The organism is Rhodococcus sp. 11-3 (assembly GCF_023704055.1).
Taxonomy (GTDB): domain Bacteria; phylum Actinomycetota; class Actinomycetes; order Mycobacteriales; family Mycobacteriaceae; genus Rhodococcus; species Rhodococcus aetherivorans.
Window position 1 is genome coordinate 2,435,121 of the sequence record NZ_CP080406.1, and the last position, 56,919, is coordinate 2,492,039.

47 protein-coding genes and 3 tRNA genes (2 of these 50 running past the window's edge) are annotated in these 56,919 nt (G+C 70.9%); 26 read left to right on the forward strand and 24 right to left on the reverse strand.

Going from position 1 to position 56,919, the window contains the following annotated elements:
- Positions 1-250 carry the 5' portion of an HNH endonuclease gene (locus tag KZJ41_RS11690; RefSeq protein WP_080688517.1) on the reverse strand. It extends 233 nt beyond the left edge of the window, so 250 of the gene's 483 nt are visible here — the first part of the coding sequence; it begins with the start codon at positions 248-250; the stop codon falls past the left edge of the window.
- Positions 251-656: 406 nt separating this feature from the next.
- On the opposite strand from KZJ41_RS11690, the gene KZJ41_RS11695 reads away from it, so the two are divergent.
- On the forward strand, positions 657-9,911 hold the full coding sequence (locus KZJ41_RS11695) for a type I polyketide synthase (protein WP_006937558.1): 9,255 nt from the start codon (positions 657-659) through the stop codon (positions 9,909-9,911).
- Between the two features lie 40 nt (positions 9,912-9,951).
- On the forward strand, positions 9,952-10,353 hold the full coding sequence (locus KZJ41_RS11700; RefSeq protein WP_006937559.1) for a holo-ACP synthase: 402 nt from the start codon (positions 9,952-9,954) through the stop codon (positions 10,351-10,353).
- A 22-nt stretch (positions 10,354-10,375) separates the two neighbouring features.
- Here KZJ41_RS11700 and KZJ41_RS11705 read toward each other — a convergent pair whose 3' ends face one another.
- Both KZJ41_RS11705 and KZJ41_RS11710 read right to left on the reverse strand, forming a co-directional pair.
- Complete coding sequence (locus KZJ41_RS11705) at positions 10,376-11,149, reverse strand: TetR/AcrR family transcriptional regulator (RefSeq protein ID WP_373566480.1); 774 nt, start codon at positions 11,147-11,149, stop codon at positions 10,376-10,378.
- A 135-nt stretch (positions 11,150-11,284) separates the two neighbouring features.
- On the reverse strand, positions 11,285-12,160 hold the full coding sequence (locus KZJ41_RS11710) for a cyclopropane mycolic acid synthase family methyltransferase (protein WP_006937561.1): 876 nt from the start codon (positions 12,158-12,160) through the stop codon (positions 11,285-11,287).
- A gap of 184 nt (positions 12,161-12,344) precedes the next feature.
- Here KZJ41_RS11710 and KZJ41_RS11715 point away from each other — a divergent pair, with 184 nt between their 5' ends.
- Complete coding sequence (locus tag KZJ41_RS11715) at positions 12,345-13,679, forward strand: dipeptidase (RefSeq protein ID WP_065923495.1); 1,335 nt, start codon at positions 12,345-12,347, stop codon at positions 13,677-13,679.
- Between the two features lie 8 nt (positions 13,680-13,687).
- Here the strand turns inward: KZJ41_RS11715 and bcp are convergent, their stop codons facing one another.
- Positions 13,688-14,164: a thioredoxin-dependent thiol peroxidase gene (bcp, locus tag KZJ41_RS11720; protein WP_006937563.1), complete on the reverse strand. Its 477-nt coding sequence runs from the start codon at positions 14,162-14,164 to the stop codon at positions 13,688-13,690.
- A 74-nt stretch (positions 14,165-14,238) separates the two neighbouring features.
- Between bcp and KZJ41_RS11725 the strand changes: the two genes are divergently transcribed.
- The 3 genes from KZJ41_RS11725 (at position 14,239) to KZJ41_RS11735 (ending at position 16,166) form a co-directional block, all read left to right on the forward strand.
- Complete coding sequence (locus KZJ41_RS11725; RefSeq protein ID WP_006937565.1) at positions 14,239-14,460, forward strand: DUF3618 domain-containing protein; 222 nt, start codon at positions 14,239-14,241, stop codon at positions 14,458-14,460.
- Positions 14,461-14,635: 175 nt separating this feature from the next.
- Positions 14,636-15,403 (forward strand): L,D-transpeptidase family protein, encoded by a 768-nt coding sequence (locus KZJ41_RS11730; RefSeq protein ID WP_006937568.1) that lies wholly within the window; start codon positions 14,636-14,638, stop codon positions 15,401-15,403.
- Between the two features lie 28 nt (positions 15,404-15,431).
- The gene (locus KZJ41_RS11735; RefSeq protein ID WP_231771710.1) at positions 15,432-16,166 is read left to right on the forward strand and encodes a dienelactone hydrolase family protein; all 735 of its coding nucleotides are present in this window, start codon (positions 15,432-15,434) and stop codon (positions 16,164-16,166) included.
- On the opposite strand, the gene KZJ41_RS11740 is transcribed toward KZJ41_RS11735, so the two are convergent.
- A complete protein-coding gene (locus tag KZJ41_RS11740) occupies positions 16,159-16,995 on the reverse strand; it encodes a mycofactocin-coupled SDR family oxidoreductase (RefSeq protein WP_006937571.1) in 837 nt (278 codons plus the stop codon). The two genes, KZJ41_RS11735 and KZJ41_RS11740, sit on opposite strands and share 8 nt — an antisense overlap.
- A 249-nt stretch (positions 16,996-17,244) precedes the next feature.
- Here KZJ41_RS11740 and KZJ41_RS11745 point away from each other — a divergent pair, with 249 nt between their 5' ends.
- From KZJ41_RS11745 to KZJ41_RS11755, 3 genes are read left to right on the forward strand one after another with little or no spacing between them, the layout of a single operon-like run.
- Positions 17,245-17,901, forward strand: a complete 657-nt coding sequence (locus tag KZJ41_RS11745) for a TetR/AcrR family transcriptional regulator (RefSeq protein ID WP_072634991.1) — start codon at positions 17,245-17,247, stop codon at positions 17,899-17,901.
- Between the two features lie 6 nt (positions 17,902-17,907).
- Entirely contained in the window at positions 17,908-18,615 is a 708-nt protein-coding gene (locus tag KZJ41_RS11750) for a hemerythrin domain-containing protein (protein WP_029543001.1), read from the forward strand.
- Entirely contained in the window at positions 18,615-19,184 is a 570-nt protein-coding gene (locus KZJ41_RS11755) for an SRPBCC family protein (RefSeq protein WP_065922691.1), read from the forward strand. Before KZJ41_RS11750 ends, KZJ41_RS11755 begins: the two co-directional genes overlap by 1 nt.
- A gap of 126 nt (positions 19,185-19,310) precedes the next feature.
- Here the strand turns inward: KZJ41_RS11755 and KZJ41_RS11760 are convergent.
- Positions 19,311-19,383: transfer RNA gene (locus KZJ41_RS11760), tRNA-Lys, on the reverse strand.
- A gap of 350 nt (positions 19,384-19,733) precedes the next feature.
- Between KZJ41_RS11760 and KZJ41_RS11765 the strand changes: the two genes are divergently transcribed.
- Together KZJ41_RS11765 and KZJ41_RS11770 are read left to right on the forward strand one after the other, a co-directional pair.
- Positions 19,734-20,876 (forward strand): Ig-like domain-containing protein, encoded by a 1,143-nt coding sequence (locus KZJ41_RS11765; protein WP_251550800.1) that lies wholly within the window; start codon positions 19,734-19,736, stop codon positions 20,874-20,876.
- A 270-nt stretch (positions 20,877-21,146) separates the two neighbouring features.
- The gene (locus tag KZJ41_RS11770) at positions 21,147-22,607 is read left to right on the forward strand and encodes a selenium-binding protein SBP56-related protein (RefSeq protein WP_065922690.1); all 1,461 of its coding nucleotides are present in this window, start codon (positions 21,147-21,149) and stop codon (positions 22,605-22,607) included.
- A 147-nt stretch (positions 22,608-22,754) separates the two neighbouring features.
- Here the strand turns inward: KZJ41_RS11770 and KZJ41_RS11775 are convergent.
- Positions 22,755-22,832, reverse strand: a tRNA-His gene (locus tag KZJ41_RS11775).
- A gap of 83 nt (positions 22,833-22,915) precedes the next feature.
- A complete protein-coding gene (orn, locus tag KZJ41_RS11780; protein WP_029543010.1) occupies positions 22,916-23,515 on the reverse strand; it encodes an oligoribonuclease in 600 nt (199 codons plus the stop codon).
- An 83-nt stretch (positions 23,516-23,598) separates the two neighbouring features.
- On the opposite strand from orn, the gene KZJ41_RS11785 reads away from it, so the two are divergent.
- Positions 23,599-25,347, forward strand: coding sequence for a helicase HerA-like domain-containing protein (locus tag KZJ41_RS11785; protein WP_231771707.1), 1,749 nt, complete (start codon positions 23,599-23,601; stop codon positions 25,345-25,347).
- A gap of 6 nt (positions 25,348-25,353) precedes the next feature.
- Here the strand turns inward: KZJ41_RS11785 and cmrA are convergent, their stop codons facing one another.
- From cmrA to KZJ41_RS11810, 3 genes are read right to left on the reverse strand one after another with little or no spacing between them, the layout of a single operon-like run.
- Positions 25,354-26,157, reverse strand: coding sequence for a mycolate reductase (gene cmrA, locus KZJ41_RS11790; protein WP_043798995.1), 804 nt, complete (start codon positions 26,155-26,157; stop codon positions 25,354-25,356).
- A 26-nt stretch (positions 26,158-26,183) separates the two neighbouring features.
- The gene (locus KZJ41_RS28505; protein ID WP_306430613.1) at positions 26,184-28,211 is read right to left on the reverse strand and encodes an NADPH-dependent 2,4-dienoyl-CoA reductase; all 2,028 of its coding nucleotides are present in this window, start codon (positions 28,209-28,211) and stop codon (positions 26,184-26,186) included.
- Positions 28,208-28,753 carry a PadR family transcriptional regulator gene (locus KZJ41_RS11810; RefSeq protein ID WP_050035029.1) on the reverse strand — a complete coding sequence of 182 codons (546 nt, stop codon included), beginning with the start codon at positions 28,751-28,753 and terminating at the stop codon, positions 28,208-28,210. The genes KZJ41_RS28505 and KZJ41_RS11810 overlap by 4 nt, the downstream gene beginning before the upstream one ends.
- Positions 28,754-28,918: 165 nt before the next feature.
- Here KZJ41_RS11810 and KZJ41_RS11815 point away from each other — a divergent pair, with 165 nt between their 5' ends.
- Positions 28,919-30,250: an MFS transporter gene (locus tag KZJ41_RS11815; protein ID WP_065922687.1), complete on the forward strand. Its 1,332-nt coding sequence runs from the start codon at positions 28,919-28,921 to the stop codon at positions 30,248-30,250.
- On the opposite strand, the gene KZJ41_RS11820 is transcribed toward KZJ41_RS11815, so the two are convergent.
- Positions 30,235-31,056, reverse strand: a complete 822-nt coding sequence (locus tag KZJ41_RS11820; RefSeq protein WP_006939009.1) for an acyl-CoA thioesterase II — start codon at positions 31,054-31,056, stop codon at positions 30,235-30,237. The two genes, KZJ41_RS11815 and KZJ41_RS11820, sit on opposite strands and share 16 nt — an antisense overlap.
- Before the next feature lie 95 nt (positions 31,057-31,151).
- Here KZJ41_RS11820 and KZJ41_RS11825 point away from each other — a divergent pair, with 95 nt between their 5' ends.
- Complete coding sequence (locus tag KZJ41_RS11825) at positions 31,152-31,751, forward strand: TetR/AcrR family transcriptional regulator (RefSeq protein WP_006939010.1); 600 nt, start codon at positions 31,152-31,154, stop codon at positions 31,749-31,751.
- On the opposite strand, the gene KZJ41_RS11830 is transcribed toward KZJ41_RS11825, so the two are convergent.
- Genes KZJ41_RS11830 through KZJ41_RS11840 form a run of 3 tightly spaced genes read right to left on the reverse strand, consistent with a single transcriptional unit; the run spans position 31,735 to position 34,248 of the window.
- Positions 31,735-32,679 carry an SGNH/GDSL hydrolase family protein gene (locus KZJ41_RS11830; RefSeq protein WP_044476092.1) on the reverse strand — a complete coding sequence of 315 codons (945 nt, stop codon included), beginning with the start codon at positions 32,677-32,679 and terminating at the stop codon, positions 31,735-31,737. The genes KZJ41_RS11825 and KZJ41_RS11830 overlap by 17 nt on opposite strands.
- Before the next feature lie 4 nt (positions 32,680-32,683).
- On the reverse strand, positions 32,684-33,523 hold the full coding sequence (locus KZJ41_RS11835; protein WP_006939012.1) for an alpha/beta fold hydrolase: 840 nt from the start codon (positions 33,521-33,523) through the stop codon (positions 32,684-32,686).
- A 23-nt stretch (positions 33,524-33,546) separates the two neighbouring features.
- A complete protein-coding gene (locus KZJ41_RS11840) occupies positions 33,547-34,248 on the reverse strand; it encodes a TetR family transcriptional regulator (protein ID WP_029543027.1) in 702 nt (233 codons plus the stop codon).
- Between the two features lie 95 nt (positions 34,249-34,343).
- Between KZJ41_RS11840 and KZJ41_RS11845 the strand changes: the two genes are divergently transcribed.
- Genes KZJ41_RS11845 through KZJ41_RS11855 form a run of 3 tightly spaced genes read left to right on the forward strand, consistent with a single transcriptional unit; the run spans position 34,344 to position 36,929 of the window.
- A complete protein-coding gene (locus tag KZJ41_RS11845) occupies positions 34,344-35,456 on the forward strand; it encodes a ferredoxin reductase (RefSeq protein WP_029543029.1) in 1,113 nt (370 codons plus the stop codon).
- 26 nt (positions 35,457-35,482) lie between these two features.
- Positions 35,483-36,688, forward strand: a complete 1,206-nt coding sequence (locus KZJ41_RS11850; RefSeq protein WP_044476094.1) for an acyl-CoA desaturase — start codon at positions 35,483-35,485, stop codon at positions 36,686-36,688.
- 13 nt (positions 36,689-36,701) lie between these two features.
- Entirely contained in the window at positions 36,702-36,929 is a 228-nt protein-coding gene (locus KZJ41_RS11855) for a hypothetical protein (RefSeq protein ID WP_006939021.1), read from the forward strand.
- Between the two features lie 130 nt (positions 36,930-37,059).
- Here KZJ41_RS11855 and gdhA read toward each other — a convergent pair whose 3' ends face one another.
- Both gdhA and KZJ41_RS11865 read right to left on the reverse strand, forming a co-directional pair.
- A complete protein-coding gene (gdhA, locus tag KZJ41_RS11860) occupies positions 37,060-38,403 on the reverse strand; it encodes an NADP-specific glutamate dehydrogenase (protein ID WP_006946647.1) in 1,344 nt (447 codons plus the stop codon).
- Between the two features lie 138 nt (positions 38,404-38,541).
- On the reverse strand, positions 38,542-39,225 hold the full coding sequence (locus KZJ41_RS11865; protein ID WP_006946645.1) for a GntR family transcriptional regulator: 684 nt from the start codon (positions 39,223-39,225) through the stop codon (positions 38,542-38,544).
- Positions 39,226-39,378: 153 nt separating this feature from the next.
- Here KZJ41_RS11865 and KZJ41_RS11870 point away from each other — a divergent pair, with 153 nt between their 5' ends.
- From KZJ41_RS11870 to KZJ41_RS11880, 3 genes are all read left to right on the forward strand, one after another.
- Positions 39,379-41,037: an L-lactate permease gene (locus KZJ41_RS11870; RefSeq protein WP_006946643.1), complete on the forward strand. Its 1,659-nt coding sequence runs from the start codon at positions 39,379-39,381 to the stop codon at positions 41,035-41,037.
- Positions 41,034-42,425 (forward strand): FAD-binding oxidoreductase, encoded by a 1,392-nt coding sequence (locus tag KZJ41_RS11875; RefSeq protein ID WP_102799992.1) that lies wholly within the window; start codon positions 41,034-41,036, stop codon positions 42,423-42,425. The genes KZJ41_RS11870 and KZJ41_RS11875 overlap by 4 nt, the downstream gene beginning before the upstream one ends.
- A gap of 120 nt (positions 42,426-42,545) precedes the next feature.
- A complete protein-coding gene (locus KZJ41_RS11880; RefSeq protein ID WP_006946637.1) occupies positions 42,546-44,888 on the forward strand; it encodes a heavy metal translocating P-type ATPase in 2,343 nt (780 codons plus the stop codon).
- A gap of 73 nt (positions 44,889-44,961) precedes the next feature.
- Here the strand turns inward: KZJ41_RS11880 and KZJ41_RS11885 are convergent, their stop codons facing one another.
- From KZJ41_RS11885 to KZJ41_RS11905, 5 genes are all read right to left on the reverse strand, one after another.
- The gene (locus tag KZJ41_RS11885) at positions 44,962-45,546 is read right to left on the reverse strand and encodes a hypothetical protein (protein WP_251550802.1); all 585 of its coding nucleotides are present in this window, start codon (positions 45,544-45,546) and stop codon (positions 44,962-44,964) included.
- Positions 45,533-46,051, reverse strand: coding sequence for a hypothetical protein (locus KZJ41_RS11890; protein ID WP_006946633.1), 519 nt, complete (start codon positions 46,049-46,051; stop codon positions 45,533-45,535). The genes KZJ41_RS11885 and KZJ41_RS11890 overlap by 14 nt, the downstream gene beginning before the upstream one ends.
- A 166-nt stretch (positions 46,052-46,217) precedes the next feature.
- A complete protein-coding gene (gene otsB, locus KZJ41_RS11895) occupies positions 46,218-49,469 on the reverse strand; it encodes a trehalose-phosphatase (RefSeq protein WP_006946631.1) in 3,252 nt (1,083 codons plus the stop codon).
- Between the two features lie 121 nt (positions 49,470-49,590).
- Positions 49,591-49,872, reverse strand: coding sequence for a hypothetical protein (locus KZJ41_RS11900; RefSeq protein ID WP_006946629.1), 282 nt, complete (start codon positions 49,870-49,872; stop codon positions 49,591-49,593).
- A 141-nt stretch (positions 49,873-50,013) separates the two neighbouring features.
- Complete coding sequence (locus tag KZJ41_RS11905; protein WP_006946627.1) at positions 50,014-50,181, reverse strand: hypothetical protein; 168 nt, start codon at positions 50,179-50,181, stop codon at positions 50,014-50,016.
- Positions 50,182-50,281: 100 nt separating this feature from the next.
- Here KZJ41_RS11905 and KZJ41_RS11910 point away from each other — a divergent pair, with 100 nt between their 5' ends.
- On the forward strand, positions 50,282-50,812 hold the full coding sequence (locus tag KZJ41_RS11910; RefSeq protein WP_044476531.1) for an NUDIX domain-containing protein: 531 nt from the start codon (positions 50,282-50,284) through the stop codon (positions 50,810-50,812).
- The gene (locus KZJ41_RS11915) at positions 50,809-51,678 is read left to right on the forward strand and encodes an SDR family NAD(P)-dependent oxidoreductase (protein ID WP_006946625.1); all 870 of its coding nucleotides are present in this window, start codon (positions 50,809-50,811) and stop codon (positions 51,676-51,678) included. Before KZJ41_RS11910 ends, KZJ41_RS11915 begins: the two co-directional genes overlap by 4 nt.
- 83 nt (positions 51,679-51,761) lie before the next feature.
- On the opposite strand, the gene KZJ41_RS11920 is transcribed toward KZJ41_RS11915, so the two are convergent.
- Positions 51,762-51,838: transfer RNA gene (locus KZJ41_RS11920), tRNA-Arg, on the reverse strand.
- A 35-nt stretch (positions 51,839-51,873) separates the two neighbouring features.
- Positions 51,874-52,596, reverse strand: a complete 723-nt coding sequence (locus KZJ41_RS11925; protein WP_185712687.1) for a dienelactone hydrolase family protein — start codon at positions 52,594-52,596, stop codon at positions 51,874-51,876.
- Positions 52,597-52,716: 120 nt separating this feature from the next.
- Between KZJ41_RS11925 and KZJ41_RS11930 the strand changes: the two genes are divergently transcribed.
- The 4 genes in view from KZJ41_RS11930 to KZJ41_RS11945 are tightly spaced (at most 28 nt apart) and all read left to right on the forward strand, a layout consistent with a single transcriptional unit that may run on beyond the window.
- Positions 52,717-53,598: a xanthine dehydrogenase family protein subunit M gene (locus KZJ41_RS11930; RefSeq protein WP_006946623.1), complete on the forward strand. Its 882-nt coding sequence runs from the start codon at positions 52,717-52,719 to the stop codon at positions 53,596-53,598.
- Positions 53,599-53,602: 4 nt separating this feature from the next.
- Positions 53,603-54,082 (forward strand): (2Fe-2S)-binding protein, encoded by a 480-nt coding sequence (locus KZJ41_RS11935; protein WP_006946620.1) that lies wholly within the window; start codon positions 53,603-53,605, stop codon positions 54,080-54,082.
- Positions 54,079-56,475, forward strand: a complete 2,397-nt coding sequence (locus tag KZJ41_RS11940; RefSeq protein WP_043798973.1) for an aerobic carbon-monoxide dehydrogenase large subunit — start codon at positions 54,079-54,081, stop codon at positions 56,473-56,475. The genes KZJ41_RS11935 and KZJ41_RS11940 overlap by 4 nt, the downstream gene beginning before the upstream one ends.
- A 28-nt stretch (positions 56,476-56,503) precedes the next feature.
- Positions 56,504-56,919 carry the 5' end (the start) of an XdhC family protein gene (locus tag KZJ41_RS11945; RefSeq protein ID WP_006946618.1) on the forward strand. Its footprint extends 472 nt past the window's final position, so only the first 416 of its 888 coding nucleotides appear in the window; its start codon is at positions 56,504-56,506; its stop codon lies beyond the right edge, outside the window.

Sequence of the window (56,919 nt, forward strand, 5' to 3'; positions counted from 1 at the left end):
GAGCGCCGGTCGGTTTGCAGACAAGCACCTCCCTCCATGCGAGACGGTTCAGGGCATGACTGCCCTTGGTGTGCGCCGATCCGGTGAAGTGCGACGTGTCGATGCCCAGCCGTTTGATCCGGCGACTGAGGTGATGGTGCGAACCCCCGCTCGGCACCAGGCCCAAGTAGCGCATGACCCCCGCAACGCTCGTCGAGTTTCGGACCGCATCCTCGAGGACTTCCCGTGTGTACTTCGTCGACCGTCCCATCATCCCCCCTGTATCGAATGTATGTTCGATGCGCGGGACTGTATCGGACGCCGCCGACAAATTGCCGAAAGTGCCCTCATGCACGCGTTTCGCGGTCAGTCAAGATGGTAACGATTGTGTAACGATAAACCTGAGGGATTCCTCAGGTTGATGGACGTCCATGTAGCCGCGCAGCCTGCGCGGACTCTCCCTACCAACCGGTTGCTTCTCCGACCTGCTGTGAGTGATCTCACGTGCCCCTTCGGGGGAGGTAACCCGCGCGGAACAAAACATGAGGAACCCCTCATGATTTTGTGTCACTCTTGGGTAGCCCGAACGAGCAGATCAGAGCCCATCAGAACGCCAACGGCGGCGCGGGCGGCCACGAGACCACGCCCTTGCGGTGTTCAGGAGAGGAACTACACGCGTGACGATCGACGAGACCACACCAGCCGACAACGGACGGAACTCGAAGGCATCACGACGCGCCAGTGACCGGGGCAACGCCCCCGCTTCCCGTAAGGGCGCGCTGGTCGACAAGCTCCTCGCCGGGGAGCCCTACGCACTCGCCTTCGGTGGCCAGGGCGCTCCCTGGCTCAGCTCCCTCGAAGAACTCAGCCGCGACAACGGGCTCGAGCCGGTCCTGACCGAACTGGTCAACGAGGCCACCGCGCTGCTCGCGCCCGTCGCACACGACCTCGTCGTCGTGCGCCCGAGCGGCTTCGACCCCATCGCCTGGATGCTCGAGCAGGAGGTCGCCGACGAGGACGAGACGCCCGTCTCCGGCCCCTCCGAGTCCACGCTGACTTCCGCCGCGGTCTCGCTGCCCGGCGTGTTCCTGACCCAGGTGGCCGCGCTGCGCGCGCTGGCGAACCAGGGCCTCGACGTGACCGCCCAGGCCCCGGCCGCCGTGATCGGCCACTCGCAGGGCGTGCTGGCCGTCGCGGCCACCGAGGCCGCCGGCGCCAAGGACGGGCAGATCCTCGCGATCGCCCAGCTCATCGGTGCCGCCGCCACCCTCGTCGGCCGTCGCCGCGGCATCATCGCCGGCGCCGAGCGCTTCCCGATGCTCGCCGTCGCGAACGTCGACCCCGAGCGCCTGCGCGCCGTCGTCGCCGAGGTCTTCGCCGACCAGGACCCGCAGCGCTCCGCGGTCGTCGCCATCCGCAACGCCCGCCGCCGCGTCGTGCTGTCCGGCCCGCCTGCCGCCCTGGCTCGCGTGCAGCAGCGCTGCGAGGAGATCTCCGCCGCGGAGACCCGCGAGCGTGAGGCGAAGAAGCGCGGCGGTGCCGTGTTCGCCCCGACCTTCGAGCCGGTCTCCGCCGAGATCGGCTTCCACCACCCCGCTCTCGCCGACGCGGTCGAGCAGGTCGCCGACTGGGCCGCCCGCTGCGGCCTGGACGCGGACCTCGCCCGCTCGCTGGCGCAGGAAGTGCTCGTCGACCCGGTCGACTGGGTCGCCCTCGTCGACGACGCCGTCGCGGCCGGCGCCTCGTGGATCCTGGACATGGGTCCCGGTGAGCTGCTGACCCGTATGACCAGCTCGGGCCTGCGTGGCCAGGGTGTGGGCATCATCGCGGCCGCCACCCGCGGCGGTCAGCGCAACCTGCTGACCCCGGGCGCGGAGCCCGAGGTGCCGCAGCCGTGGTCCGCGTTCGCGCCGAAGCCGGTCACCCTGCCCGACGGCCGCCAGGGCGTCGAGACGGCGTTCACGCGCCTGACCGGCCGCTCCCCGATCCTGCTGGCCGGCATGACGCCGACCACCGTCGATCCGAAGATCGTCGCCGCGGCAGCCAACGCCGGCCACTGGGCCGAGCTCGCCGGCGGCGGCCAGGTCACCGAGCAGATCTTCGCCGACCACGTCGAGGAACTGAAGGGGCTGCTCGAGCCGGGCCGCGCCGTGCAGTTCAACTCGATGTTCCTCGACCCGTACCTGTGGAAGCTGCACGTGGGTGGCAAGCGGCTGGTGCCGCGGGCCCGCGCCGCGGGCGCGCCGTTCGACGGCGTGGTCGTCACCGCCGGCATCCCCGAGCTCGAGGAAGCCGTCTCGATCATCGAGGAGCTGACCGAGGCCGGCATCAGCTACGTCGCCTTCAAGCCGGGCACCGTGGCGCAGATCCGCTCGGTGATCCGCATCGCGAACGAGGTGCCGAACTACCCGGTCATCGTCCACATCGAGGGCGGCCGCGCCGGTGGCCACCACTCGTGGGAGGACCTCGACGATCTGCTGCTCGCCACCTACGCCGAGCTGCGCACCCGCTCCAACCTGGTGCTGTGCGTCGGTGGTGGCATCGGCACCCCCGAGCGGGCCGCCGACTACCTGACCGGCCGCTGGTCCACCGCCCACGGCTTCCCGGCGATGCCGCTCGACGGCATCCTCGTCGGCACCGCGGCGATGGCGACGCTCGAGGCGACCACGTCGCCCGAGGTCAAGCGGATGCTCGTCGAGACCCCCGGCACCCCCGACTGGGTCGGCGCCGGCACCGCCTCCGGCGGCATGGCCTCCGGCCGTAGCCAGCTGGGCGCGGACATCCACGAGATCGACAACGCCGCGTCCCGCACGGGCCGCCTGCTCGACGAGGTCGCGGGCGACGCCGAGGCCGTGGCCGCGCGCCGCGACGAGATCATCGCCGCGCTCGACGTCACCGCGAAGCCGTACTTCGGCGATGTCGCCGAGATGACCTACGGGCAGTGGCTCGCCCGCTACCTGGAGCTGGCCGTCGGCTCGCAGGAGGTGGCCGACGCGGCCGAGAACCCGTGGATCGACGTCACCTGGCGTGAGCGCTTCCACGAGATGCTGCAGCGCGCCGAGTCCCGCCTGCACCCGGCCGACCGTGGCCCGATCCCGACGCTGTTCGCCGACGACGCGGCCCTCGACCGGCCGTACGCGGCGCTGGCCGCGCTGACCGAGCAGTTCCCGGACGCCGACTCGGTGGTCCTGCACCCGGCCGACGTTCCGTTCTTCGTCTCGCTGTGCCGCACCCCGGGCAAGCCGGTGAACTTCGTCCCGGTCGTCGACCAGGACGTGCGTCGCTGGTGGCGGTCCGACTCCCTGTGGCAGGCCCACGATCCGCGCTACAGCGCCGATCAGGTCTGCATCATCCCGGGCACCGTCGCCGTCGCGGGCATCACCCGCGCCGACGAGCCCGTCGGTGAGCTGCTCGACCGCTTCGAGAAGGCCGCGGTCGACGAGCTGATCGCGGCCGGCGTCGAGCCGGTGCAGATCGCGGCCCGCCGCCACCAGGACCTCGCGGCCGGCCTGCTCGACGCCGTGCTGTCGGCTCCGGACGTCAACTGGGCCGGCCGGCAGACCGTCAACCCGGTGCACCGCCTCGGTGACCTGGACGAGTGGTCCGTCGAGTCCGACACCGCCGCCGTGCACGGCGCGACGGGCGCCACGCTGAGCGTTCTCGACGCCGAGCACGTGGGCCTGACGGTGCCGCTCGCCGGCGACAAGACCGTCGAGATCCGCCTCACGGTGCCCGCCACCGTGCACACCGGTGGCGCCCCGGTCGTCACCGCGGACGACGCGTCGGCGTCGATGTCGGCGCTGCTCGGTGTCGCCGCGGGGCAGGAGCTGCCCGCGGTGAAGAAGGGCGCGGCCCGCATCACCCTCGGCTGGCTGCCGGAGAAGATCGCCGACCACGCCGGTGTCACCGGTTCGGGACTGCCGCTGAACCTGACCCCGAGCGGCCACGGTGTGCCCGACGTCCTGGTCGGCGCGTGCTGGCCGGCGGTGTTCGCCGCGCTCGGCGCCGCGCAGACCGACGACAGCCTGTCGGTGATCGAGGGCATGCTCGACCTGGTCCATCTCGACCACGCCGTCGACGTGAAGGACGGTCTGCCGACCGATCCGTCGATCCTGGGCGTCAAGGCCGAGGCACGGGACGTGGCCGACACCGACCTCGGCCGGGTCGTCGAGGTGCACGTCGAGATCACCGCCGACAACGGCAACGGCTCGGGTGACACCACGGTCGCCACCCTGATCGAGCGGTTCGCGATCCGTGGCCGCACCGGCAAGGCCGAGCTGGCCGATCCGGTCCGTGCCGGCGGTGCCGTGAGCGAGGACGCGGTGGAGACCCCGCGTCGCCGCCGCCGCGACGCCGTGATCGTCGCCCCGATCGACATGAGCGCCTTCGCGCGGGTGTCGGGCGACCACAACCCGATCCACACCTCGGACAACGCCGCCCTCCTGGCCGGCCTGGGCACCCCGATCGTGCACGGCATGTGGCTGTCCGCCGCCGCCCAGCAGGTCGTCACCGCCCTCGAGGCCGACGCCAAGCTGCCGGCCCGCCGCCTGACGGCGTGGACCGCCCGGTTCCTCGGCATGGTGCGGCCGGGTGCGCAGATCGACGTGCGCGTCGACCGCATCGCGACCGACCGTGGCGCCGAGATCGTCGAGGTGAGCTGCCGCGTGGACGGGGACCTGGTGATGGTCGCCACCGGCCGCACCGCCGCCCCGCGCACGGTGTACGCGTTCCCCGGCCAGGGCATCCAGCGGCCCGGCATGGGCCTGGACGCCCGCGCCCGCTCGAAGGCCGCCCGGGAGATCTGGGATCGCGCCGACAAGCACACCCGCAAGGCCCTGGGCTTCTCCATCCTTGCCGTGGTGCGCGACAACCCGACCGTGCTCAAGGCCCGCGGCGTCACCCACAAGCACCCGGACGGCGTGCTGCACCTGACCCAGTTCACGCAGGTCGCGATGGCGACCCTGGGTGTCGCCCAGATCGCGGAACTGCGTGAGGCCGGCGCCTTCGTCGAGGGTGCGCTCCTGGCCGGCCACTCGGTGGGCGAGTACAACGCGCTCGCCGCGGTCGCCGGGGTGCTGCCGCTCGAGGCGGTGCTCGAGGTGGTCTTCAGCCGCGGGTCGGCGATGCACGCCCTCGTGCCGCGCGACGAGCAGGGCCGTTCGAACTACCGCATGGCCGCGATCCGGCCGTCGCAGTTCGGTGTCGCCGACGCCGATCTCGAGGCGTTCGTCGCCGGGGTCGCCGAGGAGACCGGGGAGTTCCTGCAGATCGTCAACCTGAACCTGCGCGGCTCGCAGTACGCGATTGCCGGTACGGTCGCCGGTCTCGAGGCCCTCGAGTCCGTGATCGAGCGCAAGGTCGCCGAGTTCGGGGGCAAGCGTGCGTTCATCCTGGTCCCGGGCATCGACGTGCCGTTCCACTCGACCGTCCTGCGCGGCGGCGTGGACGACTTCCGGGAGCGCCTGCTGAACCTGCTGCCCGAGCAGATCGATCCCGACATCCTCATCGGCCGCTACATCCCGAACCTGGTGCCCAAGCCGTTCAACCTGGGCCGGGAGTTCGTCCAGGAGATCGCGGACCTGGTGCCGTCGGAGCCGCTGGCTGAGGTCCTCGCGGACTTCGACACCTGGGCGGCTGACCCCTCGAAGCTGTGCCGCGTGGTGCTCGCCGAGCTCCTCGCCTGGCAGTTCGCGTCCCCGGTCCGCTGGATCGAGACGCAGGATCTGCTGTTCGCCGACGAGGCCGACGGTGGCCTGGGTGTCGAGCGGTTCGTCGAGGTCGGCCTCGGCGCCGCCCCGACGGTGGCGAACCTGGCGTCGCAGACGCTGAAGCTGCCGGGCCGCTTCGGGCAGCCGGTCGAGGTGCTCAACATCGAGCGCGAGGCCTCGATCGTGTACTCCACGGACGTCGATCCGGCGCCGGTGGAGGACGACGAGCCGGCCTCGGCCGACGCTTCCGCTGCCGCTCCGGCCGCGGCCGCCGCTCCGGCCGCCGCGCCCGCAGCTCCGGCGGGTGGTCCGCGTCCGGACGACATCGCGTTCAAGGCCGCCGACGCCACGAAGGTGCTCATCGCCCTGTGGACGAAGCTGCGCCCGGATCAGATCGGTCCCGCCGACACGATCGAGGCGCTGTGCGACGGCGTGTCCTCGCGGCGCAACCAGCTGCTCGTCGACCTCGGCTCGGAGCTGTCGCTCGGTGCCATCGACGGTGCGGCCGACGCCGACATGGGCGCGCTCGCCGGCACGGTCGATCGCCTGGCCCGCACCTACCGGCCCTTCGGTCCGGTGCTGTCGGACTCGATCAACGACCACCTGCGCAAGGTGTTCGGCCCGTCGGGCAAGCGTCCCGCCTACGTCGCCGACCGGGTCACCAAGGTGTGGGGTCTCGGCGAGGGCTGGGCGTCGCACGTGACCGCGGAGGTCGCGCTGGGCAGCCGGGACGGTTCGTCCGTCCGCGGCGGTGCGCTCGGCGGCCTTTCCGACGGCGCGCTGTCCGACGGTGCCGCCGTCGACAAGCTGATCGACGCGGCCGTGCAGTCGGTCGCCGGCCGCCGCGGTGTCGCGGTGTCGATGCCGTCCGCCGGTGGCGGTGGCGGTGCCACCGTCGACGCTGCCGCGCTCGGCGAGTTCGCCGAGGGCATCACCGGCTCGAACGGTGTGCTCGCCAAGACCGCCCGCCTGATCCTGTCCGAGCTGGGCCTGGCCGACGCGGCCTCGGACCTCGCGGACAAGGCGGACACCGAGCTGGTCGACCTGGTCTCGGCGGAGCTCGGCTCCGACTGGCCGCGGCTGGTCGCACCGGCGTTCGACGCCCGCAAGGCCGTGCTGATCGACGACCGGTGGGCGACGGCCCGCGAGGACCTGGCTCGCATCTGGCTCGGTGCCGAGATCGGCGCGGAGCGGTTTGCCGGTGCGGGTGCCACGGTCGCCGCGCACGCCGCGTTCTGGGCGGGCAAGGCCACCGAGGCCGGCCGCACGGAGCTCGCGCAGGTCTTCGACGCCGTCGCGACGGCCGCCCGGCAGACCGGCGACGCCGAGTACGCGGGCGAGGTCGCCGTGGTCACCGGCGCCAGCAAGGGCGGGATCGCGGCCGCGGTCGCGGCGAAGCTGCTCGCCGGCGGCGCCACGGTCGTGGTCACCACGTCGAGCCTGAACGACAGCCGCCTCGGCTTCTACAAGGAGCTGTATGCGCGCAACGCACGCTCCGGTGCGGCGCTGTGGGTGGTCCCGGCCAACATGGCGTCCTACGCCGACGTCGACGCCCTGGTGACGTGGCTCGGCACCGAAACCGTGGAGACCGCGGGCGGCGCCAAGAAGCTGATCAAGGAGGCCCTGACCCCGACGCTGCTGTTCCCGTTCGCCGCGCCGCGCGTGTCCGGGTCGATGGCCGACGCCGGTGCCCGCGCCGAGATGGAGATGCGGGTCCTGCTGTGGTCGGTGGAGCGCCTGATCGCGGGCCTGGCCGACATCGGCTCCGACCGTGACGTGGACACCCACCTGCACGTCGTGCTGCCGGGTTCGCCGAACCGCGGCAAGTTCGGTGGCGACGGCGCCTACGGCGAGGCGAAGGCCGCGCTCGACGCGATCGTCAACCGCTGGCACGCCGAGCGCATCTGGGCCGAGCGGGTCACCCTCGCCCACGCCCTCATCGGGTGGGTGCGCGGCACCGGCCTGATGGGCGGCAACGATCCGCTGGTGGAGGCCGCCGAGGCCGCCGGTGTGCGGACCTGGTCGACCGACGAGATGGCCGTCGAGCTGCTGAAGCTCGTCACCGCCGGCTCCAAGGAGGCCGCCGCGGTCGAGCCGCTGGTGGCGGACCTGACCGGGGGTCTGTCGGAGGCCGACATCGACCTGCCGGCCCTGGCCAAGCAGGCGCAGGAGGAGGCCGAGGCCGCGAAGGACGCCGCGGCGGAGCCCGAGCACGCGACGATCGCGGCGCTGCCCGCACCGCCGCGCCTGGACGCGACGCTGCCGGCACCGGAGTGGAACACGCTCGACGTCGACCCCGCCGATCTGGTGGTCATCGTCGGCGCCGGCGAGCTCGGCCCCTACGGGTCGGCCCGTACCCGCTTCGAGATGGAGGTCGACGAGGAGCTGTCGGCCGCCGGTGTGCTCGAGCTGGCGTGGGCCACCGGCCTGGTGGCGTGGGAGAACGATCCCAAGCCGGGCTGGTACGACGCGGAGACCGGCGAGCTGGTGCCCGAGGCGGAGATCGCCGACCGGTACCACGACGCGGTGGTCGAGCGCTGCGGCATCCGCCGCTACGCCGACGACGGCGCGATGGTCGACAACGCGGCGCCGCTGCTGACCTCGGTGTTCCTGGACAAGGACCTGTCGTTCGTGGTGGGTTCCGAGGCCGAGGCCCGCGCGTTCGTCGACGCCGACCCGGAGAACACCGTCGCGCACTCGGTTCCGGACAGCGGTGACTGGACCGTCACCCGCAAGGCCGGCACCGAGATCCGGGTGCCCCGCAAGATGAACCTGACCCGCACGGTCGGCGGCCAGATCCCGACCGGGTTCGACGTCACCAAGTGGGGCATCCCCGCCGACATGGCCGAGTCCGTGGACCGGGTGGGCCTGTGGAACATCGTGACCACGGTCGACGCGTTCCTCTCCAGCGGTTTCACCCCGTCGGAGCTGATGCGCTGGGTGCACCCCTCGTACGTGGCGAACACCCAGGGCACCGGCATGGGCGGCATGACCTCGATGCGGTCGCTGTACATCGACACGCTGCTCGGCGAGTCCCGCGCGAACGACATCCTGCAGGAGGCCCTGCCGAACGTCATCGCCGCGCACGTGGTGCAGTCGTACGTCGGTGGCTACGGCGCGATGGTGCATCCGGTGGCGGCGTGCGCGACGGCCGCGGTGTCGGTCGAGGAGGGCGTCGACAAGATCAAGCTGGGCAAGGCGCAGCTGGTCGTCGCCGGCGGTTTCGACGACCTCGGCATCGAGGGCATCGTCGGGTTCGGTGACATGTCGGCCACCGCGAAGTCGGACGACATGACAGCCAAGGGCATCAGCGATCGCCGGTTCTCCCGGGCCAACGATCGCCGGCGCGGCGGTTTCGTCGAGTCCGCCGGTGGCGGCACGGTCCTGCTCGCCCGCGGCGACCTGGCGCTGGAGATGGGCCTGCCCGTCCTCGGTGTGGTCGCGTGGGCAGGGTCCTTCGCCGACGGCGTGCACACCTCGATCCCGGCTCCGGGCATCGGTGCCCTCGGCGCCGGTCGCGGCGGGCTCGAGTCGGGCCTGGCGCGGGAGCTGCGCAAGCTCGGCGTCACCGCCGACGACATCGCGGTGATCTCCAAGCACGACACCTCCACGGCGGCCAACGACCCGAACGAGGCGGAGCTGCACGAGCGTCTGGCCGGGTCGCTGGGCCGCAGCGAGGGCGCGCCGATGTTCGTGGTGTCGCAGAAGTCGCTGACCGGTCACGCCAAGGGCGGCGCGGCGGCGTTCCAGCTGATCGGCCTGTGCCAGGTCCTCAGCCAGGGCGTCGTCCCGCCGAACCGCAGCCTGGACTGCGTCGACGACAAGATGGCCGAGTTCGAGCACCTGGTGTGGCCGCGCACCCCGCTGCGCTTCGGCGAGCGGTACGCGCTCAAGGCCGGTCTGCTGACCAGCCTCGGGTTCGGTCACGTGTCGGGGCTGATCGCGGTGGTCCACCCGCAGGCGTTCGTCGAGGCGATCCCGGCGGAGCGCCGGGAGGCCTACGTGGAGCAGGCTCAGGCCCGCGCCGTCGCCGGTAAGCGCCGCCTCGCGGAGGCGATGACCGGGGGTGCGGCCCTGTACCAGCGGCCCGCCGACCGTCGCTTCGGCGGGGACTCGGTGCCGGCCAAGGCGGCACGCCAGCTCGAGGCCGACGTGCTGCTCTCGCCGGAGGCACGACTGGGTGACGGCGACGTGTACCGTTCGGGTCTGCCCGGCTGCAAGTAGCCGCCGGCCGCACGGTCACAGAGAGCGGGTCACGGGACGGATGGGAGTTGCGGGGATCGGGTTCGACCTGGTCACGGTGTCGGAGTTCGAGGAACAGCTGGGCCGGGCAGGCACGGCGATGCTCTCGAACTTCACCCCGGGCGAGCGTCGCGACGCGAACACCCGCAGCTCCCGTCCGGGCCGGCACTTCGCCGCCCGGTGGGCGGCGAAGGAGGCGCTGATCAAGGCGTGGTCGGCGTCGCTGTTCGGCAGCCCACCGGTGCTGCCGGAGACCGTGCACCGGCAGATCGAGGTGGTCTCCGACGCGTGGGGCCGACCCGGGATCCGGCTGCACGGCGACGTCGCCGAGCACCTGACCGGGGTGCGGATCCACGTCTCGCTCACCCACGACGGAGACATGGCCGGCGCGTTCGTCGTGCTCGAGGACGACCCGCAGGCGTAGGAGTCTGCGGGAGAATTCCGCGTCAGGCGGGGGAGGCGTGCGTCTCCTCCGCCTGACGCGTTTCCACCTGGCCGTCGTCCTCCGGGACCGGCCGCTCGGTCTCCTCCGCCCGGGCGGCGGCCTCACGGCGCCTGCGCCGCTTGGCGCTGGTGCGTGACTCCTTCTCCGCCACCATCAGATACGCACCCATCAGCCGCTTGAGCTCGACGACCGCGTCGGCGTGGCTCTGGTCGTCCTGCACGGAGAAGTTCAGCATCGAGTAGACGACGTGCACGAGCACCTCGGCCATCAGCGTGCGACGCTCGCGCGGGGTGTCGGGCATGAGCGGAGCCAGCATCCGCGCGATCTGCTCGGCGAACTCCTTCTCGTGGATCGCGCCGGTCGCCCGGGTCGACGGGGTGGACTGCATCGCGAGCCACACCTCCCGCCGCGAGGGGTCCGACATCCACAGCCCGGCGAGATGGTCGACGAAGGCGTTGAGGAACCGCAGCCAGTCCACGGAGGGGATGACGCCGTCGAACTTGGCGAGCTCGTCCTGCACACCCACCAGGTCCTGCCGGTTCAGTTCACACACGATGACGTACTTGTTGGCGAAGAACTGGTAGAGGGTTCCGATGGGGACATCGGCACGGGCAGCCACCTCTTCGCAGGTGAACGACTCGAAGCCGACCTCGGTGAGCAGTTCGCGGGACGCGGCGAGCAGCGCGTCGAACTTGCGCCGGCTGCGCTCCTGCGTCGGGCGACGGCGCGGCACGAGTTCCTGGGGCGCCGCCTGGACCTCCAGCGCCGGATCGATACGGCGTGGGGTGCGGCCGCGCTTCGTTGCAGACTCCACGCGCCCAGGCTAACCGGAGGTTGTCCGAATTCCGAACTTTTAGCTGTGAGGGCGAGTCTCAGCTAACACCGCCGGTGGCGCCGCGGTCGCCGGCGCTCACTTGACGAGTGTGAACTGCATGACGTCGATGTGGCCCGTGCGGAAGTGTTCGGCGGAACCGTTCAGGTACTTCATGAAGCGCTCGTACATCTCCTCCGACGACAGGGCGACCGCCTCGTCCCGGCGGGCCGACAGCGCCGCGGCCCAGTGTTCGAGGGTGCGGACGTAGTGCGGCGCCAGGGCCTGGATGCGTTCGACCCGGAACCCCGCCCGCTCCGCGCCGTCGACCACCGTCTCCGGCTGCGGCAACTGCCCGCCGGGGAAGATCTCGCGCTTGATGAAGATGTGGAACAGCGCGTTCTCCCGGGTCACCGGGATTCCCCGCTCGCGCAGCGTTGCGAGGCGGTGCCCCACGATGGTGTGCAGCAGCATCCGGCCGTCCGGGGGCAGCATGTCGTGGCACTTGGTGAAGAACCGGTCGTAGCGTTCGCTCCGGAAGTGCTCGAACGCGCCGATGCTCACGATGCGGTCCACGCGCCCGTCGAACTCCTCCCAGCCCTGCAGCCGCACGTCCACGGTGCGGGGGCCGGGCAGCCCCGCCGCGAGGTCGCGGACGTGCTCGTACTGGTTGCGGCTGAGCGTGAGCCCGATCGTGTTCACGTCGTAGTGCGTGGCGGCGCGCAGCATCGTCGAGCCCCAGCCGCATCCGACGTCGAGCAGTGTCATGCCCGGGTGCAGGTCGCACTTGCCGAGCGACAGATCGACCTTCGCGGCCTGGGCCTGCTCGAGCGTCATGTCGTCCCGCTCGAAATACGCGCAGCTGTAGGTCATCGACGGGTCGAGGAACAGCGTGAAGAACTCGTCCGAGAGGTCGTAGTGGGACTGGACCTGCCGATAGAACGGCGTGAGCGCGCTCTGCGGGCTGGGTGGCATCGCTGTGCCTTCCGTTCGAGGGCCGTCCGGCCCCGCTTCCTGGACCGTTCCGCCCGATGGCAACCTCGATATCGCGGAATCTACGCCGGACGCGGCCGCTGCGAGCATGCTTCGATCTCGAGGGGCGGTACCCGTAGCGAAAACGAGACACGACGATCGAGGAGGCGCGGTGGACGTCGCGGACATGCGGGAGCGGGTGCGCCGGCTGATGCCCGGGGCGCGCAGGGACCTCGGGGAACTGGTGGCGTTCCGGTCGGTGGCCGATCCGCGGCTGTTCCCGGCCGAGGAATGCGTCGCTGCCGCCCGATGGGTGCGCGATGCGTTCGCCGCGGTCGGCGTCGACAACACCGCGCTGATCGAGACGTCGGACGGCTCGCTCGCGGTGCTCGGGCACACGCCGGCCCCGGCGGGAGCGCCGACCGTGCTCCTCTACAGCCACTACGACGTGCAGCCCCCGGGCGACGAATCGCTCTGGCACACTCCGCCGTTCACGCTCACCGAACGCGACGGCCGCTGGTACGGGCGCGGCGCCGCGGACTGCAAGGGCAATCTCGTGATGCACCTGCTCGCGCTGCGCGCGCTGCGGGAGCGGGGACCGCTTCCCGTCGGGATCCGGATCGTCGGCGACGGCTCGGAGGAAACCGGTGGCGGCGGGCTCGAGAACCTGGCCCGCGAACGGCCCGATCTGTTCGCCGCCGACCTGGTGCTCGTCGCGGACTGCGGCAACGCCGAGGTGGGACGGCCGACCCTCACGACGTCGCTGCGCGGCCTGGCGAACGTCGTCGTCCACGTCGAAGCCCTCGCCGGGGAGATCCACTCGGGCCAGTTCGGCGGCGCAGCCCCCGACGCGCTCGCCGCGCTGGTGCGCCTGCTGTCGAGCCTGCGCGACGAGGCCGGCGACACCGTGATCGACGGGCTCGACCCCACCGGAATCTGGAGCGGCGAACCGTATCCCGAGGAGGTGTTCCGCGCCGACGCCGGTGTGCTCGACGGGGTCTCACTGCTGTCGGCCGGGTCCGTGGCCGACGCCGTGTGGGCGCGTCCCGCGCTGACGATCCTCGGCATCGACGCCCCACCGGTGGTGGGGTCGGCGGCGGCGGTCGTGCCCCGCGCGTCGGCCCGGCTGAACCTCCGCGTCCCGCCGGGGATGGATCCGGCCACCGCTCAGGACGCCCTCGTCGCCCACCTGCACGCCCACGCCCCGTGGAACGTGCGGGTGCGGGTCGACCGGGAAGGCGTGAGCGAACCGTTCCGGGCCGCGACCGACGGACCGGGATACGCCGCGCTGCGCAGCGCGCTCGGCGCCGTCTACGGACGCGAGGTCGGCACGGTCGGGCAGGGCGGATCGATCCCGCTGTGCACGGTGCTGCAACAGGTGCTGCCGGACGCGGAGATCGCGCTGCTCGGCGTGGAGGAGCCGAGCGCCCGGATCCACGGGCCCGACGAGAGCGTCGACCCGTCCGAGCTCGAGCACATGGCCGTCGCGGAGGCGCTGGTGCTCGCCTCCCTCACGCGGTGAGCCGCCGCTCAGACCGACAGGTCGCGGCGCAGCTTCGCGACGTGCCCGGTGGCGCGCACGTTGTACTGCGCAACCTCGATCCGGCCGTCCTCGTCGACGACGAACGTCGAACGGATCACTCCGGTGACGGTCTTGCCGTACATCTTCTTCTCGCCGAACGCCCCCCACGCCGTGAGCGTGGTCTTGTCCGGATCCGACAGCAACGGAAACGTCAGCTGCTCGGCGTCCCGGAACTTCGCGAGCTTGGCCGGCTTGTCGGGGGAGATGCCCACGACGGCGAGCCCGGCGCCGTTCAGGTCGGCGAGGCTGTCGCGGAAATCGCAGGCCTGCTTGGTGCACCCGGGGGTGCTCGCGGCGGGGTAGAAGTACACGATCACCTTGCGTCCGCGGTAGTCCGACAGCGACACCTCGTTGCCGTCCGCGTCGGGGAGGGTGAACTCGGGAGCCGTATCGCCGGGGGCGAGCCTGCTGCTGTTTTCCGTCACCTCCGAGAGGGTAACGGACCCGTGCGTCCACTACCGTGGTCGCAGCACAGTGCAGCGACCAACTGGAGGATCACGTGGGTAGGGACACCGAGGCCATCGAACGGGACATCGAGAACGCCCGCAACCAGCTTGCGAGCACCCTCGACGAATTGAGTGTGCGCGCCAGCCCGAAGAACGTGATGGCCCATGCCAAGCAGACCGTGATGGAGAAGGTGAACCAGCCCAACGTCAAGTACGCGCTCGCGGCGGTCGGTGTCGTCATCGGCGCCCTGGCGCTGCGCAAGCTGCTGCGCTGACAGCTGATCCGAAGGGCACCGTCGTCCGGTTCGCCGGACCGCGGTGCCCTTCGTCGTTTCCCGGCGTCGTGGTCGTGCCCGCCGGGGGAGTGACAAAGGACCCGTTTCGAGTTCGATCTTGGCGTGGTTGACTGGTAACGAGCCAACCGCGCCATCTTCGAGGGGGCTGACGGCCATGCCGAACGCACAGCGGGTTGCACGACTTCTTCTCGTCTCGATCCTGACCGCCATGGCCCTGCTCGGTTCGGGGGCCGCGGCCGCGGCGGGAACCGTCGGCGGTGCGCCGCCGGCCAGGCTGCCCGCGTCGGCGCTCGAGCCGGCGAACGGCGCGGTGGTGGGGGTGGGACATCCCGTGACCGTCCGGTTCGGCGCACCGGTCGGTGACCGCGCCGCCGCCGAACGTGCCGTCGAGATCACCACGTCGAAGCCCGTGAGCGGCCGTTTCGCGTGGCTCGACGACAGCCGCGTGCAGTGGGTTCCCGACCGCCTCTGGCCGGGGCACACCACCGTGACCGTCGCCGTGGCCGGGGCGCGCACCGAGTTCCAGGTCGGCGACGAGTTCGTCGCCGTCGCGAACCGGTCGACGCACCAGTTCACGGTCATCCTCAACGGCGAGGTGGTGCGGACGATGCCGGCGTCGATGGGCAAGCCCGGCTACGAGACCCCGGTCGGCACCTTCTCGGTTCTGGAGAAGTTCCGCGATCTCGTCATGGACTCGTCCACCTACGGCGTCCCGATCGACTCGCCGGAGGGTTACCGCATCGACACCGAGTACGCCGTGCGGCTCACCTGGGGTGGCATCTTCGTGCACGCGGCGCCGTGGTCGGTGGACTCGCAGGGCTACGCGAACGTCAGCCACGGCTGCATCAACCTGAGTACCGAGAACGCGCAGTGGTACTTCGACCGGGTGAAGATCGGCGACCCGGTGATCGTGGAGGGCTGACCGGCAGGAGGGACGCACCGTGACGGACGTGACCATCCCCACGGAGCGCGGGCCGATGCCCGCCCACCTCGCCACGCCCGCAGGCCCCGGTCCGTGGCCCGGGGTCGTCGTGATCCACGACGCGCTGGGCATGAGCCGCGACATCCGCGCCCAGGCCGACTGGCTCGCCGGCGAGGGCTTCCTTGCCGTCGCGCCGGACCTGTTCCACGGGTCCAGGCGGTCCACCTGCCTGTTCTCTCTCTTCCGGGGCTGGGTGCCGCGCGGCGACCTGGACGCCGCGCGGAACTGGCTCGCGGACCGGCGGGACTGCACGGGCCGCATCGGCGTGATCGGGTTCTGCATGGGCGGCGGCTTCGCCCTCGCCGTCGCGTCCGACCACAACTTCGCCGCGGCGAGCGTCAACTACGGCGGCCTCACGAAGGAAGTCGAGCGTGCCCTGCCGCGGGCGTGTCCGATCGTCGGCAGTTTCGGGACGAAGGACCGATGGCCCGGCGTGCGCGAGGTGCCCGACCGGCTCGAACCGGTACTGACGGCCGCGAACATCGACCACGACATCGAGCGATACCCGAACGTGGGGCACGGCTTCATGAACGACCACGACCCCGGTGATCTGTCGATCGTGGACAGGACCATCGCCAAGGTCGTGGCCGCCCGCTACGACGAGCCGGCCACCCGCGACGCGCGCGCCCGCATCGCCGCCTTCTTCCGCAGGCACCTCGGCGACGCTCCGCGCGCGAGCGACGGGCCCGGGGCGGCTACTTGATCACCGAGCCCGCGTCGATCGGCAGCTGCACGCCGGTGACGTAGCGCCCCGCGTCGCTGACCAGGAACAGGATCGCATTGCTGATGTCGACCGGTTCGACCCATTCGATCGGCAGGGCGTTCATGGCCTTGAACGACTCGGCCGCTTCCTCGCGGGTGATCTCCGACGGCTTCTTGTCCGGCAGGAAGACCGAGTAGGTCTGCTCGTTGTGGATCATGTCTGTGTTCACTGCCGTGGGATGCACCGAGTTCACGCGGATCATGTGGGGAGCGAGCTCGTTGGCGAGTGTCTTCGTCAACCCCACCACTCCGTGCTTGGCGGCGACGTAGTGGGCAAGGTTCGCCAGGCCCTTGATGCCGGCGGTGGAACTGGTGAGCACGATTGCGCCGCCGTCGTCGTTGGCCTTCAGGTGCGGCACGGCTGCCCGCACCGTCTTGAACACCCCCGTGAGATTGATATCGATCATGTCGTCCCACATCTCGTCCGTCAGGTCCTCGACCGGCGCGAAGCTGGCGATGCCGGCGTTCGCGAGGACGATGTCGAGCCGGCCGAGCTGGGCGACGCCCTCGTCGACCGCCGATTTCAGGGCGGCGCTGTCGCGGACGTCGGCCTGGCCGGCGATGATCCGCCGGTCCAGCGCCTCGACCTGCCGGACGGTCTCGGCGAGGTCGTCGGCCGTCGCGAGTGGGTATCCCACCGTGTCGACCTGGGCGCAGAGGTCGACGGCGATGATGTCGGCCCCCTCCTGGGCCAGCCGGACGGCGTGACTGCGGCCCTGTCCGCGTGCGGCACCGGTGATGAACGCGACCTTGCCCTCGAGCTGACCCATGGCGACACTCCTTCGACGGTCGATGTGATCCGCCTCCGAGGCTAGAGGGGTTCGCTGGTGGTCGGACCGAAATCGCAAGGTGGATCGGCATACTCGGCGTCCGGTCCGGTCGTGGAGAACATTCCCGGTGGGCAACGGACGCCGGGCGCCCCGGCGCGGTAGGAGTCTCCGATCGGTGCGGGCAGCGTGCACGAAAGATTTGGCCTGAAGCTACTTGTATTGAAAACGGAACGGTTCTACCGTTGGAGTATGAGCGCAGAAGCGCGCGACGTGGGCCCGGTGGAGGAGAAGCCGCGGCGGTACGACTCGACCCTTCGCCGGCGCCAGGCCGAGCAGAACCGGCGGGCCGTCCTCGACGCCGCCACCACCCTGTTCTCCGAGGGTGGGTGGTCGGTCGCGGTCCGAGACGTCGCGCGCTCGGCGGGCACATCGGTCGAAACGGTGTATGCCCACTTCGGTTCCAAGGCGGGACTCCTCATGCAGGTGCTCGACGTCGCCGTTGTCGGGGACGACGAACGGGTGGCGCTGATGGACCGGCCGGAGTTCGCCGCCCTGTCGCAGGGCACCCCTCGGGATCGGGCCGCCGCGGCAGCCGCCCTGGTGACCGGCATCAACCGACGAACCGTCGGCCTGCAGCGCACCCTGCGCGCGGCAGCCGTCGTGGAGCCGGACCTCGCGACATGGCTGGAACAGGCACGGGAGCGCCAGCGCCTGAACGTGCGGGTCGGCGGTGCGATGATGGCCGGCCGTGAACTGAGCCCGGTCGAGGCCGAGGGGCTGTGGGCCGTGCTCAGCATGGAGGTGTACGAGCTGTTGACCGGCAGCACCGGCTGGAGCCCTGAGCAGTACGAGAACTGGCTCACCGGAGCCATCATCCGGCTCCTGGGCCTGGAGAGTGGAAGGTGATGGGCCATGACTACCGACCATGGACCCGCAGACACACGCAGCATGGGAATAGTGCACAGCGCACTTCGCCGTGACCTGGAACGCACCCGGATCGTGCTCACCACCGAGCCGTACCCGGACCCTCGGCGTCGACGCGGACTGGCGGAGCACGTGTTGTGGATGATGCGCTTCCTGCACATCCATCACACCGGCGAGGATGTCGGGCTGTGGCCCTTGATCCGGGTGAAGAACCCCGACGCCGGCGCCCTGCTGGACCAGATGGACGCCGACCACCAGCGGATCGCACCGGCGATCACCGCCCTGGAAGACGCAGCGCTGGCCTACCGCGACGACGCGAACGCTCGGCAACCGCTGCTCGAAGCGCTGGCCGGGCTCACCGACGTGCTCCTTCCCCATCTGCGGCGTGAAGAGCTGGAGATGATGCCGGTCGTGGCCGCGACCCTCACCACCGCCGAGTACCACGACGTGGAACAGGAGTATTTCGTCAGGCCCAAGAGCTTCCTGGAACTCGGCGCGGAGGCCCACTGGGTCATCGACGGGCTCGGCGAGGACGACCGTGAGCTGATCATGCACGTGGTCCCCGCCGTGCCGCGCTTCATCCTGCTGCACGGCTTCGCGCGCACCTACCGGCGCAAGTCCAGCTTGCGGTGGGGCCACGGGCCCGCCGCCGCGCTGCCGTCGCTCAACCTCGCGCTTCTCGAGGGGCGATCCTGATGGGCACCTTGGCGCGGCACGGCAGGACCGAGACGGTGAGCCGCGCCCCGGCGGAGGCGGTGTGGCAGATCATCACCGACGTGACCCGGGTCGGTGAGTGGAGTCACGAATGCCGGGAAGCTCGCCTGCTCGGAAACGCCCGAGCGGCAGCGCCGGGAATCCGGTTCCGGGGCAGGAACCGCTCCGGCGGCCTCCGGTGGAGCCGGTCGTGCGTATTCACCGTTGTGGAGCCGCCGCGGACGCTGGCGTGGCGGACGGCGGGTCTCCTGGGCCGGGCGGACAGCACCGAATGGCGCATCGACCTCGAACCCGTCCCGGGAGGCACCAAGATCGTCCAGACCTACCGTGTGCTCCACGTGGCACCGGGCCTGGACCGGGTCTATTGGCGGCTGGTCAAGGCGCACCGAGACCGGCGCGCGGCACTGGAGGGCGACCTCCGCCGACTCGCCGAACTGGCGGCGGTCGAGGCCGAGTCGCACACGCCGGCCATGCGCCCGCCTCGCGAGGGAAACGCTGTGGCCGACGGTTCCCTCGGCCGCGGTACGGAACGTCGCCGGTACTCGGCGTAGTCCGGGCGGTCCCGCGGAGGCGCGGCCGGTGTTCGAGGCCGCGTCGAAGGCGGGGTGGCTGGTGGGGTGGCAAGGGCGTGGGTAAAGAAAAAGGCCAGACCTCGTGGGGAGGTCTGGCCTTTCTTGTGCGCCATCAGGGACTCGAACCCCGAACCCGCTGATTAAGAGTCAGCTGCTCTGCCAATTGAGCTAATGGCGCTTGGCGGTGCGTCTCCGGGCCGTTGTCCCGGCGACGAAGGAAAGATTACACACCTTCCAGTAGCGCACCAAATCGGCAGGTCATGCCGCATTTCGGTGGGAGCGACACGTAACGCCGAGGGGTCCGGCGGCGATTGGTATTCGAACGTTATTCGCGTCGTCGACGTCGCGACGGCTCCGCCTCGAGCGGGGCTGGCATCATCGAGCGCACACGCATCGACGTGCACTTTTGCGGCCCGGGGGAGGCCCGGAATCGGAGGGTGGAGAGTGGTTGGGAACAGTGCGGCGCCGCGCCGACGGCGGAATCGGCGCGCCGTCGCGGTGGTGCTCGGGACCGTGTTGGTCGGCGTCATGACCTTCGTCACGGCCTGCTCCGGTGCGAGCAGCGCCGGCGGGGCCGAGGAGGTGCCGATCGATTCGAATCCGCTCGCCGCGCTCATCAAGCCCACGGTGTCGGCGAGCGTCGTCGACGGAGGAGTCGGCTTCTCGCCCATCGAGCCCGTGACGGTCTCGGTGGTCAACGGCAAGCTCGAGTCGGTCACGCTGCTCAACCCGGACGGGGAACCCGTCGCCGGGGCGCTCGGCCCGGACGGAGCCACCTGGGCCAACACCGAGCCCCTCGGTTACAGCCGGCAGTACCGGCTCGAGGCCGTCGCGTACGGGCTCGGCGGAGCGACCACGACCGTCGCCTCCTTCGCCACCAGCGCCCCCGGCAACCTCACTCAGCCCTACGTGATGCCGGGCGAGGGCTCGGTCGTCGGCATCGGCCAGCCCGTCGCGATCCAGTTCGACGAGAACATCCCTGATCGCCTCGCCGTCGAGCAGGCCATCACCGTCGTCACCGACCCGCCGGTGGAGGGCGCGTTCTACTGGCTCAGCAACCGCGAGGTGCGGTGGCGGCCCGAGAACTACTGGGCGCCGGGCACGACGGTCACGGTGGACGTGAAGGTCTACGGCCGCGATCTCGGCGACGGTCTGTTCGGGCAGTCGGATGTGCATTCGGCCTTCACCGTCGGCGACGCGGTGATCATCACCGCCGACGACAACACCAAGCAGGTCACCGTCAACCGCAACGGGGTCGACGTGATGACGATGCCCACGTCCATGGGCAAGGACAGCACGCCCACCCCGAACGGCGTGTACACGATCGGCGACCGGTTCGAGCATCTGGTGATGGACTCATCGACCTATGGCGTCGCCGTCGACTCCCCGCAGGGCTACCGGACCCCGGTGGACTGGGCGACGCGGATGTCGTATAGCGGCATCTTCTTCCACTCCGCGCCGTGGTCGCTCGGCGATCAGGGTTCCCGCAACGTCAGCCACGGCTGCCTCAACCTGAGCCCGGCCAACGCCAGGTGGATCTTCGACAACACCAAGCGCGGCGACATCGTGATCGTGAAGAACACCGTCGGCGGCATCCTCGAAGGCACCGAGGGGCTCGGGGACTGGAACATCCCGTGGTCGACGTGGAAGGCCGGAAACGCACGCGCCTGATCCGCCGCCGGGCCCCCGGCGGCGGCACCCCGGCGTGTGGCAGGCTGGGGCCGCCTCCTGTGGTAGGGGTTGGCACGAGACCCCCGGGATCGACGATCCCGGGGGTCTTCCCATGTCGAGCGGCGCCTTCCGGGCAGCCCGCCCCCGCGGAAGGTCGACATGCGGTCCTGCGCGGCGGACAATCAGGGAAAGGCATGCCTACCTGTGACGTCGACCGACCGTGGACCACCGAGGGTGGCCCGGCGGACAGGACCGAGTCGAGGAGGATTCATGTCTACGACGACAGATCCCACGTTCTACCGCACCCCGAGTGATGCCGTAGCAGCCGCGCCCGAGCGGCTTGCCTATGTGGCTGCTTTCGATCCGGCCGGCCGGGCGAAGGATGCGATCGCAGTGGTCGATTGCGAGCCGGGTTCGCCGACATACGGTGGTGTGGTCGGCTGGACCGAGTTGCCGACGGCGGGCAACGAGTTGCACCACTTCGGGTGGAACGCCTGCTCGAGCGCGCTGTGTCATGAGGGGCACGGTCATGAGGGGCACGGTCACGAGGGGCACGGCGATCACCACGCCGGGCATCACGGGCAGCCGCTCGAGCGGCGATACCTGGTGGTGCCGGGCATCCGCTCGTCGAGAACGTACATCCTCGACACCAAACCCGACCCGCGGCACCCGGTGGTGACCCGCACGATCGAGGCCGCCGAGCTCGCCGCGAAGGCGGGATACTCGCGGCCGCACACGGTGCATTGCGGACCGGGGGGCATCTTCATGTCCGCCCTGGGAGGCGCCGACGGCGCCGAGGGTCCGGGCGGTGTCGCGCTGCTCGACCACGACACGTTCGACGTCGTCGGAGCGTGGGAGGCGGAGCACGGCGAGCAGTTCTTGGCGTACGACGTGTGGTGGCACCTGAAGTACGACACGGTGATCACCTCCGAGTGGGCCACGCCGTCGATGATCGAGAACGGACTCGACGCCGAGGACCTCCTCGGCCGCAGGTTCGGACACCACCTGGACTTCTGGAGCATGTCCGAGCGCAAGCTGACCCAGCGCGTCGATCTCGGCGACGAGCACCAGATGGTTCTCGAACTCCGCCCGGCTCACAATCCCTCCGAGGCGTTCGGGTTCGTGGGAGTCGTCATCAGCGTGGAGGATCTGTCGGCCTCCGTGTGGATGTGGCACAAGAGCGACGACCGGTGGGTGGTCGAGAAGGTGATCACCATTCCGGCGGAGCCGGCCGAGGCCGACGATCTGCCGCCCGCGCTGAAACCCTTCGGCGCGGTACCGCCGCTCGTCTCGGACATCGATCTGTCGGTCGACGACCGTTGGCTGTACGTCTCGTGCTGGGGCACAGGAGAACTCAAGCAGTACGACGTCGGCGATCCGTTCCACCCGAGGGAGACGGGATCGGTGCGCCTCGGTGGGATCGTGCGGCGCGAGCCGCACCCGGCGGATCCGGGCCTCCGGCTCGCGGGAGCTCCGCAGATGGTGGAGGTCAGTCGCGACGGGCGCCGGGTCTACGCCACCAACTCGCTCTATGCGGCCTGGGACGAGGTCTTCTACCCGGACGGGGTGGGGGCGTGGATGGCGAAGTTCGATGCCGACGTCTCCGCCGGTGGTCTGGTCATCGACCGTGGATTCTTCCCGCACGGCGACGACTTCCGCGGACGCAGGGTGCACCAGACCCGCCTGCAGGGCGGGGATGCGTCCAGCGACTCGTACTGCTTCACCGGGTGATCGCCGTTGCACGGCGGGTCGATCGCGCGATTCGGCGGTCGTCCGCCCAAGCGCCGCATCTCGGGTCGGAGCGCTGGTGCAGAGCTGCGCGACGCCGAAAAAGACGAGTCCCTGACCGGCATCTCTGCTGGTCAGGGACTCGCCCTGTGGGGGTGAGTGACGGGACTCGAACCCGCGACAGCCAGGATCACAACCTGGTGCTCTACCAACTGAACTACACTCACCATCGCATTCGCGATCGGCCTGGGCCGGTTGCGCCTGCGGTACAGATACTAGCCTGACTTTGCCGGAAACGGCGAATCCGCAGGTCAGGCCGGACCCAACTCTTTCGTGACAGCGGCGATCTCGGCCGACGGAGGGCCCGGTGGGGCGACGAACGCGGTCCGCCGGTAGTACCGCAGCTCCCGGATCGACTCCTTTATGTCGGCGAGCGCCCGATGCGACAGGCCCTTCGCCGGCTGCCCGAAGTAGATCCGCGGGTACCAGCGCCGGCACAGCTCCTTGACGGAGCTGACGTCCACCATGCGGTAGTGGAGGTAGGCGTCGAGCTCGGGCATGTCGCGGGCGATGAACCCGCGGTCCGTCGCGATCGAGTTGCCGGCCAGCGGCGCGGTGCCGGCCTCCGGGACGTGGGCCCGGATGTAGTCGAGCACCATCTTCTCCGCCTCGGCGACGCTCACCGTGGACCGGCGCACCTCGTCGGTGAGCCCGGAGCGCTCGTGCATCTGGGTGACGACGTCCGGCATCGCGGCGAGCGCGTCGTCGTCGGCGTGGATGACGATGTCCACCCCGTCGCCGAGCACGTTGAGATCACTGTCGGTGACGAGGGCGGCGATCTCGATCAGCTTGTCGCTGTCGATCCGCAATCCGGTCATTTCGCAATCGATCCACACAAGTTTGTCCTGCACGAAACACAGAGTAGTCAGGCCGGTCGTGGCGATAAGGTCACGGTGACCATTCCGCGGCCGCACGTGGACGAGGAGGACACCGCATGACGGTCGATCCGACACCGCCGGCACCGTCGCCGGCCGAGAAGGCGGCGGCCGCCCGCGCGGCCGCGGAGGAAGCGGCACGGGTCGCCGAAGCGGCCCTGAAGGCGGCCGAGCAGGCACAGCGCGAGGCGGAGGCGGCCGCGCGGGCCGCCGAGGCGACGGACGCCGCGCCCGCCGGGCCGGCCCGGCAGATCGCACCCGCCGGGCCGGCCCGGCAGATCGCCGCGGGATACGCCGCCGCCGGGGTCGCCCTCGAACTCGGTGCGGTCGTCCACGACGGGGTGGTCGATTCGTCGGCCCGGGTACGGATCCCGCTCGCCACGATGAACCGGCACGGACTGGTCGCCGGTGCGACCGGCACCGGCAAGACCAAGACCGTGCAGGGCATCGCCGAGCAACTCTCGGCCGCCGGGGTCCCGGTCGTGATGGCCGACATGAAGGGTGACCTGTCGGGGCTGTCGGCGCCCGGAGAGGACGACGACGGGCTCCGGACCCGCGCCGCGGAGACCGGGGATTCCGGATGGGGACCGACCGCCTACCCGGTGCAGTTCTTCTCGCTCGGCACCGAAGGCCCGGGCGTGCCCGTCCGCGCGACGGTCACCGCGTTCGGTCCGATCCTGCTGAGCAAGGTCCTCGGCCTCAACCCCACCCAGGAATCGACGTTGGGGCTGATCTTCCACTGGGCCGACCGCCAGGGGCTGCCGCTGCTCGACCTCAAGGATTTGCGGCAGGTCGTCACACACCTGACCAGCGACGAGGGAAAGGCAGAGCTGAAAGGTATCGGCGGGGTCTCCCCGGCGACCGCCGGCGTGATCCTGAGGGCGCTCGTCAACCTCGAGGCCGGCGGCGGGGAGACCTTCTTCGGAGAACCGGAGTTCGAGACCGAGGACCTGCTGCGCGTCGTCGGCGGCAACGGCGTGATCAGCCTGTTCGAGCTCGGCGCCCACGCGGCGCGGCCGGTGCTGTTCTCGACGTTCCTGATGTGGGTGCTCGCCGACCTGTTCCAGACGCTGCCGGAGGAGGGCGACCTCGACAAGCCGAAGCTCGTGTTCGTCTTCGACGAGGCGCACCTGCTCTTCGCCGACGCCTCGAAGGCGTTCCTGCAGCAGATCGAGCAGACGGTCAAGCTCATCCGTTCGAAGGGCGTGGGAGTGTTCTTCTGCACCCAGCTGCCCACGGATGTGCCCAATGCGGTGCTGTCCCAGCTCGGCGCGCGGGTGCAGCACGCGCTGCGCGCATTCACACCGGACGATCAGAAGGCGCTGGCCAAGACCGTCCGCACGTATCCGGAGACGGAGTTCTACGACCTCGAGGAGGCGCTGACCACCCTCGGGATCGGCGAGGCCGTCGTCACGGTGCTGTCCGAGAAGGGCGCGCCGACGCCTGTCGCGTGGACGCGGATCCGTCCGCCGCGTTCGTTGCTGGACACCGTCGGCGAGGAGGCGATCCGGTCCGCGGCGCGCGGGAGTGCGCTGTACGGCAAGTACGGGCAGACCGTCGACCGCGAGTCCGCCTACGAGAGGCTCACCGCGAAGGTGGCCGGCGCCCCCGACCTGGACCCACGTGCGCAGGTCCCGCCGTTGCCGGACCTGCCCGGCACGCCACCGCCCCGGGACGCGGGGCCGAGCATGGTCGAGCAGGTCCTCGGCAGCGCGGCCGTCAAGGGTTTCCTGCGGTCCGCGGCGTCGGCCGCGGGGCGCGAGATCAGCCGCAGCATCTTCGGCACCGGCCGCCGCCGTAGACGCTGACGGGGGCTACGCGCCCAGCTTCCGGTAGAAGGCGCCGACGATGGGCGCGACGACGCCGCGCGGGGTGTAGTTGCCGGCGACGGACATCGCCTTGCTGATCAGGCCCGGCACGATGCGCATCTTGTTCTCGGCGAGCGCGTCGAGCGACACCTTCGCGGTGTGCTCGCTGGAGATCCACAGGAAGTCCGGCACGAGCTTGTCGACGATCGAGGCCTCCGCCGGATCCGGGGTCTCCGTGCGCACCGGGCCCGGCGCCAGCAGCGTCACGTGCACGCCGCTGTCCTTCAGCTCCCCGCGCAGCGACTCGGAGAAGGTGTTGACGAATGCCTTCGTCGCCGCATAGGTCGCGTTGTGGGGGATCGGCATGTTGCCCGCCGCGGAACCGACCATCAGGATCGCCCCGGAGCGGCGCTCGACCATCTGCGGCAGCACCGCGAGGGTCAGGTCGTGCACCGCGACGGCGTTCAGCTCGACCTGGGCCCGCTCGTAGCCCGGATCCAGCTGGGCCACCGGGCCGAAGGTCGCGATGCCGGCGTTGTTGCACAGGATGCTGATCGGGCGCTCGCCGAGTTCGTCGACGAGCTTCGCCCGCGCGTCGCGGTCGGACAGGTCACACGCGCGGACCTCGACGGTGACGCCGTGCGTCGCCCGCAGCGTCGCGGCGAGCTCCTCCATCACGTCGCCGCGCCGGGCGACCAGGATCAGCGAGTGCCCGCGCGCGGCGAGCTCGGCGGCGAGGGCCTCGCCGATGCCGGAGGAGGCGCCGGTCACGACGGCGCGGGCGTCGGGGGTGGGGTTCGGCAGAGTCATGGTCGGTCAGCGTAGCCGCGGCCGGCTCAGATGCGGTCCGCGAGGCGCGTGCCCTGCTCGATCGCGCGCTTGGCGTCGAGTTCCGCGGCGATGTCGGCACCGCCGATGACGTGCGTGGTCACGCCCGCGGCGGTGAGCCGCTCGACGAGGTCACGGACGGGTTCCTGCCCGGCGCAGATCACCACGTTGTCCACGTCGAGCACCTTCGGGTCGCGGCGGTCCTCGCCGAAGCTGATGTGCAGGCCGGCGTCGTCGATCCGCTCGTAGTTCACGCCCGAGATCTCGTGCACCTTCTTGTGCTGCAGCGACGCCCGGTGCACCCATCCGCTGGTCTTGCCGAGCCGCGCGCCGATCCGGCCGGGCTTGCGCTGCAGCAGGAACACCTCGCGCGGCGACGGCGACGGGCGGGGCTCGGTGAGCGCTCCCGGGGCGGCCTTCGGGTCGGTGACGCCCCACTCGCGCTTCCATTCGGCCAGGTCGAGGGTGGGGGAGTGGTCGTGGGTGAGGAACTCGGAGACGTCGACGCCGATGCCGCCCGCCCCGATCACGGCGACGCGGGCGCCGACGGGCGCACCCTCGCGGACGACCTGCGGGTACGACAGCACGCTCGGGTGGTCGATGCCGGGGATCGCGGGCACGCGGGGGGTGACGCCGGTCGCGACGACCACCTCGTCGTAGGCACCGATCAGGTCGTCGGCCGTGGCGCGGGTGCCGAGCTCGACCTGGACCTTCGTCAGCTCCAGCTGGCGGCGGTAGTACCGCAGGGTCTCGGCGAACTCCTCCTTGCCGGGGATGCGGCGGGCGATGCCGAACTGGCCGCCGATCTCGTCGTCGGCTTCGAACAGGGTGACGGCGTGCCCGCGGCGGGCCAGGTTCACCGCCGCGGCGAGCCCGGCGGGCCCGGCGCCGACGACCGCGACGGCCTTGCGGCGGCGGGTGGGGGCGAGCAGCAGCTCGGTCTCCCGCCCGGCGCGGGGGTTGAGCAGGCACGAGACGTGCTTGTTGACGAAGGCGTGGTCGAGGCAGGCCTGATTGCAGGCGATGCAGGTGTTGATCTCGTCGGCGGCACCGGCGGTGGCCTTGCGGACCCACTCCGGGTCGGCCAGCATCGGCCGGGCCATCGAGATGAGCTGTGTGTCGCCGCGGGCCAGGATCTCCTCGGCGGTCTCGGGCATGTTGATCCGGTTGGACGCGGCGACGGGGATTGCGACGTGCTTCGCCAGTTCGGCCGTGACGTCCGCGAACGCGGCGCGCGGGACGGACGTGACGATGGTGGGCACCCGCGACTCGTGCCAGCCGATGTCGGTGTTGATCAGCGTTGCGCCCGCCCGCTCGACCTCCTGAGCGAGGGCGACGATCTCGTCCCAGCGCTGGCCGCCTTCGACGAGGTCGGCCATGGACAGCCGGAAGCAGATCGCGAAGTCCGGGCCGACGGCCTCGCGGGTGCGGCGGACGATCTCGACGGGCAGCCGGCGACGGTTCTCGGGGCTGCCGCCCCACTCGTCGGTGCGCCGGTTGGTGCGCTCGGCGAGGAACTGGTTGATGAAGTAGCCCTCGCCGCCCATGATCTCGACGCCGTCGTAGCCGGCCCGCTGGGCGAGGCGGGCGCAGCGGACGTAGGCGCGGATCTGCCGGCGCACGCCCCAGGAGGTGAGCCTGCGCGGCCGGAACGGGTTGATCGGCGCCTTGATCGACGAGGCGGACACGCTCAGCGGCCAGTAGCTGTAGCGCCCGGCGTGCAGGATCTGCAGCAGGATGCGACCGCCCTCGGCGTGGACGGCATCGGTGATCGTCCGGTGCCGCCGGGCCTCGAGCCGGTTGGTGAGCTTGGCGCCGAACGGCAGCAGCCACCCGGTCCGGTTGGGTGCGTAGCCGCCGGTGACGATGAGGCCGACCCCGCCGCGGGCACGCTCGGCGAAGTACGCGGCGAGGCGGCCGGTGTTCTTGGCGCGGTCCTCGAGTCCGGTGTGCATCGAGCCCATGACGACGCGGTTGGGCACCGGGAACGGTCCGAGGTCGAGCGGTGAGAGCAGGTGGGGGTAGGGGTTCGTCACGAGTGGTCCTCGGTGGTGAGGGCGTCGAGCACTTCCTGGCACCAGTCGGCGAAGCCCTGTTCGACGCGGATGCCGCCGCGCAGGACGAGGTACTGGTGCAGTGAGGGCCCGGTGAGCCGGTGGGGTGCGGGGAAGTCGCGTTTCTCGATGGTGCGGTACACCTCGAGGCGGGCGGCGTGGGCGTCGCGGTGGCGGGTGAGCTCCGCGAGGAGGGCGGGCAGGGTGCCGGGCCCGGCGGCGCGGATCTTCACGGCCAGGTCGCTGCGCAGCTGCTCGGGGTCGGAGGGGTGGGCGATCCAACGGTCCAGCTCGGTGCGTCCGGCGGCGCTGACGCGGTAGACCTTCTTGTCGGGCCGGCCGTCCTGCGGCACGGTGCGGCCGGTGACCCAGCCGTGGTCCTCCATACGCCGCAGCACGCGGTAGATCTGCTGGTGCGTCGCGCTGTGGAAGAAGCCGATCGACTTGTCGAACCGGCGGGCCAGTTCGTAGCCGGAGCCGGACCGCTCGTCGAGTGCGGCGAGCAGCGCGTGTTCCAGGGCCATGTCGAGAGTATGCACCGAGGTGCATATGCAATCAAGTGCACAGCTGGGGGGACGGTCGCGAACCTCTCGGTCAGCCGCGAACGCGGAGTGCGGTCGCGGCTGACCGGAAATCGCGCGGATCACCGGAGGCCGGTTCTCGGCGCGACGATCTCCTAGGCTGCGGGCATGAGCGCGCACACGGACGCCGCCGGGATCGGGGAGGCCACCTCGCGACGGCAGGTCTTCGCCTGGGGAATGTGGGACTTCGGGTCGTCGGCCTACCACGCGGTGGTGCTGACCTTCGTCTTCTCCGTGTATCTCACCGACGCCGTCGGCGACGACCTGCCGGGGTCGATGTCGGCGAGCACGTGGCTCGGGTGGGCGCTGGGCATATCGGGGTTCTTCATCGCGGTCACCGCCCCCGTCTCGGGCCAGCGCTACGACGCGGCCGGCCGGCGCAAGCGGTCCCTGGCGGTGCTGTCCTACGCCGGTGTCGCGCTGATGGCGGCGATGGTCTTCGTGCGCGACGACTACCACTACCTGTGGCTCGGCCTCGTGCTGCTGGGTGTGTCGTCGGTCGTCGTCGAACTCGCGCAGGTGCCCTACAACGCGATGCTGCGTCAGGTCTCCACCGAGGAGAACATGGGCCGGGTCTCCGGTTTGGGTTGGGCCATGGGCTATTTCGGTGGGCTGCTGTTGTTGCTGCTGGGGTACTTCGGGTTCATCGCCGGCGACGGCGACACCCGCGGCTTCCTCGGCGTGAGCACCGAGGGCGGCCTCAACATCCGCCTGGTCGTGGTGGCCGCGGCGGTGTGGTTCGCGGTCTTCGCCGTCCCGGTGCTGCTGGCGGTGCCGGAGGTTCCGCCCACCGGTGCCGATCCCGGCGCGGAGCGGGCCGGGATCGTGCAGTCCTACCGGGTGCTGCTGCGCGACCTGCGCGAGCTGTGGGCGATGGATCGGCGCACCGTCGGCTACCTCGGCGCCTCGGCGCTGTTCCGCGACGGCCTGGCCGGGGTGTTCACGTTCGGTGCGGTGCTCGCGGTGAACGTGTACGGCATCGATGCCGCCGACGTGCTGCTGTTCGGCGTGGCCGCGAACGTGGTGTCGGCCCTCGGTGCGCTGGCCGCGGGGCGCTTCGACGACCGGGTCGGCCCCAAGGCGGTGATCGTCGCCTCGCTCGCCGCGATGATGGCCGTGGGGGTCGTGCTGCTCGTGGTGTCGGGGCCGCTGATGTTCTGGATCTTCGGTCTGCTGCTGTGCCTGTTCGTCGGGCCCGCGCAGTCGTCGGCCCGCACCTTCCTCGCGCGCATCACCCCGGCCGGGCGGGAGGGGCAGATGTTCGGGCTCTACGCGACGTCGGGCCGCGCCGTGTCGTTCCTGGCCCCGACCCTGTTCGGGCTCTTCGCCTGGACGTTCGACGCGGACCGGGCCGGGATCGCCGGCCTGCTCGTCGTGCTCGGCGCGGGGCTGGCGGCGCTGCTCGCGGTGCGGGCCCCGGAGGGTCAGTCCTTGAAGTAGACGAGCTGGTGGGTCGTGGCGAGCAGCGTGCCGTCGCGGCCCCACAGCTGGGCGGCCTGATCGAAGTAGCCCTGCGAGAAGCGGTGGGTGCGTGCGGTGCCCAGGACGAAGTCGTCGCCCTGGGCCTCGAGCTGCCCGGCGTCGGCGTGGAAGTACACCGTCAGGGACACGGTCCCGGCCGGCATGTACCGGCCGCGGCGCAGGAACACCCTCGGGTAGAACACGTCGCACAGCGCCGTCAGCGCCGGGAAGTCGAGCGGGCGGGCCGGGGTGTCGCGCACCCACAGCGTCGTGGTGGAGTCGGGGTGCTCGCCGGCGTCCTGCTGGGGCACCGCGCCTTCGACGAACCGCATCTCGTAGTTGCGGGCCCACGCGATGAAGTCCGGGAAGGTCCGGGTGGGAACCGCATCCGCCGACGGGACCGCCGGCATGTCGAGCTCGGTGTCCGACCAGGTGTCGCGGCGGGTGCCGAACACCGCGGTGGCGGTGGTGGTGACCACACCGTCCTGCGTCAGCTCCAGCAGCCAGTGCTGGTTGGTGCGGTTGGTGCGGACCGCCCGCACGGTGATGTCGAACTCGCCGTCGGCGACCGGGCCGGCGTAGTTGACGGTGAGGGAAATGGGATCGCCGAGCCGGTCCGGGTGCTGCTGGACGGCCCGCAGCAGGGCGGCGGCGGTGACGCCGCCGAACGGACCGACCATGTTCGTGTACTCCGGGCTGGTCCGCCCCCGCGCGTGACCGTCCTCCGCGGGCTCGAGCGCCACGGCGGCGTCGAAGGGGTGGGGCGGGGCGGCGATCTCGGTCACGACGACTCCTCGGGAAGAACGGGTCCGTTCCGGCACGGTCCGGACCTAAGTATGACAACATACATAGAAACCGACGGCAAGAGCGGAGCGCGGACATGGCGAGGCGAAGCGACCCGACCACCGGCCCTCGCGCCGCGATGATCCGCAGCGCGATCCGGCTCATCCGCGAGCGGGGCGTCGCGGCGACCTCGTTCGCCGACGTGCTCGCCCACAGCGGCGCGCCGCGCGGGTCGGTCTACCACCATTTCCCGGGCGGAAAGGCGCAGCTCGTCGAGGAGGCCACCCGCAGTGCCGCGGACCACCTGGGTGACGGGATGGCACGGGTGCTGGACTCCTCGGACACCCCCGGCGCACTGCAGGCTCTCGCCGACCTGTGGCGTCGCGGTCTCGAGGCCGGCGACTACGCGGTCGGCTGCCCGATCGTCGCGGCGGCCCTGGGCACCGAGCGCGGCGCCCGCGATGTCGCCGGGGAGGCGTTCGAGCACTGGTGTGGCCTGCTCACCGGCACGCTCGTCGCGGACGGGGTGGGCCCGGAACGCGCCCGGTCGTTGGCGGTGCTCATCGTCGGCGCGCTCGAGGGTGCGCTGGTGCTCGCCCAGGCGCAGCGCAGCTCGGCGCCGCTCGACGCGGTGGTCGACGAGCTCTCGGCCCTGTGCCGATCGGCGATCGACCCCGCGGCTAGTCCGCGATCGTGACCAGGACCTGTTCGGCTGCGTTGCGGTGGCCGTCGGCGTTGGGGTGCAGCGGGGCGGCCGGCTGGGACGGGAACAGGCCTTCGGTCCAGCGCTGCGCGGAGGGCTGGCACGCGTCGTGCCCGACGGTGGACTCGCGCAGGTCGACGTAGTCGACGCCCGCGGCGTCGGCCTGCTGTTCCATCGCCGTGTTGAGCCGGTCGATCTTCGCCTGCAGGTACGTCGCGTCGTCCGGCAGGATCGGCTGATCGGGATAGCATCCGCCGTCCCGGATCCCGGTCGGGTAGCCGACGAGCAGGATGCGCGCGTCCGGGGCGCGGTTGCGGATCTCCCGCACGATCACGCCGTAGGTGGGGGCGAAGTCGTCGATCGCGCGGTCCACGAGGTCGAGGCCGTCGCGGACGTTCGCGGTCGCGCACAGGGGTCCGGCCGGTGCCGCGGCCCTGCCGGACGAGCGGTCGAGCGCGAGACACGATCCGGCCAGGGCGACCAGGCCGATGTCGTTGCCGCCGATCCCGACGGTGACCAGCTCGGTTTCGGGGGTGAGTGCATCGTATTGCGGGGGGACGGTGGCGCCCGACGAAACCACTTGGGGCCCTGTCAGGTTCGCTGTCGTCGCGGAACTGCACGACGCGTCGCGGAAGTTGTCGATGCCCAGCGTCTCGGCCACCGCATGGGGGTAGTTGCTCCCCGAGCGCGCGCACGCCGAGTCGATCTGGGGCGGGATCATCGGGCCCGCCGTGAACGAGTCACCCAGGGCCACATAGGAGCTGTAGGCGGGGCTGGGCTCGGGCTCGGAATCGGCGGGCGACCCGGGATCGGTGCAGGCCGCGGCGGCGAGCACGGTGAGGGAGGCGGCCGCGGCCGCGCCGAGCCGGCGACGCATACGGCGGTGGCAGGCTGCGGTGGTCACGGCCCCTCCTGTGGTCATGCTCTTACGGCCGGTCGCCGATGCGGGCGAGGATCGCCTTCGCCAGCGCGTCCGGTGCCTCCTCCGGCACCCAGTGGCTGACGTCGTCGAGGACGACGAATTCGTAAGGCGCGTCGACGAACTCGCCGCAGCGCTCCGCGCCCACCCGGCCGAGGGCCGAATCCTCGGTGCTCCACACGTAGGTGGTGGGCACCCGCACCGGTGCCAGCTCGGAGAGCTCCCGGGTCATCGCGCGGTACCAGTTGAGCGCGGCGGTCAGGGCGCCGGGCTCGGACAGCACGCGCACGTATTCGTCGATCGACTCGGGGCTCACCCGGTCGCCGTACATCGCGCGCAGGCGACGGGCGTCGTCCTCGAGCAGGACGTGCTCGGCCTTTCCCTCCTGCCGGAGCAGCTTGATGTAGGCGGCGCGGGCCTGCTGATCGGCGTCCTCGCGCAGGGCCCAGCCGTAGGCCGCGAGGTGTGGCACGGACACCGCGGTCAGGGTGCTGATGCGGTCGGGGTGCCGCGCCGCGACCTGCCAGGCCACGGCGGCGCCCCAGTCGTGCCCCACCAGGTGGGCCTGCCCGAGGCCGGTCGCGTCGAGCAGCCCGATCACGTCACCGACCAGCAGGTCGATGGTGTATGCCGACACGCCGTCCGGGCGGGCGCCGGGGGAGTACCCCCGTTGGTCCGGCATCAGCACTCGCAGACCTGCCTCCGCGAGCTGCGGCGCCACGGCCTCCCAGCTGCGGGCGGTCTCCGGGAATCCGTGCAGCAGCACGACGGGCGTGCCGTCGGCGGGACCGGTGACGTGAACGTCGAAGGTGAGGTCTCCGAGGGTGACGTGAGTGGTCTCGAACATGGCGCCCACCGTACGGGTTGCCGTTAGCGGTGGGAAGGTTTCCACGCGCCCATGCCGAGAACGATGAGACGCATCTGCTTTTCGGCGCGGGCGAGGACCTCGGCCTCCGCCGGCCCGCCGGGCCGGTCCACGTCGAGCAGTTCGAGCACCACCTCGAGCATGGCAGTCACCAGCAGGTCGGCCGCCATCTCCAGGTCGTCGACGTCCCAGTCCGCCATTCCGGGCATGCGGGAGAGATCGACGGAGAGTTCGCCCGTGATCAGCCGCAACTCGACGGTGACGGTGCGCGCGACGGCCGGCTGGCCGCCGTAGCGCTCCCGGGCCAGGAATCGGAACGCCTGTTCGTGGGCGCGGACCTGCCGCACCAGGGCCTCGAGCGACGCCCGCGCCGAGGACGGGCCGCGCGTGCGCCGGGCCTCGCGCAGCAGCGTGCGGAGCATGCGCATGGTGTCGGCGGCGAGGGCGACGCCGAGTTCCTCCATCGAGCCGAAGTGGCGGTAGAACGCCGTGGGCACGATCCCGGCTCGGCGGGCCACCTCGCGCAGGCTCACCGTCGCGAAGCTGCGATCGGCGGAGAGTTCGAGCGCCGCGTCGAGCAGGGCCTGGCGGGTGCGCTCCTTGCGCGCAGCTCGCGTCGCGGGTTCGGGAACGGGGGCTGCGGACACGGCTCCGAGTCTAGGCAGTGCGACGCGGCGGCGGTCGGGGACCGTGGTGACGGCCGCCACAACATCGTTGACAGCCCACCGGGCGACCCTGGCACACTGAACTCAGTGCACATTTGTGCACTGACTTTGGATTCTCGCTCGAGAGGAGCGACGCCATGACCCTGCTTCACCGCGCCCGACGCGGGCCGGGGCCGTCGATCGGACGCAAAGCCCTGATCAAGGCGCTGCATGTACTCTCCGCGCCGCACCACCCGGATCGGTACCTCGAACTGGCCGATCCGCTCCTGGCCGTGCAGCACACGCGCGCCCGGATCACGAACGTTGACCGAAATGTCCCGGGTGCGGTGACGCTCGAGCTGCGCCCGGGCCGGCCCCTGGAGTTCCGGGCCGGTCAGCACCTGCAACTCGGCGTGGTGGTGGACGGTGTGCGGCACAGCCGCAGCTACTCGCCGGTGAGTTCCCAGCATCGAGCCGACGGGCGCATCCAGCTCACGGTCGGGGTGCGACCGGACGGCGTCGTCTCGCGGCACCTGCACGAGCACGCCACCGCGGGCGACGTGGTCGACCTCGCGGCGGCCGCCGGCGAGTTCTGTCTCCCGGCGGAGCGGCCGGAGCGGCTGGTGCTCGTCAGCGGCGGCAGCGGCATCACTCCGGTGCTGTCGATGCTGCGCACCCTCGCCGACGAGGGCCACTCCGGAACCGTCGCGTTCCTGCACTACGCGCCCACCGCCGCGCACGTGCCGCACCGCGACGCGATCGAGTCCCTGGCCGGCGCCCACGCCGGCGTCGACGTGGCCTTCGCCTACACCCGGGCGGACGACGGTGCGTTGCGTGGCCGCTTCGACCGGAGTCATCTCGAGCGGGTCGCCCCGTGGTTCGCCGGCGCACCCGCCTACGTCTGCGGCCCGGCCGGGCTCGTCGACAGCGTGCGGGAGGTCTACGGCGACGCCGGCGCCGCGCACCTGCTGCGCACCGAGCAGTTCACCCCGCCCGTCGTCGTCCGCGACGACGACGCGAGCGGCACCGTCACCTTCGCCGCGTCCGGGGTCCGCGCCGAGAACAGCGGCGTCACCGCCCTCGAACAGGCCGAGGCGGCCGGGCTCACCCCGCAGCACGGCTGCCGCATGGGAATCTGCCACTCCTGCACCGTGACCCGGCTGTCCGGCGGCACCCGCGACGTGCGCACCGGCGAGATCGACGACGAGCCCGGCGCCGAGGTGCAGATCTGCGTGAACGTCCCCGTCGGCGACGCGGCCTTCGACCTCTGACCCACTCGAAACAATTGGAGGACAACATGTTCGGTTTGTCCATCCCCCTGTCCCTTCCGCTGCCGGCGTTCCTGTCCGGCCGTCGCGATCCCGACCCGTCGCCGGTCGTGCTGCGCCGCGAGCAGGTCGAGGAGATCGGCCGCGAACTCGACGCCCTGCGCGAGCGCACCGTCGCCTCGCTCGGCGCGGCCGACCGCGAGTACATCTACCGCATCGTCGGGGCGCAGCGGCGCTTCGAGATCGCCGGTCGTGCCCTGTTGTTCGTGGGCTTTCTGCCGCCGGCATGGGTGGCGGGCGTGGCCGCGCTGAGCGTGTCGAAGATCCTCGACAACATGGAGATCGGCCACAATGTGATGCACGGCCAGTACGACTGGATGCGCGAGCCGGAACTGAACTCCCGCAACTTCGAGTGGGACACCGTATGTCCCGCCGACCAGTGGCGGCACTCGCACAACTACCTGCACCACACCTACACCAACATCCTCGGGATGGATCGCGACGTCGGCTACGGCATCCTGCGGATGGATCCGGCGCAGCGCTGGCACCCCTACTACCTCGGCAATCCCGTCTACGCGACGGGGCTGATGCTGCTGTTCGAGTGGGGTGTGATGCTGCACGACGCCGAGGTCGAGAACGTCGTCGCCGGCAAACGCAGCTGGCGCGACGTGATCCCGCTCGCCCGGGGGTGGTGGCGTAAGGCGCGCGGGCAGGTGGTCAAGGACTACGTCGCGTTCCCGCTGCTGTCCGGGCCGATGTTCGTGCCGACGCTGCTCGGCAACGCGGCCGCCAACCTGGTCCGCAACGTGTGGGCGTTCTCCATCATCTTCTGCGGGCACTTCCCGTCCGGGGTGCAGTCGTTCACCGAGGAGGAGACCGCGCACGAGACCCGCGGCGAGTGGTACGTGCGTCAGCTGCTCGGCAGCGCGAACATCACCGGCACGCCGCTGTTCCACATCATGTCGGGCAATCTCTCGCACCAGATCGAGCACCACCTGTTCCCGGATCTTCCGGCGCACCGGTACCCGCAGCTGGCGCCGGAGGTGCGGGAACTGTGCGAACGCTACGGGCTGCCCTACAACACCGGGGGCCTGCTCGCCCAGGTGGGCTCGGTGTGGCGCAAGATCGTGAAGCTGGCCCTGCCGCCGAGCTGGGTCTCCGAGGAGCCCACGACGTCGGTGCTCATCGAGCGCGGCGTGCCGGTCGCGGGTACCCTCGCCCACGACAGCGCCTGAAGGGGGCACCGCCATGGTGGGTAGGTTCGAACGCAACAAGGACACGCTCCAGGAACTGACCGAGTCCGCGGCGACGCACGTCGGCAACATCGCCGGCATCATCACCGGCGCGGTCCGCGAGGTCACCCGGGAGGTCGGGGACTGGATCAGCGACGGCATCGAGATGCGGGAGGCCGCCCGCAAGGCGAGCGCCGACGACGAGCGCGTCGCAGAGCCGCCGTCCGAGCCGTCCGGCGGGTAGGCGAAGAACGCCGGGTAGCTGAGGAACACAGAGACAGCGCGGGGGGGGGCCCCCGGGGGGGGGGCCCCCCCCCCCCGGGGGGGGGGGGGGGGGGGGGGGGCCCGCCCCGCGCTGTCGGCGTGTGTTCGGATCAGATGACGCCGAGCGCGAACATCGCGTCGGCGACCTTCACGAAGCCGGCGATGTTGGCGCCGTGGATGTAGTCACCGGGCTTGCCGTACTCGGCTGCGGTGTCCACGCAGTTCTGGTGGATGTCGCGCATGATGCCGGCGAGGCGCTCGTCGGTGTAGTCGAAGTGCCACGAGTCGCGGGAGGCGTTCTGCTGCATCTCGAGCGCGGAGGTCGCCACGCCGCCGGCGTTCGCCGCCTTGCCCGGGGCGAACGCGACGCCCGCCTCGCGGAACACCGCGATGCCACCGGGGGTGGTGGGCATGTTCGCGCCCTCGGCGACGACCCGCACGCCGTTGTTGACCAGGGTCTTCGCGGCGGTCTCGTCCAACTCGTTCTGGGTGGCGCAGGGGATGGCGACGTCGCACGGCACGTCCCAGATCGAACCACCCGGGAAGTACTGCGCGTCGGGACGCTCGTCGAGGTACTCGGAGATGCGGCCGCGCCGGACCTCCTTGATCTCCTTGAGCAGCTCGAGGTCGATGCCGTTCTGGTCGACGATGTAGCCGGAGGAGTCGGAGCAGGCGATGGCGATGCCGCCGAGCTGGTGCACCTTCTCGATCGCGTAGATCGCCACGTTGCCCGAACCGGACACGACGACCTTGCGGCCCTCGAGGGAGGAGTTCACGGACTTGGCCATCTCCGCCACGAAGTAGGCGACGCCGTACCCGGTGGCCTCCCGGCGCACCTGCGAGCCGCCCCAGGTCAGGCCCTTGCCGGTGAGCACGCCGGACTCGTAGGAGTTGGTCAGGCGCTTGTACTGGCCGAACAGGTACCCGATCTCGCGTCCGCCGACGCCGATGTCGCCGGCCGGGACGTCGGTGTACTCGCCGATATGGCGGTGCAGCTCGGTCATGAAGGACTGGCAGAAGCGCATGATCTCCTGCTCCGAGCGACCCTTGGGGTCGAAGTCCGAGCCGCCCTTGCCGCCGCCGATGGGCAGGCCGGTGAGGGCGTTCTTGAAGATCTGCTCGAAGCCGAGGAACTTCACGATGCCGAGGTTGACGCTCGGGTGGAAGCGCAGGCCGCCCTTGTACGGGCCGAGCACGCTGTTGTACTGGACCCGGAAGCCGCGGTTGACGTGCACGTTGCCCTGGTCGTCGATCCACGGCACCCGGAAGATGATCTGCCGCTCGGGCTCGGTCAGCCGTTCGATGAGGCCGGCTTCGAAGTAGCGGGGGTGACGCTCGAGGACGACATGCAGGGACTCGAACACCTCGGCGGCTGCCTGATGGAACTCGGGTTCACCGGCGTTGCGCGCCTTCACCTGTTCGTAGATCTCTGCAATGCGGTCCCGGGTCGACACGCTCACCACCTGACTGTGAGGAAACTGTTACATGGCGTTAACACGTTGAATCATAGGCGCAGGCACCGGGCATCCGATAAAAGGGGGCAGTATGCCCGGGCTCCGGGCGTCGAGGGTGTCGGCCGAACCGGGGGACGGCTACGCGGGCTCGGGAAGGGTGGCTTCCGGGCCCGGGCTGCCGCCGAGCGCGGCGACGAGGCGTTCGCGTGCGCGTCCGAGGTGCCGGGTGATCACCTCGACCGCCGCATCGCCGTCGCCGGTCAGGACGGCGTCGAGGATCTGCTGGTGTTCGGCCGCGATGCTCGTCGTGGTGAGCAGCTGCTTGCCCTGCACCTGCACCATGCACAGCCGCACCTCGGACACGAGCGAGCCGAACATGCGGCTGGTGCGCGGGCTGCCCAGCGCGTCCACCAGGGCGGTGTGGAAGCGCATGTCGGGTTCGACGACGGTGAGCGGGTCGGCCTCGGTCATGGCCGAGATCTCGGCGTTGGCGGCCGACGCCGCCGGAGGCACCGCCCGGGTCTCGGCGAGCGCGCGCAGCACCACCGATTCCAGGTGCGCGCGGGTGCGGTAGATGTCACGCACGTCGTCGGGGCCCAACTGGGGCACGCGGGCGGTCTTGTGGGCGCTGCGCTGCAGTAGGCCCTCGCCGACGAGCTTCTCGATGGCGGCCTTGGCGGTCGGCCTGGCGACTTCGTAGGCGCGGGACACCTCGGCTTCGGTGAGGGCGTCCTCGTGCGTCAGCTCCCCGGCGAACACGCGCCGCCGCAGTTCCAGGGCGAGGGCGTCGACGATCGACAGGGCCTCGACGCGTCCGACCAATGCCCCGCTCCTTCCCGGCTCTCCGCGCACCCGCACGGACCTGCGCGAACACGAGCATTCTTGCACGACGCCGCACATGCATTCTTGACAGGAATGTGTACTTGTCTGACAATTCTGGGAAACGGTGACAGGCATCACAACGAGAGGCGCGCTATGTACCAACAGACACTCGACCCGATCGGCGGCTCACTCGCCTGGTCGGCCGTGGTCGCGGCGATCCCGCTGGCCGCGATGTTCGTCATGCTCGGCGTCTTCAGATGGAAGGCGCACCGCGCGGCCCTCGTCGGTCTGGCGCTCGCCGTGCTCGCGGCGGTCGCCGGGTGGGGCATGCCGCTCGGCCAGGCCGCCGCCGCGACCGCCGAGGGAGCCTTCTACGGCCTGTTCCCGATCTTGTGGATCCTCGTCAACGCCCTCTTCGTCTACAAGCTCACGGTTGTCACCGGCTGGTTCGAGGAGCTCGGCCGGGTCATCCGGTCCATCTCGGACGACCAGCGCATCCTGGCCATTCTCATCGCCTTCTGCTTCGGTGCGCTGCTCGAGTCGCTCGCCGGATTCGGCGCGCCCGTCGCGATCTCCGCGGCGATGCTCATGGCCGCGGGCATGGCACCGCTCAAAGCCGCGTGCACGTCCCTGCTGGCGAACACCGCGCCCGTGGCCTTCGGTGCGATGGGTGCCCCGATCCTCGCGCTCGCCGGGGTCACCGGGCTGCCGCTCGACGACCTGTCCGCGATGGCCGGCCGGCAGACGCCGTTCGTCGCGGCCGTCGTGCCGATGGTGATGGTGTTCCTCGTCGACGGCCGCCGCGGAATTCGGCAGACCTGGCCCGTCGCGGTCGTCGCGGGCCTGACCTTCGGCCTCGCCCAGTTCGTCACCGCGAACTACCTCACCGTCGAGCTCACCGACGTCGTCGCCGCGATCGTCACGGTCGGCGCGGTGCTGGGCATGCTGAAGGTGTGGCAGCCGGAGGAGCGCCTGGTCGCCACGACCGACACCGCCCTCACCGCACCGGTCGGCGCCGGCACCGCGGTCGGCATCGCCGCCCCGCCGTCGCGTTTCGACGGATACAGCCGGACGCGGCGCACGCTGCTGGCCCTCGCCCCGTACCTGACGATCATCGCGATCTTCACCGTGGCGCAGATCCCGTTCGTCAAGACGTGGCTCACCGAGATCGGCACCGTGTCGTTCCGCTGGCCCGGACTCGACATCGTCGACGTCGACGGCAAGCCGCTGAGCGCGCAGACGTTCAAACTCGACCACCTCAAGGCCACCGGCACCCTGTTGCTGCTCGCCGGGGCCGTCACGGCCGGGATGTACGGGATCGGCGTACGCCGCGCCGTCCGCGCCTATGCCGACACCCTCGTGCAGCTGCGCTGGACCATTGTCACCGTCACCTCGGTGCTCGCGTTGGCCTTCGTGATGAACCTGTCCGGTCAGACCGCCGGCCTGGGCATGGCGCTCGCGTCCGCGGGCGGGGTGTTCGCCCTCGTCTCGCCGCTGATCGGCTGGATCGGCGTGGCCATCACCGGATCCGACACGTCGTCGAACTCGCTGTTCGGCGTCATGCAGATGACCGCCGCGCAGCAGGCCGGGCTCGACCCGGTGCTCATGGCGGCGGCCAATTCGTCCGCGGGTGTGCTCGGCAAGATGCTCTCGCCGCAGAACCTGTCGGTCGCGGTGGCCGCGGTCGGCCTGGCCGGGGCGGAGGGTGTCATCCTGCGCCGTCTGATCGGCTGGAGCCTCGGGTTGCTCGTGTTCCTCACCGTCGTCATCTACCTGCAGTCCACCCCCGTTCTCGATTGGATGGTTCCGTGAACACCAGCGTCGTGACTCCCGTCCCCGACACCGAGCCGGTCGTCGCCGCGCTCGTCGACGCCCTCGGCGACGCCGTCGTCACCGATCCGGACCGGATGCTCGCCTATCGGCGCGACCAGTCGCTGCTCACGCCGGCCGGGATGCCGCTCGCCCTGGTCCGGGCGCGGGACACCGACGACGTCGTCGCCACCCTGACGATCGCGCACCGGCACGGCATCCCCGTCGTCACCCGCGGCGCCGGCACCGGTCTCGCGGGTGCGGCCAACGCCCTCGACGGCGGCATCGTGCTCAGCGTCGAGAAGATGAACGCCATCGTCGAAATCGACACCGAATCACGCACCGCCACAGTGCAACCCGGGGTGATCAACGGCGATCTCGCCGCCGCGGCCGCCGAGCGGGGGCTGTGGTACGTGCCGGACCCCGGCAGCCGCGCCGTCTCCACCATCGGCGGCAACCTCGCCACCAACGCCGGCGGCACCTGCTGCGCGAAGTACGGGGTCACGGCCGACCATGTCGCCCGCATCAAGGCGGTGCTCGCCGACGGGCGGATCATCCACACCGGCGCCGTCACCCGGAAGAACGTGGCGGGACTGAACCTCACGCAACTGCTCGTCGGATCCGAGGGCACCCTCGCCGTCATCGTCGAGGCCACCGTGCGGCTGCGCGCCGCCGCCACCGCGGCGGCCACGGTCGTCGCGAGCTTCCCGGAAACCGCGCAGGCCGTCGCCGCGGTGCTGGCGATCCGCGAGCAGGCCGAGCCGTGCCTCGTCGAACTGATGGACCGCACCACCATCGCCGCCGTCAACGACATGACGCACATGGGACTCGACGACACAGCCGGTGCGCTGCTGCTCGTCCAGTGCGACGGGCGCGACGCCGCCGCCGAAGCGCAGGTGTGTGCGCGGGCCTGTACCGCGGCGGGCGCCACCGAGGTGTACGACACCGCCGACCCGGTGGAGGGGGAGGAGTTCATGGCCGCGCGGCGGGTCGCGCTCACCGCGCTCGAGCGGTGTGGCAGCACCCTGCTCGACGACCTGGCCGTTCCCGTGCCGCGGCTGCCCGAGATGCTCGCGGCGATCGAGGCGATCGCCGCGCGGCACGAGCTGCTCATCGGCACGTTCGGGCACGCGGCGGACGGAAACCTGCATCCCACCATCGTGTTCGACGCCGCCGACGAGGTCGTCGCGAGGCGGGCCCGGCAGGCGTTCGACGAGATGGTCGCCGAATGCCTGGCGCTCGGCGGTTCGATCAGCGGAGAGCACGGCATCGGGGTGCTCAAACAGCCGTACCTCGAAACCCAGGTCGGCACGGTCGAGCGTGCGCTCATGCAGCGCATCAAGGCGGCGTTCGACCCGAGCGGGATTCTCAACCCGGGGCGCGGGATCTGACCGGCCGGCGACCCCCGGGGACGGACCCGTCGACGGACCTCCGTCCCTACCCGGCCGACGGCTGGTGGTGGCACGGTGGGAGGTGACATCGGCACCGGTGCGGAACGGGGGAGTGCGGCAGTGGCGACACAACCGGAATCCACGCGGCGGGAGCGGCTGCGCCGCGCCTTCGAACCCGCGCTGCTCGCCGTCACCCTCACCGCCCTGACGGCCGGGGGCATCGCCTGGCTTCTCGGTGCCCACGCCGTCGCCGACGCCTGCTGGATCGCCGGCACCGTCGTCGCGATCGTGCCCGCGACCTGGTGGGTGATCGACGCGCTGCGCCGCGGCCGCGTCGGGGTGGATCTGATCGCGGTGCTCTCCCTGGTCGGCACCCTGCTGGTCGGCGAGTACGTCGCCGGGGCGCTGATCGGCGTGATGCTCGCGTCGGGGCAGGCCCTCGACGCCGCCGCGGAACGCCGCGCCACCAAGGACCTGCGGGCCCTGCTCGAGCACGCCCCGCACACCGCGCGCCGCCGCGTCGGCGACGAGGTGCAGGTGGTGCCGCTCGGCGACGTCGTACCCGGGGACACCCTGGTCGTCGGGCCGGGCGAGGTGGTGCCGGTCGACGGCTGGGTCACGTCCGAACTCGCGGTGCTCGACGAGTCCGTCCTCACCGGCGAGCCGATGCACGTGCAGCGCCGCACCGGGGAGGCCGTGCGCAGCGGCGTCGTCGCCGCCGGCGGCGCCTTCGAGATCCACGCCCGCGCCACCGCCGAGGACAGCACCTACGCCGGCATCGTGCGCCTGGCCCGCGAGGCCGCCGCCGAGAGCGCCCCGGTGGTGCGGATCGCGGACCGGGTCGCCGCGTGGTTCCTGCCGCTGTCGCTGACGGTGGCGGGGCTCGCGTGGCTGTTCAGCGGGTCGGCGACCCGTGCCGTCGCCGTGCTGGTGGTGGCCACCCCGTGCCCCCTGCTGCTCGCCGCGCCCGTCGCGATCGTCTCCGGTCTCTCCCGCGCCTCGCGCCTGGGGGTGGTGATCCGCAGCGGCGGCGCACTCGAGAACCTCGGGCACGCGACGACGCTGGTGATGGACAAGACGGGCACGCTCACCAGCGGCCGGCCCGCCGGCGCCGACATCGTCACCGCACCCGGGGGCGACGGCGCCGAGCTGCTGCGCCTGGCGGCCTCCGCCGACCAGCTCTCCCCGCACGTGCTCGCCGAGGCCATCGTGCAGGAGGCGAAGATGCGCGGGCTGACCCTGTCGCTGCCCACCGACGTCGCCGAGCAGGCCGGCACCGGCGTGGCCGCGACCGTCGACGGCCGGCGCGTCACCGTCGGCAGCCTGCCGCTGCCCGCCGATGCGCCCGGCTGGGCCCGGGCGGTGCTCAGCCGTGCCGCGCTCGACGGCGCCGTCGTCGCCTGGGTCACCGTCGACGGCGACCTGGCCGGCGCCCTGCTGCTCGTGGACCCGCTGCGCCGCGACGCCGCCCGCACGCTGCGGCGGCTGCGCTCGGCCGGGCTGGACCGGCTGGTCATGCTCACCGGCGACCGTCGCGAACCGGCCGAGGAGATCGGCTCCGTCCTCGGCCTCGACGGGGTCTATGCCGAGCAGACCCCGGCGGACAAGGTGAACGGTGTGCGTGCCGAGCGGGAGTCGGCGGTGACGGTGATGGTCGGCGACGGCGTCAACGACGCCCCCGCCCTCGCCGCCGCGACCGTCGGCGTCGCGATGGGCGCCCGCGGATCCACGGCGAGCTCGGAGGCGGCGGACATCGTGCTCACCACCGACCGCCTCGACCGGCTCGCCGATGCCATGGAGATCGCGCGTCGCTCCCGGCGTATCGCCGTGCAGAGCGCCACGGTCGGCATGGGCCTGTCGCTGGTCGCCATGGGCTTCGCCGCGTTCGGCTACCTGCCTCCCGCGGTGGGTGCGCTGCTGCAGGAGGGCATCGACGTCGCGGTGATCCTCAACGCCCTGCGCGCCCTGCGCGGCGACCGGGACCGGGAGCTGGCCCTGCCCGACGACACCGAGGCGATGCTGCACCGGTTCTCGGCCGAACACGACGTCCTGCGTGACGAGCTGTCGATCCTGCGCGACACCGCCCAGCTGCTCGCGTCCGGCGATCGGCCCGCCGCCCACACGGCGCTGCGCCGCGTCGACGCGTTCCTGTTCGACACGCTGCTGCCGCACGAGCAGGCCGAGGACAGCGAGCTGTACCCGGCGCTCGCGGTGCCGCTCGGCAGCGGGGAGGCGACCGCGACAATGAGCCGGATGCATGCCGAGATCGACCGGCTCAGCCGCCGCCTGCGCACGCACCTGGCGCAGGCCGACGCCGCCGGCGGGCTGCGACCGGACCAGTGCGACGACCTGCTCGCCTGCCTGTACGGGCTGTACGCGCTGCTGCGGCTGCACTTCGTGCAGGAGGAGGAGAACTACTTCACCCTCGCGCCCGAGGCCGAACGGGCGGACGGCTCGGCATGACCGGTCCGGGCGGACGGCTGCGGCCGTACGTATCCGGTTCTGCCGGTGCGACGTTCGCGGTGGGACGGCCGGGTCAGCGCCGGGCTTCGGCCGCGATCATCGACAGAGTCGGCCGTGCCATGGCCCGCACGAACGGCCCGACCGCCGTCCAGTAGCGGCGGAAGAGTCTGCGGGCCTTTTCGTCGGTGCCGTGCACCCGGATCTCGGTGAGCAGGACGCAGGTCTGCGCGTCGTACGGCAGGACGGTGAAACTCCATGTGCCGAACCCGCATTCGGGAATCGCGATGCTCGACAGGGGCGCCCCGGGATCCCAGTCGACGCGGCCGTAACCCGGCTCCCACCACCGACCGACGAAGCCGAGCACGAGTTCCCGCCCCGGTTCCTCGGCGACCACCTCGAAGCCGCCCTGCGGACCGATCAGGTTACCGAGGCGGATCGAGCGGTGCGCCCGCACCTCCCGACGCCGCGGCGCGCGCACGGCGTCGAAGGCCATCCGGGCCAGATTGGGGGCGGCGATCACCGGGGACCGCATGAAGTCGATGCGCCGGATCGCGGCGAACGTGTCCCCGGCCGGGGCGTCGACCACCCGCGCGCGTACGACCCGCTGCTCGAAGACCGGCAGCTGCCGTTCGGTCGCGGTGGATTCACCGTCCGGCATTGTTGCTCCTCGGAAGCTGCGCGGTTCGAGTCGCCGACAGTTGCCGGACCATCACCCAGCGCGCGACGAGGTAGCCGAGGACACCGCCGTAGACGGCCTTCAGCACCAGGAACCATCCCGTCGACAGCCCTGACACACCGAGGAGGTGCAGCACCCAGATCGCGAGCACGGAGACGGCCGCGGCCGCCACCCCGAGCGACAGGCCCAGAGACCAGGTGCCGGACGGCAATCGCGCCAGCCACCGACCGGCCTGCGGGGCGTCGGCGGTGGTCGCATCGAGCCCTGCGCGCAACGCCCGTCGCACCCCGGCAGCGGAGAACCAGGAGACGAGCACGGAGAGGATGATCGCGGTCAGCGCGATGTCGACGACGATCCCGTCGGCCGACCACAGCGGCACGAACGACGTGCCGCGCTTGCCCGCCCACGCCAGCAGCGGATTGACGACGACGTTCACCAGGCCGGTGACGACGGCCTGCTTCCGGACGTACGAGGCAGCAGAATCCACGGCGCGTCCTCCTGATCACGGCCCGCGGAAACGGGCCCCCTCTCATCGTGAACCGCGGAACCGTGCTCGTTCCAGGGCCGTAGGTCCCCAGCGACGCCGCACGGGCGATGCCGACGCGGCGAAGGCCCGACGTCCTGCCCTCGGTCGCGGGTTCGTCGTCGTCGCACTAGCTCAGGCGAACCGTGCCTCCCGGGTGCAGTTGGGCGACCCGGCCGCGGCATTCGATCTCGATCGGCGCCTGCATCCCGGGACCGGCGCTCACCTGCACCTCTGTGCCGCTGATGCGCAGGCGAAGGCGGTGCCCCCGGTAGAAGATCGGGAATTCGAGGGCACCGAGTGGTTCGGGCCACTGCGGGGCGAACACGAGCCGGTCGCCCCGGGTCTCGAGGCCGGGGACGCACCGCTGCAACAGATCGACGCTGCCGGCCATGGCCGCCAGGTGGATGCCCTCCATCGTGGTGCCGCCCTGGATATCGGCGATGTCGGCTTTCAGCGCCTGGTAGAAGAAGTCGACGGCCTCGTCCCGGTGGGCGCGTGCCAGCACCCAGGAATGGACGACCCCGCTCAGGGTGGAACCGTGCGACGTTCGCGCCATGTAGTAGTCGATGGTCCGCGGGATGTCCTCGTTCGGGAACCGGTAGCCGAGCCGTTCGAGCAGTTCCCGCAGTTCGTCGGAGGACAGCAGATAGAACAGCATCAGCACGTCGGCCTGCTTCGACGCCTGGTAGCGGTTGACGTCGTCGCCCTCGGCCTCGAGGATCCGGTCGAGGCGCTGGATGTCGCCGTAGCGCCGCCGGTAGCCGTCCCAGTCCAGTTCGGCGAGGCGTTCGTACCCCTCGAACTGGCTGAGGACACGATCGTGGAACGGGACGAACATTCTGCGGGTGACGTCCTCCCAGCGCGCCGTCTCCTGCGCGTGCAGCCCCAGGGCCTGGGTCAGGTACGAGCGGATCTGCAGCGGGATCAGCTCGAGCGCCTCGAGGGCGCGCAGGATCACCCAGACCGACATGACGTTGGTGTACGCGTTGTTGTCGATTCCGTCGTACGGTGCGTCGGGGTAGCCGGAATGGAACTCGTCGGGGCCGATGACGCCGCGGATGCTGTACCGTCCGCGTTCCTCGTCGTAGGACGCGAGATCGGCGTAGAAGCGGGCGATCTCCACGAGCATCTCGGCGCCGTACTCGATCAGGAACTCCAGGTCGCCGGTCACCTGGTAGTACTGCCACACGTTGTGGGCGATCGCGATGCCGGTGTGGTGCTGGCGCCGGCTGGGGTCCGGGTTCCAGCGGCCGGATCTGGGATTGAGGTGCAGTTGCGGGCTCTCCTCGCGGCCGTCGCTGCCCGACTGCCACGGGAACATCGCACCGCGGTGACCGGCTTCGCGCGCCATCCGGCGGGCCTCCCGCAGGCGGCGGTAGCGGTAGCGCAGCAACGACCGGGTCAGCGTGGGCAGCCGCAGGTTCAGCACCGGGAACACGAACAGCTCGTCCCAGAAGACGTGCCCGCGGTACGCCTCGCCGTGCAACCCCCGTGCCGGCACGCCCACGTCGAGGTCGGCGGTGTTCGCGGAGACCGTCTGCAGCAGGTGCAGAAGATGGAACCGGAGGACTCGCAGGGCGTGGCCGTGGCCCGGACCCTCGTACTCGATGCCCAGGTGGTCCCACAGATATCCCCAGGCGAGCACATGGCCGTCGAGCAGTTCGTCGAACCGGCCCAGCCGGGGAAGCCAGCGGGCGGCTTCGTCGGCCGGCTCGGAGACCGCCTGATCGCGCCCGGTGAACACCGCCACCATCTTCTCCAGCGTCACGGGCCGGTCCGTCTCGACGTCGACGGTGATGTCGTGTCCGATCCGATCGTCGCCGTCGACCAGCCGGTACTCGCCGGCAACGGGCTCCCCGTCGCACCACACCGTGTTCCGGGCCGCCATCGCCACCGGTATCCGCGACTGGTTGGTCTGCACCGCCAGCAGCACCGAGTCGACGGACAGCGCGGTGGCTTGCAGCGGCTCGAGGTGCTGGTCGGCGAGGTCGCGATAGCGCTCGACGAGGGAGTTCCGGACCGCGCCGTCCAGCAGCGAGCGGATCTCGAGCCGGCCCGACCAGTCTTCGGCCACGATCGTCGTCTCGAGGGCGCAGGCGTGCGGCAGATGCATGGCAACCAGGCGCCGCTGCCGCACCGACGTGGTGCGCCCCGCCGCGTCGCGGAATCGGAACCGCCGGATGAGGACGGCGCGGCGGAGGTCGAGGTATTGGCGGTAGTCGAGCAGCTCTGCGGTGTCGAGGTCGAACCACTGCCCGCCGTCGACCCGGAAGGTCACCGGCAACCAGTTCGGCAGGTTCACCAGGCTCTCGTGGTCGATGGCACTCCCCGCCACCTCGTCCTGGAGACGGTTGAAGATGCCGGCCACATAGGTGCCGGGGTAGTGCACGCCGTCCGCGCGGGATTCGGGCGCGCAGCCTCGGGTGGCGAAGAAGCCGTTCCCGACGGTGCAGAGGGCCTCGCGCAGCTTCTCGGTGAGCGGGTCGTAGCCCTCGAAGAACATCGTCCAGGCGTCGTCCGGGGGCGGCGCGATCCCCGGGTCGCTGCCGAGCAGATCCGCCAGCCGCTCCAGTAGCTCACGAACCCGGTCCGGACCGTCGACCGCGAATTGTGCCGTCGACCGCCGATCGCCTTCCTCGCTGTAGCGCACGACGATGCCGATCCCGGTCGATGTCAGGGTGCCGAACGCGTCGTCGTCGGTGAGGTCGTCGCCGATGTAGACCGGCATCGGGTCGTCTGCGCCGCGGAGGTGCTCGAGCACCCAGGCCACCGCCCGCCCCTTGTCCCAGTCCACATCGGGGCGGAGCTCGGTGACCTTGCGTCCGCTCGTGACGCGGAGCCGGACGTCCCGGTCGGCCGCATCGTGCACTGCTGCGACGACCTCCTCGATCCGGTCCTCGGCGACGTTGCGGTGATGAACTGCCACGGCGAAACGCTTGTGCTCCACCAGAACGCCGGGCACGCCGGCCAGGCGGTCCCGCAGGGCGCCGGCGATTCGCTCGAGGTCGGGCACCGCGGGGACGGCGGCATCGTTCCGGTGGTACTCGCCGTCCGGCCCGACGAGTTCGAAACCGTGGTTACCCGCATACCAGAGTCCGGGCACGCCGACCCGTGCCTGCACGTCGGTCACGTCGCGGCCGCTGATCACGCCGACGGGGCAGTAGCGGGCCAGCCGGGCAAGCTCTTTCGCCGCGCCCTCGACCAGGGTGGCAGCGGTGGGATCGTTCACGAGGTGGGCGAGGGTGCCGTCGAAGTCCAGGAACACGGCGTAGCGCCGGGTGCGCAGGATGGCGGTCGCCTGGTGACGAGATGCCAAGGCGTCCGGGATTTCCGACAGCCGGCGCTCGCGGGGGCGCGGTTCGACCGTGGGGGTGGTCATCGGCTCGGCTCGGATGATGAGTGCATGGCAGTCTGTCCCTCCGCACCGTTGCAGGACAGGCCCACAAGGGGTTCCCCATTCTATGACGGGACCGGCGGCGTGCAGTCCGTTTCGGTGCAGGCTACGACCAGGTCCTCGGATTGAAGACGACGTAGAACCAGGCGTTCGTCGTAGGGTCCCACGAACAGGACACGAGGACGACGGCGCCGATGGACCGATCGAACGCCTCGGCCTTGGGACAGACGGCGTCGCCGTCCGGTCCGGCGAACTCGGCGCGGTAGAGCGGACCGATGCGCCACGGCGCGGCGGTGGCCGTTCCGGCTCCCACGGTGGCCCCCAGGACGATCGCGGCGACGACGAGACCGGCGAGTGCTGCGGCCCTGTGGGCGACGTTCTTCGACACGAGGACTCCTTCGGCGTGGGAACGGTCCGGGCGCAGGCACACCGTCGCGACCCTGAACTCTGCCGAAGCCCGCTCTCGATGATCACCGGTGGGTGCCCGGCGCGCAGGCGTTCGCACGAACCGGTACGTATGTATCCGGTCTCAGTCCTCCAACCGCTCGGCCTCCTCGATCGCCGCCTGCAACTGGTCCAGCAGTGCCTTCGCCTGCACGATGTCGAGGGCGACGCCGAGGCCTTCCGGCAGGTCGAGCACGACGCCGGGCCCGTTCGCGCGGGCGGTGACGGGATGGTCGCCGGTCGTATCGGTCATTGAGAGTCCTTCCGGTTCGGGGGCGCGCTTGCCGGGTCTCAGTGTGCCCGGAAGAACTACCGTGTGGGGCGGGAGCGTACGGCGACGGGAAGGGGGAGCGATGGCAGTGACCAGCGCCGGCCTTCTGCTGTACCGGATCGACGCCGACGGCGTGCTCGAGGTGTGGATCGTGCACCCGGGCGGGCCGTACTGGGTCGGCAAGGACGAGGCGGCCTGGTCGATCCCCAAGGGGGTCTACGGCGACGACGAAGACCCGTTCGCCGTGGCCTTGCGAGAGTTCGAGGAAGAATGCGGGATGCCCGCGCCCCAGGTGAACTACGAGATGCTCGGGCGGTTCAAGCAGCCCTCCGGCAAGATCGTCACCGTCTACGCCGGTGAGACCGCCGACGATCTGGCCTTCGTCGGCAGCAACACCTTCGACCTGGAGTGGCCGCCGCGGTCCGGAAAGGTGCAGAGCTTTCCCGAGGTGGACGACGCTCGCTGGTTTCCGCCCGCCGTCGCGGCCATCAAGCTCGTGAAGGGGCAACGCCCGATCCTCGCCCGGCTCGGCGAGCGCGTGCACGCTGCCGGCCGGTCGTTCGCGTCCGGTCCGCCGGTGCCCGGTGCAGGAACGGAAGAACCGGGCATATGAGCAAGACCGTGCTCGTCACCGGAGGAGGGCGGGGGCTCGGCCGGGCCACGGCCGAGAAGCTCGCCGCTCGGGGACATCGCGTCCTGCTCACCGCGCGAACCCGCGCTGCCGCGGAGGACGCAACCGAAGCGATCCAGCGGACGGATCCCGACGCTCGGGTCGAGCCGCGCTGGGTCGATCTGTCTTCTCTGGAGCAGGTCCGGTTCTTCGGCGTCGCGGAAGCCGAGCGGGGCGAACCGATCGACGTGCTGCTGCATGTCGCCGGCATCCTGCAGACGAGCAAGGAACGCCGGCTCACCGTCGACGGGTACGAGGAGACCCTCGCCGTCAACGTCCTGGCTCCGTTCCTGCTCACCGCCCTGCTCCTGCCCGCACTCGAGCGCAGCCCGTCGGCGCGTGTGGTCACCGTCGGCTCGCGGCTGCACCTGCCCGGCTCCCGCGGAGCGCCGGTGGACTTCGACTTCGCCGACGTCCAGCTCGAGCACGGCTACAACCCCGAGCGGGCATACAAGAATTCCAAGCTGGCGGTGATGTGGTTCACCTACGAGCTCCAGCGCCGCCTCGCCGGGCGGCCGATCACTGCGAACGCCGTGTGTCCCGGTTTCGTGCCCACCACCGCTGCTGCGAGCACCCGCGGTCTGATGCGGCTGTTCATGGCGCACGTGTTGCCGCACATGCCCTTCGCCACGTCCGTCGATGCGGCCACCGATTCGCTGGTGTTCACGGCGGTCGACCCGTCGCTCGACGGGGTGGGCGGAAAGTTCTTCGGCGAGTGTCACGAAATCGACTCCAGCGCGCAGTCCCACGACGTTGCCCAGGCCGGACGTTTCTGGACGATCGCCGAACATCTCACCGGTCTCGCCTGACCTGTCGCGCCGATGGTGGGACGTGGCCGGCCCCGCGAGGACGCGAGATCTCCGTGCAGTGCTTACGGGCGCTGAGTGGAGTGTGGTGCCCCCGGCAGGACTCGAACCTGCGACCTAGAGATTAGAAGGCTCTTGCTCTATCCAGCTGAGCTACGGAGGCGCGGCCAGAATCTTAACCGTTCGCCGCGGCGGCCCTCACCGGCGGCCCGCGGCGAGGGTCTGCGCCATGAAGTTCAGCGCCTGCGGCCACGACAGGGCGTACGCGTCGGCGTTGACAGGGTTGCCGTGCCGGGCGCGGGTGCTGAAGCCGTGTTCGGCGCCGGGGTAGACGTGCACGATCGTCGCGCCCGAGGTGCGGGACAGCAGCGACCGCTGCAGGTCGGCGAACACGTCGGCCGTCATGATCGTGTCGGCGCCGGCGTGCAGCACCATCACCGGTGCGGCGATGCGCGCGGCGTCGGCGACGGTGTCGTGAGTGTGGTTCGCGGCCGGGACGGCCGGGATCGACGGATGGTAGGCGATCACGTTCGCAAGCCGCTCGTCGCGCGCGCCGGCGAGCAGCGCGAGGCGCCCGCCGAGGCAATAACCGAGCATGCCGACGCGTTCGGCGCCGAGCTCGCCCAGCAGGTGGTCGGTCAGCAGGCGGATCTCGGCGAGCGCGGCATCGTCGTCGAGGCCGTTCATGAGTTCGTAGAGGCGTTCCCTCGGGGTGTCGTCGGCGTTCGGGCCGTGGAACGGATCCCACACCAGCGCGGTGATCCCGGTGGCTGCGATGTCCTCGGCGTACGCGCGCACCTGCGCGCCGATTCCGGTGATCATCGGCAGCAGCACCATGCCCACGCCGCTGCCGTCCCGGGGCGCCGCGAGGTAGCCCTGCAGCGGCCCGACCGCGACGACGGAGGTGCGGATCTCGTTCATTCGGGCAGACGTCCTTCCGGCCGGGTGATTGCGTCCGAATCTATCGGGCGGCGAATCCGCCCGTCGCGCCGCAAGCGCGGGCATACACTCCGTAGGTAGCTGAAATGTGAGGTATGCCACATGCAAGTACCTTCGGCTTTCGAATACGAGCGCGCCACCGGCATCGATCACGCCATCGCACTCCTCGACGAACGCGGCGAGGAAGCCCGGGTCGTCGCGGGCGGGCACAGTCTCCTGCCGATGATGAAACTGCGGCTCGCCGCCCCCGAATGCCTGATCGACATCAACGACCTGGCCGGCGAGCTCGGCTACATCGCCGTCGAGCCCGACGTCGTGCGGATCGGCGCGCTGGCGCGGCACCGCGAACTCCTCGAAAGCGAGGCGCTCGCCGAGATCTTCCCGATCTTCCGCGACGCCGAACGGGTCATCGCCGATCCCGTCGTGCGCAACCGCGGCACGATCGGCGGGTCGCTGTGCCAGGCCGACCCCGCCGAGGACCTGTCCACCGTGTGCGACGTCCTCGACGCCTCGGTCGTGCTGCGCGGTCCGCACGGCAGCCGGACGCTGACGATGGACGAGTTCCATCTCGGCCCCTACGAGACGACCGCCGCCCCCAACGAACTGCTCGTCGAGGTCCGGCTGCCGCGACGGGGCCGCGGGTCGAGCGCCTACGCCAAGGTCGAGCGACGAACGGGGGACTGGGCGATCGCCGCGGCCGGCGCCGCCGTGTGGATGGGCGACGGGGCCATCGACGACGCCCGCGTCGGTCTCACCGCGCTCCGGGCGGACCCGCAGGCTTTGGCCGGCATCTCCGACCGGCTGCGCGGCGCGACACCGTCCGAGGACCTCTACCGCGAGGCCGGCGAACTCGCCGCCGCCGCCAGCGACCCGGTCGCGGACCAGCGCGGCACCGTCGACTACAAACGCCACCTCGCCGCGGAGCTCACGGTGCGCACCCTGCGGCGCGCCGTCGAGCGGCTCACCACCTCCGAAAGGGGTTGACCCGATGCGTGTTTCGATGACCGTCAACGGTGACGAGGTCAGTGCCGAGGTGGAACCGCGGCTGCTGCTCGTCCACTTCCTGCGCGATCACCTCGGCCTGACCGGCACGCACTGGGGCTGCGATACCAGCAATTGCGGCACCTGCGTCGTCGCGGTCGACGGCGAGCCCGTCAAGTCGTGCACCATGCTCGCCGTCATGGCGAGCGGCCACGACGTGCGCACGGTCGAGGGACTCGAGCGCGACGGCGTGCTCGACCCCGTGCAGGAGGGATTCATGCGCTGCCACGGGTTGCAGTGCGGCTTCTGCACCCCCGGCATGATGATCACCGCCCGGGCCCTGCTCGACCGCAACCCGGACCCCGACGAGCAGACCATCCGCGAGGCGATCTCCGGGCAGATCTGCCGCTGCACCGGCTACACCACCATCGTGCGGTCCATCCGCTGGGCCGCCGAGCACCCCGTCACCGAGAAGGCGCCGTCATGACCGCCGTCGACCCCACCCCCGAGCTGCTCGACACCGTCGACAACGACAAGAAGCCGTGCGGTCACGGGCGCATGCTGCGCAAGGAGGACCCGCGTTTCATCCGCGGCCACGGCCGCTTCGTCGACGACGTGCAGCTGCCGGGCATGCTGCACCTGGCGATCCTGCGCTCACCCGTGGCCCACGCGAAGATCCTCGGCATCGACACCACCGCCGCGCAGGCCCACCCGAAGGTGAGGGCCGTCGTCACCGGCGCCGACCTCGCGGACAAGGGCCTGGCATGGATGCCGACCCTGTCCAACGACGTCCAGGCCGTCCTCGCCACCGACAAGGTCCGCTTCCAGGGCCAGGAGGTCGCCTTCGTCGTCGCCGACGACCGCTACTCGGCGCGCGACGCCCTCGAGCTCATCGACGTCGAGTACGACATCCTCGACCCGGTCGTCGACGTCCGCCGCGCGCTCGCGCCCGAGGCGCCCGTGATCCGCACCGACCTCGAGGGCAAGACCGACAATCACTGCTTCGACTGGGAAACGGGGGACGCCGCCGCCACCGAGGCCGCGTTCGCGAAGGCCGACGTGATCGCCCGGCAGGAGATGGTCTATCCCCGCGTGCACCCGGCGCCCATGGAAACCTGTGGCGCCGTGGCCGATTACGACCGTATCAGCGGCAAGCTCACGCTCTGGTCGACCAGTCAGGCGCCGCACGCCCACCGCACCCTCTACGCCCTCGTCGCCGGTCTGCCCGAACACAAGATCCGGGTGATCGCCCCGGACATCGGCGGCGGGTTCGGCAACAAGGTGCCCATCTATCCCGGGTACGTCTGCGCGATCGTCGCCTCGCTCGTGACCGGCAAGCCGGTCAAGTGGATGGAGGACCGCAGCGAGAACCTGGTGAGCACCGGCTTCGCGCGCGACTACGTGATGGTCGGCGAGATCGCCGCGACCCGGGAGGGAAAGATCCTCGCGATCCGCACCCAGGTCCTCGCCGACCACGGCGCGTTCAACGGCACCGCCGCCCCGGTGAAGTACCCGGCCGGGTTCTTCGGGGTGTTCACCGGCAGCTACGACATCGAGGCCGCCTACTGTCACATGACCGCCGTCTACACCAACAAGGCGCCCGGCGGCGTGGCCTACGCGTGCTCGTTCCGCATCACCGAGGCCGTCTACCTCGTCGAGCGGCTCGTGGACTGCCTCGCCTACGACCTCGAGCTGGATCCGGTGCAGCTGCGGCTACGGAATCTGCTTCGCCCCGAACAGTTCCCGTACACGAGCAAGACCGGTTGGAAATACGACTCCGGCGACTACGAAACCACCCTGCGCAAGGCCGTGGAGATGGTCGGCTACGACGAACTGCGCCGCGAGCAGGCCGAACGCCGCGCGCGTGGCGAGCTGATGGGCATCGGCGTGGCGTTCTTCACCGAGGCCGTCGGCGCCGGCCCCCGCAAGGACATGGACATCCTCGGCCTCGGCATGGCCGACGGCTGCGAACTGCGCGTGCACCCCACCGGCAAGGCGGTGGTGCGACTGTCGGTACAGACCCAGGGGCAGGGCCACGAGACCACGTTCGCGCAGATCGTCGCCGAGGAACTGGGCATCCCACCCGAGGACATCGACGTCGTGCACGGTGACACCGACAACACCCCGTTCGGTCTCGGCACGTACGGCAGCCGGTCCACCCCGGTCTCCGGCGCGGCCGCCGCCCTCGTCGCCCGCAAGGTGCGCGACAAGGCCCGGATCATCGCCTCCGGCATGCTCGAGGTGTCCGTCGCGGACCTCGACTGGGTCAAGGGCGCCTTCCACGTCAAGGGCGATCCGACCGCGTCGGTGACCATTCAGGACATCGCGATGCGGGCGCACGGCGCCGGCGATCTGCCCGAGGGCGTCGAGGGCGGACTCGAGGCGCAGATCTGCTACAACCCCGAGAATCTCACCTACCCGTACGGGGCGTACTTCTGCGTCGTCGACATCGATCCCGGGACGGCGGAGGTGACGGTGCGCCGGTTCCTCGCCGTCGACGACTGCGGCACCCGCATCAACCCGATGATCATCGAGGGGCAGGTGCACGGCGGGATCGTCGACGGCATCGGCATGGCACTGATGGAGATGATCGAGTTCGACGAGGACGGTAACTGCCTCGGCGGCTCGCTCATGGACTACCTGATCCCCACGGCGATGGAGGTGCCCCACTTCGAGACCGGCTTCACCGTCACCCCGTCGCCGCACCACCCGATCGGCGCGAAGGGCATCGGCGAGTCTGCGACCGTCGGCTCGCCGCCCGCGGTGGTCAACGCCGTCGTCGACGCGCTGCGCCCCTTCGGGGTGCGGCATGCCGACATGCCGCTGACCCCGTCGCGGGTGTGGGAGGCGATGCAGGGCCGGCCCACCCCGCCGATCTGACCGACCGGCCCGAACCAGGGAGAGCCACATGGATCTGACGGTGCGCGCCGCGGAACTGACCCGCCGGCGACGGGCGTTCGTCCGCGCCACGGTGGTGCGCGCCCAGCGGCCGACGTCCGCCCGCGCCGGCGACTGCGCGCTGGTGCTCGACGACGGCACGATCGAGGGCTTCGTCGGCGGCCAGTGCACCGAGACCTCGGTGCGCGACGCCGCGCGGCAGGCCCTGAACACGGGGGAGAGCATCCTGCTGCGGGTCCTGCCCGGCGCGACGCAGACCTTCCCGGACACTCCGGGGGCGACCGTCGCGGTCAACCCGTGCCTGTCCGGCGGCGCGACGGAGATCTTCCTCGAGCCGCAACTGCCCACCCCGATCCTCGTCGTCTCCGGGTCGACGCCGGTGGCCGAGGCCGTCGCGGACATCGCCGCGCGGCTCGACTTCGCCGT

Bases quoted from the DNA above. Each gene is read 5' to 3' on its own strand.
- KZJ41_RS11765 (WP_251550800.1), top strand. From the start codon at position 19,734: ATGACCTTCGTCACGGCCTGCTCCGGTGCGAGCAGCGCCGGCGGGGCC.
- KZJ41_RS11750 (WP_029543001.1), top strand. From the start codon at position 17,908: ATGACTACCGACCATGGACCCGCAGACACACGCAGCATGGGAATAGTG.
- KZJ41_RS11885 (WP_251550802.1), bottom strand. From the start codon at position 45,546: ATGCCGGACGGTGAATCCACCGCGACCGAACGGCAGCTGCCGGTCTTC.
- KZJ41_RS11845 (WP_029543029.1), top strand. From the start codon at position 34,344: ATGACCCTGCTTCACCGCGCCCGACGCGGGCCGGGGCCGTCGATCGGA.
- KZJ41_RS11825 (WP_006939010.1), top strand. From the start codon at position 31,152: ATGGCGAGGCGAAGCGACCCGACCACCGGCCCTCGCGCCGCGATGATC.
- KZJ41_RS11740 (WP_006937571.1), bottom strand. From the start codon at position 16,995: ATGGGTCAGCTCGAGGGCAAGGTCGCGTTCATCACCGGTGCCGCACGC.
- KZJ41_RS11855 (WP_006939021.1), top strand. From the start codon at position 36,702: ATGGTGGGTAGGTTCGAACGCAACAAGGACACGCTCCAGGAACTGACC.
- KZJ41_RS11770 (WP_065922690.1), top strand. From the start codon at position 21,147: ATGTCTACGACGACAGATCCCACGTTCTACCGCACCCCGAGTGATGCC.
- KZJ41_RS11810 (WP_050035029.1), bottom strand. From the start codon at position 28,753: ATGGCCCTGGAACACGCGCTGCTCGCCGCACTCGACGAGCGGTCCGGC.
- KZJ41_RS11905 (WP_006946627.1), bottom strand. From the start codon at position 50,181: ATGACCGATACGACCGGCGACCATCCCGTCACCGCCCGCGCGAACGGG.
- KZJ41_RS11730 (WP_006937568.1), top strand. From the start codon at position 14,636: ATGCCGAACGCACAGCGGGTTGCACGACTTCTTCTCGTCTCGATCCTG.
- KZJ41_RS11925 (WP_185712687.1), bottom strand. From the start codon at position 52,596: ATGAACGAGATCCGCACCTCCGTCGTCGCGGTCGGGCCGCTGCAGGGC.
- KZJ41_RS11700 (WP_006937559.1), top strand. From the start codon at position 9,952: ATGGGAGTTGCGGGGATCGGGTTCGACCTGGTCACGGTGTCGGAGTTC.
- KZJ41_RS11910 (WP_044476531.1), top strand. From the start codon at position 50,282: ATGGCAGTGACCAGCGCCGGCCTTCTGCTGTACCGGATCGACGCCGAC.
- KZJ41_RS11710 (WP_006937561.1), bottom strand. From the start codon at position 12,160: ATGCCACCCAGCCCGCAGAGCGCGCTCACGCCGTTCTATCGGCAGGTC.
- KZJ41_RS11785 (WP_231771707.1), top strand. From the start codon at position 23,599: ATGACGGTCGATCCGACACCGCCGGCACCGTCGCCGGCCGAGAAGGCG.
- KZJ41_RS11830 (WP_044476092.1), bottom strand. From the start codon at position 32,679: ATGACCACAGGAGGGGCCGTGACCACCGCAGCCTGCCACCGCCGTATG.
- KZJ41_RS11915 (WP_006946625.1), top strand. From the start codon at position 50,809: ATGAGCAAGACCGTGCTCGTCACCGGAGGAGGGCGGGGGCTCGGCCGG.
- cmrA (WP_043798995.1), bottom strand. From the start codon at position 26,157: ATGACTCTGCCGAACCCCACCCCCGACGCCCGCGCCGTCGTGACCGGC.
- KZJ41_RS11930 (WP_006946623.1), top strand. From the start codon at position 52,717: ATGCAAGTACCTTCGGCTTTCGAATACGAGCGCGCCACCGGCATCGAT.
- KZJ41_RS11815 (WP_065922687.1), top strand. From the start codon at position 28,919: ATGAGCGCGCACACGGACGCCGCCGGGATCGGGGAGGCCACCTCGCGA.
- KZJ41_RS11835 (WP_006939012.1), bottom strand. From the start codon at position 33,523: ATGTTCGAGACCACTCACGTCACCCTCGGAGACCTCACCTTCGACGTT.
- KZJ41_RS11745 (WP_072634991.1), top strand. From the start codon at position 17,245: ATGAGCGCAGAAGCGCGCGACGTGGGCCCGGTGGAGGAGAAGCCGCGG.
- KZJ41_RS11870 (WP_006946643.1), top strand. From the start codon at position 39,379: ATGTACCAACAGACACTCGACCCGATCGGCGGCTCACTCGCCTGGTCG.
- KZJ41_RS11935 (WP_006946620.1), top strand. From the start codon at position 53,603: ATGCGTGTTTCGATGACCGTCAACGGTGACGAGGTCAGTGCCGAGGTG.
- KZJ41_RS11850 (WP_044476094.1), top strand. From the start codon at position 35,483: ATGTTCGGTTTGTCCATCCCCCTGTCCCTTCCGCTGCCGGCGTTCCTG.
- KZJ41_RS11715 (WP_065923495.1), top strand. From the start codon at position 12,345: ATGCGGGAGCGGGTGCGCCGGCTGATGCCCGGGGCGCGCAGGGACCTC.
- otsB (WP_006946631.1), bottom strand. From the start codon at position 49,469: ATGACCACCCCCACGGTCGAACCGCGCCCCCGCGAGCGCCGGCTGTCG.
- KZJ41_RS11940 (WP_043798973.1), top strand. From the start codon at position 54,079: ATGACCGCCGTCGACCCCACCCCCGAGCTGCTCGACACCGTCGACAAC.
- KZJ41_RS11755 (WP_065922691.1), top strand. From the start codon at position 18,615: ATGGGCACCTTGGCGCGGCACGGCAGGACCGAGACGGTGAGCCGCGCC.